Origin of the sequence: Okeania sp. KiyG1, assembly GCF_014132355.1 — a bacterium.
Lineage (GTDB): Bacteria > Cyanobacteriota > Cyanobacteriia > Cyanobacteriales > Microcoleaceae > Okeania.
The window spans coordinates 1-57,671 of record NZ_BLZO01000109.1 but is presented as its reverse complement, the minus strand read 5'-3'; the positions used below and the strand labels follow the sequence as shown (position 1 = coordinate 57,671).

The 57,671-nt window shown below is 36.9% G+C and carries 48 protein-coding genes and 8 pseudogenes (1 of these 56 running past the window's edge); 30 read left to right on the top strand and 26 right to left on the bottom strand.

Annotated features, from left to right (window positions below; genetic code table 11):
* Positions 1–116, bottom strand: the start of a protein-coding gene (locus SAGCYANO_RS25665; protein ID WP_202222675.1) for a hypothetical protein. 169 nt of this gene lie to the left of the window's left edge; the window shows 116 of its 285 coding nt (coding positions 1–116); it begins with the start codon at positions 114–116; the stop codon falls past the left edge of the window.
* Between the two features lie 890 nt (positions 117–1,006).
* Here SAGCYANO_RS25665 and SAGCYANO_RS25660 point away from each other — a divergent pair.
* On the top strand, positions 1,007–2,419 hold the full coding sequence (locus SAGCYANO_RS25660) for a NupC/NupG family nucleoside CNT transporter (RefSeq protein ID WP_202222674.1): 1,413 nt from the start codon (positions 1,007–1,009) through the stop codon (positions 2,417–2,419).
* Between the two features lie 792 nt (positions 2,420–3,211).
* Positions 3,212–3,784 carry a hypothetical protein gene (locus tag SAGCYANO_RS25655; protein WP_202222673.1) on the top strand — a complete coding sequence of 191 codons (573 nt, stop codon included), beginning with the start codon at positions 3,212–3,214 and terminating at the stop codon, positions 3,782–3,784.
* A gap of 298 nt (positions 3,785–4,082) precedes the next feature.
* Here the strand turns inward: SAGCYANO_RS25655 and SAGCYANO_RS25650 are convergent, their stop codons facing one another.
* Positions 4,083–4,232 carry a hypothetical protein gene (locus SAGCYANO_RS25650; RefSeq protein ID WP_202222672.1) on the bottom strand — a complete coding sequence of 50 codons (150 nt, stop codon included), beginning with the start codon at positions 4,230–4,232 and terminating at the stop codon, positions 4,083–4,085.
* On the opposite strand from SAGCYANO_RS25650, the gene SAGCYANO_RS25645 reads away from it, so the two are divergent.
* Entirely contained in the window at positions 4,189–4,800 is a 612-nt protein-coding gene (locus tag SAGCYANO_RS25645; RefSeq protein ID WP_202222671.1) for a DUF3318 domain-containing protein, read from the top strand. The genes SAGCYANO_RS25650 and SAGCYANO_RS25645 overlap by 44 nt on opposite strands.
* A 629-nt stretch (positions 4,801–5,429) precedes the next feature.
* On the opposite strand, the gene SAGCYANO_RS48050 is transcribed toward SAGCYANO_RS25645, so the two are convergent.
* Positions 5,430–5,558 carry a hypothetical protein gene (locus SAGCYANO_RS48050; RefSeq protein ID WP_255502703.1) on the bottom strand — a complete coding sequence of 43 codons (129 nt, stop codon included), beginning with the start codon at positions 5,556–5,558 and terminating at the stop codon, positions 5,430–5,432.
* An 82-nt stretch (positions 5,559–5,640) separates the two neighbouring features.
* Positions 5,641–7,831: pseudogene (gene recQ, locus SAGCYANO_RS50645) on the bottom strand (DNA helicase RecQ).
* Between the two features lie 412 nt (positions 7,832–8,243).
* On the opposite strand from recQ, the pseudogene SAGCYANO_RS25635 reads away from it, so the two are divergent.
* From SAGCYANO_RS25635 to SAGCYANO_RS25610, 6 genes and pseudogenes are all read left to right on the top strand, one after another.
* Positions 8,244–8,348, top strand: a pseudogene (locus SAGCYANO_RS25635) (fatty-acid oxidation protein subunit alpha); the annotation flags it as partial.
* A complete protein-coding gene (locus SAGCYANO_RS25630) occupies positions 8,336–8,650 on the top strand; it encodes a XisI protein (protein WP_202222670.1) in 315 nt (104 codons plus the stop codon). The pseudogene SAGCYANO_RS25635 and the gene SAGCYANO_RS25630, both read left to right, overlap by 13 nt.
* 387 nt (positions 8,651–9,037) lie before the next feature.
* Complete coding sequence (locus tag SAGCYANO_RS25625; protein ID WP_202222669.1) at positions 9,038–9,676, top strand: methyltransferase domain-containing protein; 639 nt, start codon at positions 9,038–9,040, stop codon at positions 9,674–9,676.
* A gap of 577 nt (positions 9,677–10,253) precedes the next feature.
* Complete coding sequence (locus tag SAGCYANO_RS50640) at positions 10,254–10,343, top strand: element excision factor XisH family protein (RefSeq protein WP_202222668.1); 90 nt, start codon at positions 10,254–10,256, stop codon at positions 10,341–10,343.
* Positions 10,344–10,491: 148 nt separating this feature from the next.
* Positions 10,492–10,677: an element excision factor XisH family protein gene (locus SAGCYANO_RS25615; protein WP_202222743.1), complete on the top strand. Its 186-nt coding sequence runs from the start codon at positions 10,492–10,494 to the stop codon at positions 10,675–10,677.
* A gap of 125 nt (positions 10,678–10,802) precedes the next feature.
* Positions 10,803–11,078 carry a hypothetical protein gene (locus tag SAGCYANO_RS25610; protein WP_202222667.1) on the top strand — a complete coding sequence of 92 codons (276 nt, stop codon included), beginning with the start codon at positions 10,803–10,805 and terminating at the stop codon, positions 11,076–11,078.
* 7 nt (positions 11,079–11,085) lie between these two features.
* On the opposite strand, the pseudogene SAGCYANO_RS25605 reads toward SAGCYANO_RS25610, so the two are convergent.
* The 7 genes and pseudogenes from SAGCYANO_RS25605 to SAGCYANO_RS25580 all read right to left on the bottom strand — a co-directional run.
* A pseudogene (locus SAGCYANO_RS25605) lies at positions 11,086–11,520 on the bottom strand (Uma2 family endonuclease); the annotation flags it as partial.
* Positions 11,521–12,351: 831 nt separating this feature from the next.
* Positions 12,352–12,519 (bottom strand): annotated as a pseudogene (locus SAGCYANO_RS45630) (element excision factor XisI family protein); the annotation flags it as partial.
* Between the two features lie 642 nt (positions 12,520–13,161).
* Positions 13,162–14,316, bottom strand: a complete 1,155-nt coding sequence (locus tag SAGCYANO_RS25595; protein WP_202222666.1) for a glycosyltransferase — start codon at positions 14,314–14,316, stop codon at positions 13,162–13,164.
* 259 nt (positions 14,317–14,575) lie between these two features.
* Positions 14,576–15,871: a type ISP restriction/modification enzyme gene (locus tag SAGCYANO_RS45625; protein WP_237396686.1), complete on the bottom strand. Its 1,296-nt coding sequence runs from the start codon at positions 15,869–15,871 to the stop codon at positions 14,576–14,578.
* Complete coding sequence (locus SAGCYANO_RS45620) at positions 15,811–17,640, bottom strand: N-6 DNA methylase (protein WP_237396684.1); 1,830 nt, start codon at positions 17,638–17,640, stop codon at positions 15,811–15,813. The genes SAGCYANO_RS45625 and SAGCYANO_RS45620 overlap by 61 nt, the downstream gene beginning before the upstream one ends.
* 232 nt (positions 17,641–17,872) lie before the next feature.
* Entirely contained in the window at positions 17,873–18,532 is a 660-nt protein-coding gene (gene nfi / locus SAGCYANO_RS25585) for a deoxyribonuclease V (RefSeq protein WP_202222665.1), read from the bottom strand.
* Between the two features lie 782 nt (positions 18,533–19,314).
* On the bottom strand, positions 19,315–19,698 hold the full coding sequence (locus SAGCYANO_RS25580) for a hypothetical protein (RefSeq protein WP_202222742.1): 384 nt from the start codon (positions 19,696–19,698) through the stop codon (positions 19,315–19,317).
* A gap of 726 nt (positions 19,699–20,424) precedes the next feature.
* Between SAGCYANO_RS25580 and SAGCYANO_RS25575 the strand changes: the two genes are divergently transcribed.
* The 12 genes and pseudogenes from SAGCYANO_RS25575 to ltrA all read left to right on the top strand — a co-directional run bounded on the left by SAGCYANO_RS25575 (position 20,425) and on the right by ltrA (position 30,597).
* A complete protein-coding gene (locus SAGCYANO_RS25575; protein WP_202222664.1) occupies positions 20,425–21,087 on the top strand; it encodes a GAF domain-containing protein in 663 nt (220 codons plus the stop codon).
* Positions 21,009–21,791 (top strand): sensor histidine kinase, encoded by a 783-nt coding sequence (locus SAGCYANO_RS25570; protein ID WP_202222663.1) that lies wholly within the window; start codon positions 21,009–21,011, stop codon positions 21,789–21,791. The genes SAGCYANO_RS25575 and SAGCYANO_RS25570 overlap by 79 nt, the downstream gene beginning before the upstream one ends.
* Positions 21,792–21,873: 82 nt before the next feature.
* Positions 21,874–22,182 (top strand): hypothetical protein, encoded by a 309-nt coding sequence (locus tag SAGCYANO_RS25565; RefSeq protein WP_202222662.1) that lies wholly within the window; start codon positions 21,874–21,876, stop codon positions 22,180–22,182.
* Positions 22,183–22,799: 617 nt separating this feature from the next.
* Positions 22,800–23,366 (top strand): M23 family metallopeptidase, encoded by a 567-nt coding sequence (locus SAGCYANO_RS25560; protein ID WP_375339994.1) that lies wholly within the window; start codon positions 22,800–22,802, stop codon positions 23,364–23,366.
* A gap of 435 nt (positions 23,367–23,801) precedes the next feature.
* Positions 23,802–23,990, top strand: a complete 189-nt coding sequence (locus SAGCYANO_RS25555) for a hypothetical protein (protein WP_202222661.1) — start codon at positions 23,802–23,804, stop codon at positions 23,988–23,990.
* Between the two features lie 229 nt (positions 23,991–24,219).
* Positions 24,220–24,465, top strand: a complete 246-nt coding sequence (locus tag SAGCYANO_RS25550) for a hypothetical protein (protein ID WP_202222660.1) — start codon at positions 24,220–24,222, stop codon at positions 24,463–24,465.
* A gap of 122 nt (positions 24,466–24,587) precedes the next feature.
* Positions 24,588–24,728, top strand: coding sequence for a hypothetical protein (locus SAGCYANO_RS25545; protein WP_202222659.1), 141 nt, complete (start codon positions 24,588–24,590; stop codon positions 24,726–24,728).
* A 149-nt stretch (positions 24,729–24,877) separates the two neighbouring features.
* Complete coding sequence (locus SAGCYANO_RS25540) at positions 24,878–25,048, top strand: hypothetical protein (protein ID WP_237396682.1); 171 nt, start codon at positions 24,878–24,880, stop codon at positions 25,046–25,048.
* A 362-nt stretch (positions 25,049–25,410) separates the two neighbouring features.
* Positions 25,411–25,890: pseudogene (locus SAGCYANO_RS25530) on the top strand (RNA-guided endonuclease TnpB family protein); the annotation flags it as partial.
* Between the two features lie 483 nt (positions 25,891–26,373).
* Positions 26,374–27,780: pseudogene (locus SAGCYANO_RS25525) on the top strand (reverse transcriptase N-terminal domain-containing protein).
* A 172-nt stretch (positions 27,781–27,952) separates the two neighbouring features.
* Positions 27,953–28,264, top strand: coding sequence for an HNH endonuclease (locus tag SAGCYANO_RS50635; protein ID WP_375339993.1), 312 nt, complete (start codon positions 27,953–27,955; stop codon positions 28,262–28,264).
* Between the two features lie 653 nt (positions 28,265–28,917).
* On the top strand, positions 28,918–30,597 hold the full coding sequence (gene ltrA / locus SAGCYANO_RS25520; RefSeq protein WP_202222656.1) for a group II intron reverse transcriptase/maturase: 1,680 nt from the start codon (positions 28,918–28,920) through the stop codon (positions 30,595–30,597).
* A 310-nt stretch (positions 30,598–30,907) separates the two neighbouring features.
* On the opposite strand, the gene ftsH is transcribed toward ltrA, so the two are convergent.
* Positions 30,908–32,899 (bottom strand): ATP-dependent zinc metalloprotease FtsH, encoded by a 1,992-nt coding sequence (gene ftsH, locus SAGCYANO_RS25515; RefSeq protein WP_237396680.1) that lies wholly within the window; start codon positions 32,897–32,899, stop codon positions 30,908–30,910.
* 1,837 nt (positions 32,900–34,736) lie between these two features.
* Here ftsH and SAGCYANO_RS25510 point away from each other — a divergent pair.
* The 8 genes from SAGCYANO_RS25510 (at position 34,737) to SAGCYANO_RS25475 (ending at position 39,355) form a co-directional block, all read left to right on the top strand.
* Entirely contained in the window at positions 34,737–35,342 is a 606-nt protein-coding gene (locus SAGCYANO_RS25510) for a PadR family transcriptional regulator (protein ID WP_202222655.1), read from the top strand.
* A 148-nt stretch (positions 35,343–35,490) separates the two neighbouring features.
* Positions 35,491–35,808 (top strand): hypothetical protein, encoded by a 318-nt coding sequence (locus SAGCYANO_RS25505; protein ID WP_202222654.1) that lies wholly within the window; start codon positions 35,491–35,493, stop codon positions 35,806–35,808.
* Positions 35,809–35,962: 154 nt separating this feature from the next.
* Positions 35,963–36,358: a hypothetical protein gene (locus tag SAGCYANO_RS25500; protein WP_202222653.1), complete on the top strand. Its 396-nt coding sequence runs from the start codon at positions 35,963–35,965 to the stop codon at positions 36,356–36,358.
* Complete coding sequence (locus tag SAGCYANO_RS25495) at positions 36,355–36,561, top strand: hypothetical protein (RefSeq protein WP_202222652.1); 207 nt, start codon at positions 36,355–36,357, stop codon at positions 36,559–36,561. The genes SAGCYANO_RS25500 and SAGCYANO_RS25495 overlap by 4 nt, the downstream gene beginning before the upstream one ends.
* A gap of 57 nt (positions 36,562–36,618) precedes the next feature.
* The gene (locus tag SAGCYANO_RS25490; protein ID WP_202222651.1) at positions 36,619–36,912 is read left to right on the top strand and encodes a hypothetical protein; all 294 of its coding nucleotides are present in this window, start codon (positions 36,619–36,621) and stop codon (positions 36,910–36,912) included.
* Positions 36,909–37,115: a hypothetical protein gene (locus tag SAGCYANO_RS25485; protein ID WP_202222650.1), complete on the top strand. Its 207-nt coding sequence runs from the start codon at positions 36,909–36,911 to the stop codon at positions 37,113–37,115. Before SAGCYANO_RS25490 ends, SAGCYANO_RS25485 begins: the two co-directional genes overlap by 4 nt.
* Positions 37,116–37,212: 97 nt before the next feature.
* Complete coding sequence (locus SAGCYANO_RS25480; protein ID WP_202222649.1) at positions 37,213–37,431, top strand: hypothetical protein; 219 nt, start codon at positions 37,213–37,215, stop codon at positions 37,429–37,431.
* 46 nt (positions 37,432–37,477) lie between these two features.
* Positions 37,478–39,355, top strand: a complete 1,878-nt coding sequence (locus SAGCYANO_RS25475; RefSeq protein WP_202222648.1) for an efflux RND transporter periplasmic adaptor subunit — start codon at positions 37,478–37,480, stop codon at positions 39,353–39,355.
* Between the two features lie 1,885 nt (positions 39,356–41,240).
* On the opposite strand, the gene SAGCYANO_RS25470 is transcribed toward SAGCYANO_RS25475, so the two are convergent.
* Positions 41,241–41,723, bottom strand: coding sequence for a thioesterase family protein (locus SAGCYANO_RS25470; protein ID WP_202222647.1), 483 nt, complete (start codon positions 41,721–41,723; stop codon positions 41,241–41,243).
* A 105-nt stretch (positions 41,724–41,828) separates the two neighbouring features.
* On the opposite strand from SAGCYANO_RS25470, the pseudogene SAGCYANO_RS25465 reads away from it, so the two are divergent.
* Positions 41,829–42,685 (top strand): annotated as a pseudogene (locus SAGCYANO_RS25465) (universal stress protein).
* Positions 42,686–43,224: 539 nt separating this feature from the next.
* Here SAGCYANO_RS25465 and psbM read toward each other — a convergent pair.
* The 13 genes and pseudogenes from psbM to SAGCYANO_RS25405 all read right to left on the bottom strand — a co-directional run bounded on the left by psbM (position 43,225) and on the right by SAGCYANO_RS25405 (position 57,087).
* The gene (gene psbM, locus SAGCYANO_RS25460; protein WP_124147322.1) at positions 43,225–43,329 is read right to left on the bottom strand and encodes a photosystem II reaction center protein PsbM; all 105 of its coding nucleotides are present in this window, start codon (positions 43,327–43,329) and stop codon (positions 43,225–43,227) included.
* A 53-nt stretch (positions 43,330–43,382) separates the two neighbouring features.
* Complete coding sequence (locus SAGCYANO_RS25455) at positions 43,383–43,688, bottom strand: 2Fe-2S iron-sulfur cluster-binding protein (protein ID WP_202222646.1); 306 nt, start codon at positions 43,686–43,688, stop codon at positions 43,383–43,385.
* 571 nt (positions 43,689–44,259) lie between these two features.
* A pseudogene (locus SAGCYANO_RS25450) lies at positions 44,260–45,482 on the bottom strand (RNA-guided endonuclease InsQ/TnpB family protein).
* An 8-nt stretch (positions 45,483–45,490) separates the two neighbouring features.
* The gene (locus SAGCYANO_RS48045) at positions 45,491–45,613 is read right to left on the bottom strand and encodes a hypothetical protein (RefSeq protein WP_255502447.1); all 123 of its coding nucleotides are present in this window, start codon (positions 45,611–45,613) and stop codon (positions 45,491–45,493) included.
* 843 nt (positions 45,614–46,456) lie between these two features.
* On the bottom strand, positions 46,457–50,188 hold the full coding sequence (locus SAGCYANO_RS45615; RefSeq protein ID WP_237396678.1) for a TolC family protein: 3,732 nt from the start codon (positions 50,186–50,188) through the stop codon (positions 46,457–46,459).
* Positions 50,185–50,595: a hypothetical protein gene (locus SAGCYANO_RS25440; RefSeq protein WP_202222645.1), complete on the bottom strand. Its 411-nt coding sequence runs from the start codon at positions 50,593–50,595 to the stop codon at positions 50,185–50,187. Before SAGCYANO_RS25440 ends, SAGCYANO_RS45615 begins: the two co-directional genes overlap by 4 nt.
* 86 nt (positions 50,596–50,681) lie before the next feature.
* Positions 50,682–52,025 carry a TIGR03279 family radical SAM protein gene (locus tag SAGCYANO_RS25435; protein ID WP_202222644.1) on the bottom strand — a complete coding sequence of 448 codons (1,344 nt, stop codon included), beginning with the start codon at positions 52,023–52,025 and terminating at the stop codon, positions 50,682–50,684.
* Between the two features lie 840 nt (positions 52,026–52,865).
* Positions 52,866–53,285: a hypothetical protein gene (locus SAGCYANO_RS25430; RefSeq protein ID WP_307785970.1), complete on the bottom strand. Its 420-nt coding sequence runs from the start codon at positions 53,283–53,285 to the stop codon at positions 52,866–52,868.
* 559 nt (positions 53,286–53,844) lie between these two features.
* Positions 53,845–54,645 (bottom strand): precorrin-4 C(11)-methyltransferase, encoded by an 801-nt coding sequence (cobM, locus tag SAGCYANO_RS25425; RefSeq protein ID WP_202222643.1) that lies wholly within the window; start codon positions 54,643–54,645, stop codon positions 53,845–53,847.
* A 149-nt stretch (positions 54,646–54,794) separates the two neighbouring features.
* Positions 54,795–54,965, bottom strand: coding sequence for a hypothetical protein (locus SAGCYANO_RS25420; protein WP_202222747.1), 171 nt, complete (start codon positions 54,963–54,965; stop codon positions 54,795–54,797).
* Position 54,966: 1 nt separating this feature from the next.
* Positions 54,967–55,851 carry a prolipoprotein diacylglyceryl transferase gene (lgt, locus tag SAGCYANO_RS25415; RefSeq protein ID WP_202222642.1) on the bottom strand — a complete coding sequence of 295 codons (885 nt, stop codon included), beginning with the start codon at positions 55,849–55,851 and terminating at the stop codon, positions 54,967–54,969.
* A gap of 143 nt (positions 55,852–55,994) precedes the next feature.
* On the bottom strand, positions 55,995–56,771 hold the full coding sequence (locus tag SAGCYANO_RS25410) for an RNA-guided endonuclease TnpB family protein (RefSeq protein WP_202222641.1): 777 nt from the start codon (positions 56,769–56,771) through the stop codon (positions 55,995–55,997).
* Between the two features lie 34 nt (positions 56,772–56,805).
* Positions 56,806–57,087, bottom strand: coding sequence for a hypothetical protein (locus tag SAGCYANO_RS25405; RefSeq protein WP_237396676.1), 282 nt, complete (start codon positions 57,085–57,087; stop codon positions 56,806–56,808).
* Between the last annotated feature and the right edge of the window lie 584 nt (positions 57,088–57,671).

Sequence of the window (57,671 nt, the reverse complement as noted above, 5' to 3'; positions counted from 1 at the left end):
TTAATCCAAACTGCCTGTGCATCTATTGTACCTGCCCCACATTTAGGACAGGAGAACTGAAACACATGAATTGAAGATTCTGTCCATTCAGGAGGAGTTGGGCTAAATGCTTCCATGATTTATCCTGGATACCATATAAATTTTCTTATGTCAATATTGTAGCTGAAAGTTAAAAAGCATTTCCTGACGGAATGCTCCGCAAACGGCAATTCAGTGCTCAGCATTACTGCTTAGATTTATAGTCAAACCGAAAGAAAAGCAATTTCTAAGGATATTTTAACCCCTCGTATCTTAAGTAGGGGAGTGGGGGAGTGGGGGAGTAGGGGAGTAGAGGAGAATTCAATAATTGATAATTGATAATGGATAATTGATAATTACCTCTCCCTAAAAGGAAGAGGATTGAGTAAAAGGAAAAAATTTATTTTTTTCCCCTTGAAAGGGGAGGCTTTAAACCTGAACTATTTAATTATTTAATTATTTAATTATTAATTCTTCGGTAAAAAGTAAGAGTAATTAACATTAACTGGGCTATTATTAGCAAAAATGTGATTCTACCCGTTTTGATTAATTAATAACTCAAGTCTTACCCAAGTATAGGGTTACTTTTAGGAATTGGTATAAGACAAAATGTTTTTGGGGGTTGCTCAAAATCCCCGTTACAAAAACAACTTCTGTACGGGCGTTAACGATAGTTATGCTCCGCAAACGGCCGTTTGCTTGCGCATACTTCGTAACGCCCCTACTGACTTCGTTAAAATTGGTTGGGGTTTGAGTCCCCATCCACTTTTTCCTTTTTCTTCCTTATTACAGAAAATTTAGGTATAAAGTCTCTCCATTCATGGAGAAAAAAGCGGTCTAGGGATAGATGGGTTTCCTAACCATATCCAATCGACCAAGAGAAGAAAAAAAATACTTTTCACCAATCCTCTTAATTTATAAGAAGAGGTAATTCTAAATTCTAAATTCTAAATTCTAAATTCTAAATTCTTTCTTCAACCCTAATCAAATGAATCTGTTATTAAACTTTATATCTTTAATTGGAATTGTAATTCTGTGCTTTATCGCATGGTTAGGTTCAGAAAATCGCCTAATTATTCCTTGGAAAGTTATATTTTGGGGAATAGGATTACAACTATTTATTGGTTTACTCATATTTGTATTACCAACCCGCGACCTTATTGCACAAATCAATAATCTCTTAAATGCAGTACTAGATGCTTCAGAAGCAGGGGCCAGATTTTTATTTGGTGGCTCTGATTCGGCAATTGTCCCAGACCCTAATCGCATTGTTGGACCAGGCCCAGCAGCCAGATGGATAGTTAGAACCGTAGGTACTCCTTATGTAGAAATTCCAGGCGATCGCCTCACCCCGGATAATCTGAATTTAGGCTTTATTTTTGCCTTTCGTTCTCTGCCACAAATCATCTTTTTTTCTGGGTTAATTAGTCTATTATATCGACTAAATATTATTCAGCCTATCGTTCAATTGTTTGCTAAAATTTTCCAAAAAACAATGAATATTAGTGGTGCAGAATCTTTATCTGGAGCTGCAAATATCTTCGTAGGAATAGAATCAGCAATTGCCGTAAAACCATATCTAAAAGATATGACCCGCAGCGAACTTTGTACTATTTTATCTTGTTGTTTTGGTTCGATCGCCTCTTCAATATTAGGCATATATGCAATTATTCTCAGACCAACTTTTCCTGGTATTACTGGGCATTTAGTTTCAGCATCAATAATGACTATTCCTGCTTGTTTTGTACTATCGAAACTCTTGATACCAGAAACCGAGAAACCGAAAACTTTAGGTCATGTTCCATCTGAGAAAAAAAAAGAAAATGACCAATTACCAAACCCAATGGATAGTTTAATGAATGGAGGGATAGATGGAGTAAAAATGGCAGTAGGAATTGTGGCAGTAATTATTGTAATTTTGGGATTACTTGCATTAGTTAATGCCATATTTAATGGTTTAGCAAATCTACCAAGTCCCCTAGGAAATATATTTAAAATAATTACTGTACAAAATATCTTAGGAGCGATATTTTTACCCCTAACTTTTCTCACCGGAGTATCTCTAGAATGGAACGAACTTTGGCAAGTTTCAATATTAATTGGACGTAGATTATTTGAAACAAGTATCCCTCCTTATTTTACTTTGGCACAACTAAAAGCGGCCGGAGAAATTAGCGATCGTGGCTTACTAATAGTTAGTTATGTTCTTTGTGGTTTTACCCACATAGCATCCTATGGAATTTTTGTCGGTGGAATATCAAATCTCATACCATCGAGGCGATCGGAACTTTCTTCTCTTGGTTGGAAAGCTCTATGGGTTGGTACTCTTGCTACCTTAATGACAGGTTGTGTTGCTGGATTATTTGATTTTGGAGACCCTACTATTTTAGGTTTTAGGTGATAGGTTTTAGGTGGTAGGTGGTAGGTTTTAGGTGATAGGTTAATAGTTGAATATTCTGAGAAATTTAACTGATAATTTATAGCCATTGCCATTAGATATCTCCAATTTAAGTTTTAGGTTTATAGGTGGTAGGTTTTAGGTTTTAGGTGATAGGTTAATAATTGAATATTCTGAGAAATTTAACTGATAATTTATAGCCATTGCCATTAGATATCTCCAATTTAAGTTTTAGGTTTATAGGTGGTAGGTTTTAGGTGATAGGTTAATAGTTGAATATTCTGAGGAATTTAACTGATAATTTATAGGCACTGCCATTAGATATTTCCAGAAAGGAGGGAATAGAAAATAGGGAAAAATAATTGATAATTTATAGATAAAAATTGATTTTATTTTTGATTTTTACCAGATGTTTATCAGTACTCTTGACTTACAGCACTTCCCGCTGTTATCAGGTACACATCTAGCGGGCAAGATGCCCGCACTGCAATAATTTTACCATTCCAACCTGTACATTATTTGCCAGAAATATGCTGTATGTAATATTAACCTTCCTCCTTCCTTCTGCTATACAAATTTTTTTCAGATAATGTATACCTAAATCATTCTGACTATAATGATGAGAATTTACAGCAAAAAATTAATTTGGAAGTTTAAAATAGTAATTCCAAATAATTTGTCAGAAATCTAAGGATATATAAAAAATCTGAAACTTTTACTCCTGTTCCCTAAATTCAAAGATATTTTTACAACTGATAACTGATAACTGATAACTGAAATAGGATGGCTATATATATGAAAAAATGGCGCTTAATTAGTATAGGATTATTAACAGCTCTAACTTTATTTATTTTCAACTATATTGTCGGAAATTGGCATCAAATATCCTTACTTAAACCAGCCCAAGCTGAAGACATTACTAATGCATTGATCGCTTTGAGTTCTCGCTCATATAAAGATAGTAAATTTGAGATTGGAATTATAGAAGGTTATCAACAAAAAATTATTGCAGGCGTACCAGTATTTGAATCGCCAGAAGGAAATTTAGCTTATACTGTGGTAGTCAAACCTCAAGTTAATTTACAACAATTAGATAATCAAACTTTAGCGATAATTGCCATAAATGAATTTGCTAGAGGCGAAGGTTTTCAACCACAAGAATTTCAAATAATTAAACCAGGAGAAATTACTTTACCTTGGAGTGGTAGTTTAACAATAAATAATAATACACAACCGATAAGTGGAATAATTTTAGCCCGTCAGATTGATAGAAATGTATTTTTATTATTAATTAGTGCCACAGAAGCAAAAACAGAAAAAATTACCCAAGTTTTGCAAATTTTATCAAGTAGTTTAAAAGCAGTTTAATTCCAATTAAAAAAAATAATGCTGATAGCAGTCGAAGGAAAGATTAGGACAGATAGATAGCTTAAGAGGTTGTCTGAAAAGTCCTATTTGCTACATCCAAGCCCCCGCGCATCCCCCGTTCAACAAAAAGCGAAGCATCCTCTGGCTTCCCCCTTTCTAAGGGGGACGGGAGGGATTTCCAAGGGGGACGGGAGGGGGATAAAAGGGGGACTAGAGCAAGCAAATTGACTCTTGTTCCCCCCAAAGTTGGCTTGCTCGGGGGGCAAAATTCAGTATCAAAAAACTTTTTAGATACCCTCTAAAACTCAGGCAAAATTATATTTTTCCTTCTTGCTTCTTCCTTCTTCCTTCTTCTTTCTTCCTTCTTCCTTCTTCCTTCTTCCTTCTTCCTTAATTTAAAAATTATGAATACAGAAATTTCTGAAACTAGCCGCTTATTAGATATCATGCCTGCTTCTGGGCGAATGATGACAAAAATAGTTGGAAAACCAGAGCAACCTATAATTATTAAAACAACCTTTCCTTTACCTTGGAAAAATGACCGGGTAATCTATCTAAATTTTGACTTATGGATGAACTTACCCAAAGAACAACGAGATTTAATCATGTTACGAACTGTCAATTGGTTATGTGAAATTCAATGGTTTAAACCTAATTTGAATCAAGGTATTTTTGCAGTTGGTTTAATAGGAGTAATTTCCCAATTGAGCGAAGCAGATGTAGTAGGAATATTAGTTGCTGGTGGTTTAAGTACAATTGGTTTAATCAAAATTTGGCAAAATAATCATAGTACACAAACAGAATTAGCAGCAGATGAAATGGCAATTAGAGTAGCAACAAGACGAGGTTATCAAGAAGCTGAAGCAGCAAATTATTTATTACAAGGAATAGAAAATGTAGCCAAAATTGAAGGGCGTAATAATTTAAACTTTACCGAGTTAGTTAGGTGTCAAAATTTAAAAGCGATCGCTGGTTTATCTCCAGTAGGAGTACCGGAAAATGTGAGGAAAGAATAATTGTACAGCATTTCCCGTTGTTATGAGGTACACCTATCGCGGGCAAGATGCCCGCACTACAATATTTTCATCATTTACCCTGTACCTCATTTGCCCGAAATATGCTGTAAATTGTAGTGGGACCATCTTGCTCCCTGGGGAATAGGGAGTCGGAAAATACTTTGGCACTTCTTACCGAATAATTAAGGTAAAAATCCTCTCCTTGACTGCGCCGCTAGCTGTAGCTCTATAAGGAGAAACAAGAAAAATTTTTCATTATTAGTCAATCAATTCCGTTTTCTTTTGAGAGGTAATTATTAATTATTAATTATTAATTGTTGAATCCTACCTCCTCGCTCATTCCCATTTCTCCTGTCTTCCCCTCCCCTCCTGGGAGCAGGGCTAATTCTTTGTCGTAGCGAGAATATTTGCAACCCTATTTTTTTTGAGATCCTGTCCTTCCCACACTTCCCACACCTCCCACACTCCCCACCCCCTCCTCCTTTTTCTCTGACGACAATAAATTGACCCTCCCCTCCTGGGAGGGGTTAGGGGTGGGTTGTCTCCTGTCTCCTGTCTCCTGTCTCCTGTCTCCTGTCTTCCCCTCCCCTCCTGGGAGCAGGGCTAATTCTTTGTCGTAGCGAGAATATTCATAAGAAATACAAAAAATTATGCAAATATACAAATCTCTCCATCTCCCCACCTCCCCACCTCCCCACCTCCCCACCTCCCCATCCCCCCATCCCCCATCTCCCCATAAATTTTTCTAAGCGTGACAATAAATAGACCCTGCCTCCTGGGAGGGGTTTTCTCCTACCCCTACTAAAAGACTTTCCATACGCAAACCCTAATTATTAATTACTAAAAATCTAAGCGATCGCTCCGCCAATATGCTCTAACTAATTTAATTTCATTATAACTATAACGTTCTTGTAAATATTCATAAATAGGTTTCAATGCTCCATCTCCTACTTCTTCTATTGCAGCAATAATTTTTTCCTGATGTTCGGGTGTTACTAATTTATCAATATCTACTGGTTGCTCCTTTTCTATTAATTCAGCTAAATGACCAGTAACAGTACCAGAACTAATTCCTCTTTGATTAGCAATAGCATCAATACTTAATCCTTGTTTATGCAATTCTAATGTTTCTATTTGAGTAAAAGAAGGAACATTATCTACAACTTTTGCTAATTCTCGAATAGGTTCCGAATTACTAGGTAAACCATTCTCTGCACAATAATTTCTAATAGCCTCAATAAACTTTTTGCCATACTTATCTTGTTTCCGACTACCTACTCCAGAAATATTCATAAATTCATCCAAAGTTTGAGGTCGTTTCTGTGCCATTTGTTGTAATGTTGTATCTGGAAATACCACATAAGGAGGCACATTTTCTTCATCAGCAATTCGTTTCCGTAATGCCCGCAATTCTTCAAATAATCGTTGTTCATCTGCAGCTAAAGAAGTAGTAGTTTTTTCAATTTTACGTTTCTTTTCTATAGCAATTTCTACCTTTTTTCTTCGCCCCATTACATCCCAACTATTTTGATTAAGTTTCAACACTGAATAACCATCAGTTGTTTCATCCATTAAACCTTGATGCAAGAGAGATTTTGCTAAATGTTTCCATTCATCAGCACTTCTATCTTTACCAATAGCATAAGTAGAAAGTTGGTCATGTTTTTTCTCTAAAATTCTCTGATTTTTAGAACCTCTTAAAACATCAATAATATGATTCATACCAAACCGTTCCTTAGTTCTCGCTACACAGGACAAAAACTTCATTGCTTCAATAGTCCAATCTTCTATTGGTTTAGGATATTTACAATTATCGCAATTTCCACAATTTTCGGGCAAATCTTCACCAAAATAGCCTAATAAAATTCGGTGGCGACAATCAGTAGCATCAGCATAATCAAGAATTCGCCTTAACTGTTGATGAGCAATTCTTTGTTCTTGTTCATCAAGTTTTTGAGCAATTAAATATTCAATACTTTTTTATCACCATAACTAAAAATAGAGTACATTTAGCAGGTTCCCCATCTCGACCCGCTCTCCCAGTTTCCTGATAATAACCCTCAATATTTTTCGGCAGATCGTAATGAATTACAAATCTGACATCTGGCTTATTAATACCCATACCAAAAGCCACAGTTGCCACAATTACATCAATATCATCTCGGATAAATTTAGTTTGATTAATAGCTCTTTCCTCATCATCCATTCCAGCATGATAAGGTAAAGCAGATACACGATTTTGTCGTAATTGATAAGCAATTTCATCAACTTTTTTTCGACTATTACAATAGACTATTCCCGAACCACCAATTTTTCTAATTATCTGCAATGTTTCAGCAAAAGTATTTTTAGCATTAGTTTTTTGGCGGACTTCATAATATAAATTTGAACGGAAAAACTAGCAATATGAACATAAGGTTGCTGTAAATTTAATTGAGCAATAATATCTCCCCGGACTCGTTTTGTCGCCGTAGCAGTTAAAGCCATCATCGGCACATCTGGATAACTTTCTCGTAACATTTGTAACTGTCGATATTCCGGGCGAAAATCATGACCCCATTCTGAAACACAGTGAGCTTCATCTATGGCAAAAGTAGAGATACTTTGTTGAGTATTAATTAACTCTAAAAATGGTAAAAATCTCTCTGATAATAATCTCTCTGGAGCAACATATAAAAGTTTTATTTTGCCCTGCATAATATCTGTTTCTCGTTTTCGAGTTTCTGTCAGTCCAAGACTGCTATTTAAAAATGTTGCAGCAATACCATTATCTTGTAAACTTGCCACTTGGTCTTGCATCAAAGAAATCAGAGGAGATACTACTATTGTTAAGCCTGGTTTGAGTAATGCAGGTAATTGAAAACATAAAGATTTTCCCCCACCAGTAGGCATAACAATTAGCATATCTTTTTGTTGAAGTGCTGTTTCAATAATTTGTTTTGCCCTGGGCGAAATGAATCATAACCAAAGTAATTTTTAGATGTTTTTCTAAAGATGGTTGATTAAGTTTTGTTTGGTTTTGCACCGACATGAGCTATAATTAATTTAATAATTTATTATATTGTAGGTTGGGTTAAGCACCAGCGCAACCCAACAAATCAGTTATCAGTTATCAGTTATCAGTTATCAGTCAAAGTTTTGAGCCTATAAAATTTTACTTTTTACTTTTGAATTTTGAATTTTAACTTCCGTAAAACGGTACAATGCCTGCTATTGTATTTAGCAATTCCTTTAGAGATTTATAGCATTTATCATAAAAATGAGGTACATTTACGACCCCCCTAAATCCCCCTTAAAAAGGGGGACTTTGAAACCTCCCTTGCCCTTAAAAGGGGGACTTTGAAACCTCACTTTAAGCAGTTCCCCCTTACTAAGGGGGTTAGGGGATCTGGGGGTAGGGGGATCTAATCCATTTCTCAACAATTTGAGAAACGCTATATAAACGCTTTTTCAAGTATGCATTTATTCAAACTGTAATTAGTCGTAACCAAATTCCCTTAATTATTTATGACATTGAAAAGGAGGCGATCGCTCAATGGATAAATTAGATTTATATCGTCAATTAATTCAGGAATTACTAACAGCAAGAGCTAAGTTACGTTCCCCTAATGACCCCATCAAAAGTCAAACGGTTTTTGACCACGAAGGAGAACATTATCAAATGGTAAATTTAGGGTGGAGAAATAACAATACCAGAATTTATGGTTGTTCTATTCATGTCGATATTATGGATGGAAAAATCTGGGTACAACATGATGGGACTGAAAAAGCGATCGCCGACCAATTAATAGAAAAAGGAGTTCCAGCGCAGGATATTGTTTTGGCCTATCATCCACCTAAAATGATCTGATTACCTATCCTACACTTTGCTGATGCACTACTGAAAATTGGTATTATACAAGCTTTGTCTAGCAATGGTTTTAGTTGGAGTTGGCACTTCGTAACAGCTTCTCTAGAATTAGTATTAGGCCAATTTCTGGTAAAGTAGTTGAAGCTCAAATCACTATGTCATAAAAGATAAAATAATGAAATCTTTTTCAAATATACTGTTTCCCAAATTCTCCAAAATGATATTGGTTGGAGAATACTTTATAATACTGTAGTTCGGGCTTCGGAATTTGTTAAGTCTGAAAGGATTATTTTACAAGAACCAAACTGTAAACAGGTTGTTAATCATAAAGATGAAGTTTTATCAATATCTCCTGACTTAATCGTTAAACACGGTCCTTTTAAAGGGATGAAATATCCTGACCAGAAATCAGTTGGTAGTGCTTTAATCCCTAAAATTGTAGGTTCATATGAATCAGAACTTCATCAGATTATAGGCAAAATATGTAACACGGATTATAGTGAAATAGTTGATATAGGGTGTGCAGAAGGATATTATGCAGTTGGTTTAGCAATGCGAATACCTACTGCTAGAGTCTTTGCATATGATATAAAGAGTCAAGCAATAGATTTATGTAGACAAATGGCTCAAATTAACAATGTAGCTGATAGAGTAACTACTGGATCTTTCTGTGATCTAAATACCCTTAAAAGTATTCCATTTACAAAAAAAGCTCTGATTATTAGTGACTGTGAAGGATATGAAAAACAACTATTTACACAACAAGATGTTTCCTTCTTTGCGAACTGTGATTTATTAATTGAAATACATGATTTTATTGATCCTAGTATTTCCTCTACATTGCGAAAATGCTTTTCTGGTACTCATTCGATCACTGTTATTGAAAGTATAAGCCATGTTATCAAGGCAAATTGTTCTTACTGTTATGAGGAATTACAAGATTACGGATTACTCGATCGCAGACGACTATTATCAGAAGGGCGCCCAACAGTTATGAAATGGTTTTATCTCAAACCAAGTCTGTAACTTTGCGCTGGCACCAGGTTGAGGGAGCTAAAAATTATCGCGTGAATCTGATTGGCCAAGATGTGAATTGGAATCAGGAAACGAGGGAAAAACAGTTAGTTTATGTAGGATAGCCACCCTTGAAACATCGCCAACAATGTTTTTGGCTATTGTTGTCTCAAAATGATAAAGTTTTGACCCTGACAATGCCGAAAATTTGACCGTAGCAGATAGTTTAAACTGTTCCCTGTTCCCTGTTCCTTTCCTTCACTAACAGACTTTTTCAGCAAACCCTAATTAACTTTAATAATTTATTATATTGTAGGTTGGGTTAAGCGCCAGCGCAACCCAACAAATCAGTTATCAGTTATCAGTTATCAGTTATCAGTCAAAGTTTTGAGCCTATAAAATCGGGGTTGCTGATTCTGGGTATGATTTGATAATTTTGTATTTTGGATTTTGTATTTTGGATGGTTTGAACTACTTGTTAATATTAACTGTTCCCTATTTCTTATAAACCTACTTTCATACCTTAATTTAGCAATGCCATAAAATCTTACTTTTGACTTTTGAATTTTAACTTCCGTAAAACGGTACAATGCCTGCAAAAGATATTTTTCATCAGCTTGTTAGAACTGCTCTTGAGAATCAGGGTTGGAGAATAACTCACCGAATAATTAAGGTTTGAAGGCTCTCCTTTAAAGGAGAAACAAGAAAAAAATTTCCTTTTAGTCAATCCTCTCCTTGAAAAGAAGAGGTAATTATTAATTATTAATTATTAATTATTAATTATTGAAGACCCCTATCGTATTGATTTAGGATTTGTTGATTTTTAGATATATTTAGGTGCAGAAAAGTTAATTGCTGGAACAAGAGATGATGAAAAAATTGCTGTTGAAATTAAAACTTTTTTGGCAGCTTCAACAATTTCTGAGTTTCACACTGCGGTTGGAAAATTCATTACTTACGTCGTCGTACAATGGTTAGGGGCGAATGCCATTCGCCCCTACTCTTATCTTTAAATACTGAATAACACCGATGCTACCGGATTTGATATGAATTGAAAGTCTTGAACTCATCAAATCTTACAGCTGTTGGCAATATCAGGATGTTCAGCTACCAGCAACTTTTGCTTCATCTCTAATGCTTGAATGAAGTTTATAATGAAGCGATCGCCTTGCTGAAAACTGCAATTAAGGATGGTGTTGAATCTACTGCCATCTATCAACTCTTAGGAAAAGTTTATCAACAAATTGGATTGAATAGATTAGCCAGAGAACACTATCTAAAAGGTTTGGAACTAGCGAAAGCTGAGACAAATTTAGAGGGTTTGGCAATGACTCAGGCAGGATTAGCTATTACCAATGGAATTGTAGGAAATGAGAATGAGGATAAATTTCTACAGTTTTATCTTGAGGATTAATTAACTATCCTAATCTCAAACCACAATCTAAATATTCTTTCATTTTTTCTTGTAGAGGTTTTAATCTATCGCTAGGAGAGCGTAATTCAATCACAAAATCAGGACAAATAGGTGGAAACTTTTTCCTTTCATCAGGAGTTAAAGCTTCCCATTTTTCTCGTCTTACCCATGAAACATCAGGAGAGCGACTACCACCATTAGGTAAATTAAATATTGTTGAAGAGCTAAATAAAAATCCTAATTGAGTTTTTCGATTCCAAATAATAACATCAGCAATTAAATTAGCTTCTTGATTACCACTTTCTCCACCTAAAGGCGACATAATAATCAATTCTCCATTACGACTAAGTTATAATGATACCTCTGGATTAACTTTACAGAGTTGATAAAAATCTTCTTTTGTTAATGTAATTAATGGCTTTAAATCTAAAATAGTTCTCATAGTTAATTGTTATCAATTTTGTACTCTATTTTATCAAAAACTAATAAATTTACAATACTTTGTATTAATAAAATATGTAAGTATTCAGCTATTAGCAATCACCAATATTACTAAAACTAAACTGTACTGACTAATAACTGATAACTGATTAATTCTCCTGAAATATATCAATACTAATTCCTATAGCAATATGACTTGAGTTGTGAGATATTGCAAACTTTTAGGGAACAGGGAACAGGGAACAGGGAACAGGGAACAGGGAACAGGGAACAGGGAAGAAGAAAAAAACAGATTATATAAATATCAGCACTTACGCAAAGGCACTATTTATAGAGTTCAAAGACTATTGTCCAATAGTTTTGAGCGCTATATATAGCGTATCTGCCTAAGTCCTAAGTATAATAATTGCTATATTCTATACTTTTAAGGAACATCTCAATTCTCACAACTGATTCCTGATTGCTATACTTAAAAGACAATGAAGTAATAGCTGATAGCTGACTGCTGACTGCTGACTGCTTACTAAAATATTACTAAAACTAAACTGTACTGACTAATAACTGATAACTGATTAATTCTCCTGAAATATATCAATACTAATTCCTACTTAAAAGACAATGAAGTAATAGCTGATAGCTGACTGCTGACTGCTGACTGCTTACTAAAATATTACTAAAACTAAACTGTACTGACTAATAACTGATAACTGATTAATTCTCCTGAAATATATCAATACTAATTCCTACTTAAAAGACAATTAAGTAATAGCTGATAGCTGACTGCTGACTGCTGACTGCTTACTAAAATATTACTAAAACTAAACTGTACTGACTAATAACTGATAACTGATAACTGATAACTGAAATGACCTACATCACTCTCAGTTGCATTTTGCTGAAGCCAAATTTTTCCATCTTTAATATCAAAATGTAAAACGGTATAGTAAATTCGTTCTAAATCTTTCCAACCTACTCGCATAAATTGATAATGATTTCGTCTTTGGTCAAAAAATAGTTAATTTTCTACCTCTTTATTTTCAGTTGGAAATTGAGCATACTTTTCTAACAAAATTTCAATGCAGGAACGATAACTTTCTAACTTATCCATTGAATAATTTCCTCATAGTTATTTGACAAACAATCTCTAATTTGATTTTTATGATAAAAAATATTGTAAGCATTCAGCCGTCAGCCATCAGCTAATAGCTGTTTGCGCAGCATTCCGCAGGAAATGCTTACAAAATATTTTGCTCGTTACCAAATAATTAATAATTAAATAATTAAATAATTCAGGTTTAAAGCCTTCCCTTTCAAGGGGAAAAAATTATTTTTTTCTTTTATTCAATCCTCTTCCTTTTAGCTATGCTTTATAAACATCTTTCTTAACATAAAATCTAGACATTATAGACAAGTTATTTACTAGCCTTTCAAAGATTTTTGCCAGAGAAAAAGTGTATTAAAAAGTAGATTTTTTTGATAACTTAAGTAGTTTTTCCTATCTACTATGATTCTTTCTCCTTTCTCCCCTGCTCCCTACTCCCCTTCCTCCTGGGAGGGGTTAGGGTGGGTAACACAAGGTTTTCAGGAGTTCCTTGTAAGAGATAGTTTCTTTTAGAGAGAGGTAATTATCAATTATCAATTATCAATTATCAATTATTGAACCATTACCTTTTCCCTCGTAACACTTTTCCACAAAACTTAAATAATGCTTTTGAAATACTGTTTTAGAAAATTTATCACTGTGCTTTCTGATAATTTCCGGCTGAAAATATTCCTGAGAATTTTCAAATTTTTCCACCGCCTCAACCAAAGCTTTTTCTGTTTGTTCAGAAAACAATAAACCCGTTGCTGAATCTGGATATTTTCTCATATCTAAAACTGTTTCTGTCGCTCCACCAACCCCATAAGCAATAACAGGTGTTCCGCAAGCTTGTGCCTCTACTAAAGCCATACCAAAATCTTCACAAGCAGCATAAATAAAACCTTTTGCTTCTGACATATATTTAGCAACTACTTCTTCAGGTTGCCAACCAATAATTTTTACATTGGGTTTAGCAAGATGATGTAATTTATTTAATTCATCACCAGCACCAATGACTATTAATTCTCGCCCCAACTGATTAAAAGCTTTGACAATTAAAGATATTTTTTTGTAGCTCACTAATCTACAAACTGTCAGATAAAAATCTTGTTTTTGAGATTGAAAAGGAAACTTTTCCACATTTACTGGCGGATAAATCACCTCAGCTTCGCGTCGATAACAACGCCAAATTCTGCGGGCGGTATGTTGAGAATTAGCAATAAAATAATCTACTCGGTTAGCAGAAATTACATCCCATTCTCTGAGTCTATGTAAAAGATATCTGGTAAAAATACCAGGAATACCTTTACCTAATTTACTACTACTTAGATAGTCAAAAGTTAAATCCCAAGCATAACGCATTGGCGTATGACAATAACAAATATGTAGTTGATAGGGTGTAGTAATAACAGCTTTAGCCACTGCATGAGAAGAAGATAAAATTACATCATATTCTCGCAAGTCTAATTGTTCAATTGCTATTGGTAATAGAGGTAAATATTTTTGTACTCCGTTACGAGCTAAAGGCAAATGTTGTAAAAATGTTTTGCCTATTTTACGTTGATAAAGATAACTTTCAGGATTGGTTGACTCGAAATCAATTAAAGCATATAAATCTGCATTAATATGTTTGAGAATTTCCTTAACAACCAGTTCTGAACCACCAGTTGCTTTCGGTGTTAACCATTCGTGAACAAGAGCATATTTTATTTCCACAATAGACTTTTAAATATTTAAAAATAGAACAACTTTTGATTTTATAGTATTTTTTAGATCGATAAACCATATTTAATTATGTAGGGCTTGCTGATTAAATCTCAAAGCATTTGCAGATAAAGGTTTGACCAATTAATGGTATTGAAAAAGTACCTGGTTTTCAGCTCTTCATGCTCAAAAAGTTGGCATTTTGGGTAAGAGTGGGGCAAAAAAATTACTCCCGTACGGACGTTCCATGCAACGTCCCTACCCTGCTCCCCTACTCCTTGAGGGACGGTAAGTTATTGACAATATTTACAGTTTCTAAACTAACTGTAATTACTTGACTAATTAATCGGACAATATATTGTTCGTCGTCTAAGCGGTTGGGGTCATTTTCAATGTCACTGCGTTTGTCTACTTTTACTTGGTAGCGATCGATAATCCAATCTAAAGCGGAACGATTACCGAGACGATACTCAAAGACTTTTGGCGGAATATCAGCTAAGGTAAGAAAGTCGTTATAAGTTAATTGGGTTTTATCTTTGCTGAGTTTCATTTTTTCGACTCGCCAATTTAAGGGAACTTCTTCATTCTCGATAAATGTTAAGGGGTATTCGGGTTGTTGTTCGTAGTTGATGTGAATTTCGGCGAGGCGTTTTCCTGCATTGGCAAATCCTTGAAAGTCTGGAGCGTAGGGTATGCGGGGTAATTCTCGTTTGAGGTTATCGGCGTATTTTTCTCGGTAGGTGGGATGGTGTAAAAGAGCGTAGATATAATAGAAGATATCCCATTTAGCGATCATGGCGTCTTGGTATTCTTGGCGAAAGGTGTCTAAACTCCAATCAGTGATATTTTCTTGGCGGTTGTTTCCATCTTCGTCGTAGGTGTAGAAAGGGAAACATTGACCAGGACGTCCTCCAACATCCAAAGAAGGAATCAAATCTGTTATTTGAACTAAAAAAGGAATTTGAGTATGATTGGTGACACAAATTACCCGATTCTCTTTCTCAGTATCCGGGGTAGGGAATATGTAGGGAAATTGACCTCGGCGATCGTTTAAGTTTGCATCAAAATAGAGAAAAGATTTAGAAAAAGGACGATAGAGAGACTCTTTAATATGATTTTGGTCATATTCTACGATAATTCCTTGCTTCAAATGGTTTTTTAAAGTTGAAGACCAACTAATTTTAGTATCATCATAAGTGACAAAATCATCGACTTTAACAGATTTGTCTTGACAACCCTGCCATTTTCTTACTTGTTCATTATAAGTAGCGATCGCCTGTTGAATATTTTCTGCTAATTCATCAGGATTAAAATTATAAGCCCAAACATCACGATTAGTTTTTACTCCGTTGCTAAATAATTTAAAAATAGTATCGGTTACTTTTCCCTTTGCAGCTTTAGTTTCCTTACTTCCCATTGGGATAAAAGTTTCAAAATCAGCTTGCAATCCTTCCGTTAACCAGGTATTTTTTTTGTCTGGTTTAATTTCTTGCCAGTCAACCCCACCTAAATGCTGACATTTTTCCAAATAAGCATATTTTTCCTCTTTTCGCCAAAACTCACCCACATTTGCATAGTAAATTTGACATTGATATTTTTTATTTTCCTTCTTTTAATTAACAGATTAATACTAACCCCAACCTTAATATCAAAAACATTATAAATAGCTTTATTGCTATTATTCTTTCTAATATTACCCCCCAAATCTAAAACATAAATCTGACTAAAATCTTTGGCTAAATGTTGTCGCATCCCATCAAAAGCAATCGCATCAATAAAACTACTATTAGTGACAAAAGCCACAATTCCCTCATCTTTAATTCTATCCGCAGCCCAACGAAAAGCTTTTACATAAGGGTCTGAAAGAGAATTTTTTAAAGTTGCTTTTGAGTCTTTAGAATAAGTCTGAGCTACCCGTCGATCTACCTCTTCATACTTCCGATTTTTATTATTATCATTCTCATTTTGTTGCCACGCATTATAAGGAGGATTTCCAATAACCACAAAAATCTTTGAATCTTGCTGTCGTTGCACCCGTTGAGTATTTTCTGGAGTAAAAAAATCTAACTGTAACGCTTCTTGAACCGAAAAAGTATCAACCAAACAAATCCCTTCAAAGGGCTGATATTTACCCGTTGCTTCTAAATATTCATGCTCAATATTCATCGAAGCAATATAATAAGGCAATAACATCACCTCATTACAATGCAACTCATCCTTATATTTATCAGGTAGAGAAGTTTTCCTAATTTCCCGCATTACCCGCATCAGAAAATTACCCGTTCCCACAAACGGATCGAGAATATGTACCCCTTTATGGCTGAGAGATTTCTTAAACTCTTTTTTCAAAATCTCATCAACACTTTTTACCATAAAATCAACAATAGACTGGGGAGTATAGACAATGCCATGAGTATCAGCAACCTTAACAGCAAACCCTTGGAAAAACTTCTCATAAACCGTGTTTAAAAAATGCTGTTTTTCGCTATAGTCCTTAATAGTTTTAGCCGCTTCTTCCAATGCCAAATAAAAATAATCTACCTCCTCTAAAAAATGATTCCGACTAAAAGACTTCGAGGTTAAAGCATTAATCACCTTCTCAATTTCCACCGCAATAATATTCCGCTGAGTAAAATCTGGATTATCAAAAATCTGGCGAAAAATTCGTTCCGTTAGTAAATGCTGAATCAACATCTCTTCCACCGCTGCATCAGAAATATTCGGATTAATCGACAGACGGCAAATATTACTAAACCCGTCAAACACAGCAATAAACTTTTTATTAGTTTTGCGTTGACTCTGAATTAACTCAACTAATTTTTTCCCTAAATTATGAACTCTTTCCCCAAATTCTGTAGCTGCTTTTTCCCAATTTTCTATCTGGGGTGGGCGATATTCAAAAAATAACTTGAGACTTTCTACCAGAGCTTCCGGTTTCGTAATTTCTTCATCATAAACCTGTTTTCCTCCTTGCCAAATAATCACCCGTTCGGGAGACTGAAAAATAATATTATCTTTGGGATAACCTTTAGCAAATTTCTTTTGTACTTCCTTAGCTAAATCATCTTCGGTATCTTTAGCTTCCCAAATGCCATGTTTAAGAGTATCATCTCTAACTAATAACCCATCAACTCGGATTAGTTTTTTCTTAGTTAATGGAATGCTATTTTCTTGTAACAACGTCCAGTTAAACTGTTGACAACAAGCAGTTAGCAAGTCCGCAAAAGCAACTTTTACCGCCCCTTCATTAACGGCCCCCAACTGTATAAACTTATTTAAAGTTTGGTAATATAATTTGACTGGTTTATGAGTAGGTTTGAGGTTGAGAGTAGCCATTTCAGTTATCAGTTATCAGTTAACAGTTATCAGTCAATACAGACGTAGTGGATTGTTTCATCTTAAACAGTGCATTAGATTCAATTCAAAAGTCAAAAGTCAAAAGTCAAAAGTAAGAATTTTCAAGTTAAAAGCTAATGCACAGTTTTAGCTGTGTCAGTCTACTACCAATAGCTTACAACTTTTTAAGTTATTTTTTCCCTCTTCCTTCTTCCTTCTTCCTTCTTCCTTCTTAATTAGAAGCTAATTTATCAGCCCAACGAGTTGTTTCAGGTAATCGATATTTAGTAGTACATTTCAACACATAATTTATGGCAGTTGTTAAGCTAATTCTATGACCAGTTGAAACATAAATTGGCTTAACTCCAGTACGAGTTCTCACAACTGCACCAATAACTTCTTCTTCATCTATTATTGTTTGCCAATTCCCCCTTTCTAAACCCACAGAATTATATTGACCAATATAGTGAGATTTAGCTACACCAATACTAGGGATATTAACTAAAACTCCTAAATGACAAGCTATACCAAATCGACGAGGATGAATCAATCCTTGACCATCACAAAGCAATAATTCAGGAGTAATATTTAGCTTTTCTAGAGCATCTAAAATAGCAGGTATTTCTCGAAAAGATAATAATCCAGGAACATAAGAAAAAGAAGTAGGACGTTTAACTATAGACTTTTCTAATAATTCCAATTGTGGAAAACTTAAAACTGCTACTGCTGCTTGAGTAATCTTATCTGAATCACTATAACCAACATCAATACCAGCTACATATTTAATAGTTCCAAATTGGTCTTCAGTTATTACTTGATGACGGAGTTGTTGTTGCAGAGCGATCGCTGTTTCTACATCAGTAGGAAAAGGAAACTTTTGGTCTATTTTCATAATATATATATAGCCTGATAATTCAGCTACAGCAATTTCCAAAGTTATGAGGTACAGTTGACGGGGTAAATATTTTTTACTTGTTTCCTATCCTGCTCCTAATATTACCGAATAATTAAGGTTTAAAGCCTATCCTTTAAAGGAGAAACAAGCGGTCGTAGCGCAGTTTCCCCTAGGGTGGGATGGCGAGGAGACCTCGCCATATCCATGAGACCAAGAGATAAAAATTTTTCCTTTTAGTCAATCCTATCCGCTTTCAAGGAAAGTTCATTAATGGATAATTGATAATTGATAATTACCTCTGGTTAAAACCGTTACGGAATTGAATATCAGGAAATATTATTTCTTTTTTTTGGGTGCATCTCAATTTTGAATAAAGCCAAAAAATTATCGTTTTTAGGGAACAGGGAACAGGGAATATATATAGAAAAAAAGTATTGTTTGCAAATATGAGATGCACCCTTTTTTTTCCCTTAAAAGAGGAGGTTTTAAACCATAATTAGGGCTTGCTGAATAAAGTCTTTTTGCTATGGTAGGGAGTAGTGAAGAGTTAGGATGAACGGGGAGTTAGCTGAAGAACTGGTCATTCATAATCTACCCTTACTTTTTCTGTCATAATGACTCCAAAATCTTCACTTTTTGAGCTCCATCAACCGAAAAGCTGCTATTTCAGCACCTAAAATTATTCAAACCAATATCAGTCAATGCTTTCAGATTTAATCAGCAAGCCCTAATTATTAATTATTAATTATTAATTATTAATTATTAAACTATTCCCTTCTTTAAGAAGATTTACTATCTCTTCTTCCTAACTCATAAACACCGCAGATTACACAAACAATTATCCCAATACTAATTGACCAACTTTTATCTAAACCAATTTCTACACCCCAATTGCACAAACTTCCTACAATTAAAAAAGGCACAATACTAAAAATAGAAGCATAAAAAGCGTTCTGAGATTCTCTTGCTTTACGCGTCCTTTCAAATTCTTTCTCAGATGTATACAATGCTCTTTCTGCAAAATTAAACCAACGGTTAAGTTGTAACGTCACCCACTCACTCAGAGGGGAAAAACCCCAATATAAGGCCAAAGACCAGAGAGATGCACCTGCGATCGCTGTGGCATCTATGGCCAATCTAAAGGGAAAAATTTCTTCTAGTATCATTTTTTAAAATCTTATATTTTATTTTTCGTCAAAATATTAAATTCCTGAATTATAACAAATTTCAGCGATGATTATATTTTAAGTATTCAATTAAACTGAAGTTAGATAATTGATATTATCTGTTGTTGCTAGATTAGAAAAATAACTTAAATTAGGATTACATCTAGAACAAGTTAATATAATTGCCAAACAAACAGAATAATAGTTGACGAGCGGTTTTAATAACGTCCAATTAGGTGATGAAAAAATAACTAGACGGGTAAAATGTAGCTCTGGATTATATCTTAATCTTAAAAATACTTAATAAGACAAATATCGGTTCAACAATTAATTATTAATTATTAATTATTAATTATTAATTATTACCTCTCCTTAAAAAGAAGAGGATTGACAAAGAGATGAAAATTTTGTCTTCTCTTGGTCTGATGGATATTGCGAAGAGACCCGATATTATCAGATTCGCTCCGCTTTTTCCGTTTGTCATGGGCGACAGCCGTTAACGTAGTTATGCGCCAGCAAAACGCCATCTCACCCTTCGGGAAGCTACGCAACAATCGCTTTTTTCCCCTTTAAAGGAGAGGCTTTAAACCTTAACTATTCTGTAAAAAATGATTACTAAATATCTCATAATTAATACTTAATGAACTTAAATAAATAGCAAAAGTATGATTTACACATCCAGAAAAAATATATAAATAGTATCTAGAATCATAGAATAATGTAATGACAAATCATAATTTTGAATCGGAATATAATCTCAAACTCATTGTTGCAGGAATTGCATCTAAAATCGGCGAAGATTTTTTTCAGGCTTGTGCTAAATACCTGGCTCAAGTTTTGCAAATAAAATATGGATTTATTGGAGAATTTATAGACAGTACTCGACCACAAATTAAGGTATTAGCTTTTTGGTCAGGAGACAGGTTTATACCTAATTTTAAATACGATATAGAAGGAACTCCTTGTAGTACCGTTTATGAAACAGGTCTGCAAATTTATCCCCATTCAATTCAACAATTATTCCCAGAAGATAGAGATTTATTAACTTTGCAAGCTGAAAGTTATTTAGGTATTTCTATTGTAGATAGTCATGGAAAAAATGTCGGTCATGTTGGAGGTTTAGATACTAAACCTTTAAAACATGATTATGAACAACAAAAATCTATCTTAAAAGTAATTGCTACTCGCTCTGCAGCTGAAATTGAGCATCAATCATCTAAAAAAGCCTTAAAAAAGCAAAATATTTACTTACAAAGAACTCTTAAAAAGTTGAAAAGACTCAAGCTCAACTCATTCAGGCGGAAAAAATGTCTAGTTTGGGAGAAATGGTTGCCGGAGTTGCTCATGAGATTAATAATCCTGTCACCTTTATTTTGGGTAATTTAAATCACCTTGATAACTATACTAAAGATTTATTAGATTTAGTTAATCTTTTGCATAAAAATTCTTCAAATTTACCCAATGAAGTTGCAGACAAAATTGAAGAAATTGAATTGGATTATATTGAAGAAGACTTACCCAAGTTATTAGATTCAATCGAAAGAGGGGCAAACCGTATTAATAAAATTGTTAAATCACTACAAGTTTTCTCCCGCCTAGATAAAAAAATAATATCTGTAGATATTCATGTAATTATTGACAGTATATTACTAATTCTTCAACCACGTTTACAAAATCCATTGTTTCAGATTAAAGTCATTCAAGATTATAGCGAACTGTCTCTAGTTAATTGTTATCCTAATGCATTAAAGCAAGCAATAATGAATATTATTAATAATGCCATTGATGCACTAGAAATAAAATTTTCTCAGAATAAATTTGGAAAAGAACAACCAAAAATTTCTATCAGAACAGAAAAATTACAAAATGATTGGCTCGGGATTTATATTTCTGATAATGGCTTGGGTATAACAGAGGAAAATTACTCTAAAATATTCGACCCCTTTTTTACAACCAAACCAGTAAGTCAAGGCACAGGTTTAGGACTATCAATCAGTTATCAAATTATTGTTGAACAACATGAAGGGAGAATAAAATGTATTTCTTCTCCTGAAAAAAGAGCAGAATTTGTAATTGAAATACCAACTTGAAATTTTGTGAGAAGGAAGATACTGATATGAAGAGGGAAGTAGTATCCTACACAAGTGTTTAGGGTGATGTTATTATCATGCCATGAGTAAATTAACTTTGACACTAAAACTACCTTTTTATCGGCTTAATGCTTGTAAAGCTGCTGAATTTGAGCGATTAACTTTGCTCAATACTGAAGTAGCTAACACCTTGCTGAAAGTAGATACTTCAGTTCGTCGCAAGTATACGAGTAAGGATTTTGATCATATTGAAATAGGTTCAATGTGGATTAACCAAACTATTCGTAATACCTGCGCTTTGACTAAAGTTAAAAAATTTAAACGTTTGCCGTTAGAATTGACTACTCCCCGGACTCAAGTCACTGAGAAAGCTGTATCTTTCAACAATTAATAATGAATAATGAATAATGAATAATTACCTATCCTTGAAACGGATAGGATTGACAAAGAGATGAAAATTTTTCTTCTCTTGGTCGATTGGATATGGCTCCGAGACCTCGCCATCCCATCCTAACGGACTGCTCCGCAAACGACCGCTTATTATCCCCGATCAAGGGGAGGCGCATACCCACAATTTTTCGGTAATGGATGTAGTTGATTTAAAGGTAGGGGTCAATGACAGTCCCTAAACTAATGAGTAGTTTAAACAGGTGGATTTATCCGGTGTTGAAACTACCTTTAGAATCCACGCGAATTTATCCCGTGGAGTGTCAAATATATGTAGCACTATAGTTTTTGTTCTCTATATTTAGCGTTAGCCTCGAAATTTCTTAAGACCAGCTCATAGATTTGTCAATACCTAACAATACTATTTACTAATGGCAACATGGTGAAATTGTGATACAATTCCTCAGAATCTTCAGATGCGTCAAATCATCCCTGGTCACAAGAAATTGAGGAGTGAATAAAAACCATGTCAAATCCAATCCCCCTTGGTTTGCCCTTGGTATCTAATCCTATCAAGCAGTATTTTAAAAGTTCAAAAAAATTTTACTATTACTAGGAATTATTGGAGTTGGCTTCACCACCACAGGACTCAAACAAGAATTAGTCACAGCTCAAGAACCCAAAATTAATAATCAACAAATAGCCTACGTCAATAACTGGCAAAATGCTTCCTTCCCAGTCGAAAACTTTCAAGGATATACATCCCCTTTTGGCCCTAGAGGAGGGGGATTTCATTATGGGTTAGACCTAGCAGCACCCAGGGGAAGCTACATCCGAAATTGGTGGGCAGGCAAAGTTGTAGAAGTCTGGGAAGATAGGCGATGTGGTACTGGTATTGTTGTTAAGTCAGGTTATTGGGAACACGTTTACTGCCACGTTCAAGGAAGAGTAGAAACTCATGGTGGACGTCGTTATTTAGTAGATCGTGGTGGTGGAATTATGCTACTTCAAGGTCAAGTTCTACCCGCCGGGACTCGAATAGCGAGAGTGGGAATGACTGGTAGAACCAGTGGCCCCCATCTTCATTGGGGTTTGAAATATGGGGGTCGTTGGGTAGACCCTGGTTTAATTTTACGAGAGATGTATGCTCAACAAACCAGGAATTTATCAGGTTTACAAGGTAGATAATTAAAAGCCTTTCCTGGTGGAATGCTGCGCAAACAACAATTCAGCAGTTCAGCGGTCAGCTTTCCGCGCAAAGCTACGCAAACAGATACCTAATTATATGCACTACCTTTTTTGGCTGATAGCTGAAGCACTAATAGCTGATAGCTATTTAAAAAGGAAAAAAGGGGGTAGGAGTTCATCGAAAACTTCAAATTTCGATCTTCAACTAAATTTCAAAAAGGAGTCCCGCATTGTAATCTATAGACATCTCCAATAATAAAAAATAAAATCAATTATCACACTAGATATATCAATTATTTCCCTTTACTGCCTACTGCCTACTGCCTCTTTTCTGGAGATGTCTTATGATTCAGTGCCGGGAGGAATTTTTAATTTCAAATAAAATGAAGCTTCATTGTTGATTGATATTTTTGCCATTTGAAGTATCGTATAATAATGAAGCAAATAACAACTATATCCTGTAAATTAAAGGTCAGCCCAGAAGTGGCAAAAGAAATGGAAGCCACTATGGAAATGTTTGCAAATACTTGTCAGTATGTACACAAAAATAGTGACAAAAAACTGACAAATAATGTGGCAATGCAAGCTTTAATGTACGGTACAGTTAGAGAAAAGTTTCAGTGATCAGCACAAACTACAATTCACGCGACTTTGACGAGTATGTTCTAATCGCAAAACTTCTATTACTAATCATATTAAAAAGAATTAACTTTTACACCAACATCAGTTGATTACGACAGTAGAACATTTAGTTTAGATACAAAGAAATGGATTGTGAGTTTAAAGCTTTTGAGTAAGCGCACAAAATTTGAGTTATTAATCGGTAATTATCAACGTGGAATATTAAAAGGAAGTGGCAAAAGAAATGGAAGCCACTCTGGAAATGTTTGCTAATGATTGTCAGTATATACACAAAAACAGTGACAAAAAACTGACAAATAATGTGGCAATGCAAGTTTTAATGTACGGTACAGTTAGAGAAAAGTTTCAGTTATCAGCACAAACTACAATTCATACAATTAGGCGAGTATGTTCTAATCGCAAAACTTCTATTACTAATCATATTAAAAGAATTAACTTTTGCACCAACATCAGTTGATTACGACAGTAGAACATTTAGTTTAGATACAAAGAAATGGATTGTGAGTTTAAAGCTTTTGAGTAAGCGCACAAAATTTGAGTTATTAATCGGTAATTATCAACGTGGAATATTAAAAGGAAGTGGTAAAAGAAATAGAAGCCACTATGGAAAGCTTTGCTAATGCTTGTCAGTATATACACAAAAACAGTGACAAAAAACTGACAAATAATGTGGCAATGCAAGCTTTAATTTACGGTACAGTTAGAGAAAAGTTTCAGTGATCAGCACAAACTACAATTCATACAATTAGGCGAGTATGTTCTAATCGCAAAACTTCTATTACTAATCATATTAAAAAGAATTACCTTTTGCACCAACATCAGTTGATTACGACAGTAGAACATTTAGTTTAGATACAAAGAAATGGATTGTGAGTTTAAAGCTTTTGAGTAAGCGCACAAAATTTGAGTTATTAATCGGTAATTATCAACGTGGAATATTAAAAGGTAGTAAGCCTACTTCAGCAGTCTTAACTAAAAGAAATGATGGAACTTACTATATAAACATTCATGTTAATCATATTATTCCGGAGCCAAAGTAAACAAATAAAATAATAGGAATTGATTTAGGTAGGACAGATATAGCCTCAACATCTGAAGGTGAATCATGGTCAGTTCAACAATGAATAATGAATAATGAATAATGAATAATTACCTCTCCTTGAAAGAAGAGGATTGACAAAGAGATGAAAATTTTTCTTCACAGGAGTCGATTGGATATGGCGAGGAGACCTCGCCATCCCTCGACCGCTTATTATCCCCTTAAAAGGGGAGGCTTTAAACCACAATTTTTCGGTAAAAATATAACTTCTAAGAGAAATTATTATTCTCAAATCAGAGCAGTTCTACAAAAAAAGCATCTAAAGGCACTCGTAGTAGTCGAAGAAGATGTCGGCAACTACAGCAACGGTTATCAGGTAAAGAACGACGCTATCAGAAACACCTTAATCACGAAATAACAACATATTTAGTCAAAAAAGCAGCGACTAATAAGACTTCTATTGCCATAGAAGATTTAACTAATATTAGACAAAGAACTAATCAGCAACCAAGAAGTAAGAAAGAAAGAAGATTATCTAATAGTTGGGCTTTTTATCAGTTCAGAATGTTTCTTGCTTATAAATGTGTGTTACATGGCGTGAAATTAATATTAGTTAATCCAGCATATACAAGCCTTACCTGTCATAAATGTTTGCATATTCATCCTACAAAAGGTAAGTCATATCGTCATGGTAAAGATTATCATTGCCAGCATTGTGGATGGAAAGGTGATGCTGAGTGCGATTCGTTCAGTCAAAACCTAGAAAGGGGGGAAGACTGGCATCTGTGTAGTAACCCGTTTAAGGTTGAGTCCGCACTTAAATCCTATGCAGATGACAACTGAATAACCATGTTGGTGAAGAAAAGTATCCTAGAAATTCTAAGCCCAACCCTCCAGGTGCAGGAGTGAAAACATATTCCCTGCTGTAGAGAGTGGTCTTCAATATGGCAAAGCGGGAATAAAAGGTCAAAAGTATACCAAACCTCGTGGTCAAGGCAGACTGAGTAAGTCCGTATGGATAACAAAAGTGAAGGAATATTTGAACCGTCTACACGCCTGACTAGCGAAAGAGGATGATACGCTAGACGAACCAAAAGGTCACAAAACTTGGGAATCAACAGAATTCGGCTCTAGTTGATAAGCACTTCCCAAAAAGGCGGAGAATTTCATTCTAACCGGACAAACCGATGGTTATTCGGAACGAAGTAACCCTGGTCGTTACTCTGTGAGGAGGTCGATACCCACAGTAGTCAACCAAGACGCAAACTCTAGGAAACTAGGTAATGCTAGGGAAAGATTGAGCTCAATTGCTAATGCTTAACCGTAATGGTTGAGATACGCCGACGGACTCACGATGTAACGGAAGGTAAGGCTGTTAGTAGTAGTAATGTTATGAACACGGAATCAAAACCGATGTATAGATGGAAGGACATCCCCTGGCCAAAGCTAGAAAGGATGGTCTATAAGCTACAGAAACGGATTTATCAAGCGTCTCGTTGTGGCAACGTCGCATTAGTTCACAGACTCCAAAAGTTGCTCGTCAAATCTTGGTCAGCCAAAGCCATAGCGGTGCGTAGAGTGACCCAGGAAAATCAGGGCAAAAAGACAGCAGGAGTGGATGGGGTAAAATCCCTATCCCCAGCAGCACGTCTAAAGCTCATAGACCAACTCAAACTGGGAACAAAGGTTAAACCAACAAGAAGGGTTTGGATACCCAAACCTGGGACAGTTGAAAAACGACCTTTAGGAATACCTACCATGTATGACCGCGCATTACAGGCTTTAGTAAAAATGGCACTAGAACCAGAGTGGGAGGCCCTCTTTGAGCCAAATAGTTACGGCTTTAGACCAGGTAGAAACTGCCACGATGCCATACAAGCCATACAATGTAGCATCAAACAAAAGGCAAAATATGTCCTTGATGCTGATATAGCCAAATGCTTTGACCGAATTAATCATGAGAAGCTACTAGAAAAACTGAATACCTTCCCCACCTTTCACCAGACAAGTCCGAGCTTGGTTAAAAGCTGGTGTAATGGATGGAAAAGAATTATTCCCAACTGAAACAGGCACCCCCCAGGGAGGGGTAATATCACCCTTGCTTGCCAATATTGCTTTGCATGGCATGGAAGAAGAGATTAAGAGTTTGTCAGAATCATTTGACATGAAGCGCTCCGACGGTAAATACCAACTACCAAAAAGAGACAAAAGAAACTCAATTAGTTTAATCAGATATGCCGACGACTTAGTAATTTTACATGAGTCTGAAAAAGCAATCCATCAGTGCCATCAGGTCATAGCAGAATGGCTTCAACAAATTGGTCTAGAACTCAACAAGTGTAAAACCCGAATAGCCCACACCCTTGAATCATACAGAGGAGAGGAAAAAGGCTTTGACTTCCTGGGATTTCATATATACCAATATAAAGCAGGTAAATGTCGTTCAGGAAAAGACACAAAAGGCAACTTGCTCGGGTTCAAAACCCAAATCTCCCCCTCAAAGAAAGCCCAGAAAAGGCACTACGCCAAAATAGCTGAAGTAATAGAAAAACATAGAGGGAAATCCCAGGCAGCATTAATTAAAAACCTGAACCCTATCATCAACGGATGGTGTAATTACTTCAAGCCATACCAATGTAGTAAAGTGTTCTCCAAAATGGATTACCTCATATTCTGGAAACTCTGGAAATGGGGGAAACACAGACACCGGAACAAAGGGGAAAAATGGATTAGGCAGAAATACTGGCACACAATCAAAGGGGATAATTGGGTGTTCTCCACAAGAGAATATTCAAATCCATATCACCTGATTAAACACTCATCCGTATCCACTAATATTGGGTACATAAAAGTCAAAGGTGAATCATCCCCTTACAATGGCGACTTAATATATTGGAGTTCCCGAATGGGTAAAAACCCCCTAGTTTCAAAGAGAATGGCAACGTTACTCAAAAGACAGAAGGGAATATGCCCATATTGTGGATTAAATTTTCAAGGTGGAGATATTATCGAACTTGACCATATCATTCCTAAGTCACTAGGCGGAAAGGATGAGTATAAAAACTGGCAATTACTCCATCGGCATTGTCACGATAATAAGACTTCCATTGATGGAAGTTATGGCACAAAATCTGACTGTAATAGGGTCAAGCCCAAATCACCGTCTGATATTCCAAAGAATTATCGTTGGATAGAAGATATGTTGGTGGTGACGTAGACTTGACAAGTCCCGTTTCATTGAGGAGCCGTATGATGCGAAGCGCGACGTGCAAAGTCGCTGTTGATGAATAGAGAGCCGACTCTCTCTGGGGTACTTCTGTCCAGTTCCCCTATAAAAGACTCTACAGAGTCCGGTCACGGCGGGAGTAAGTAATGAAACCGTTGGAGTGCAGACCATAAAAGCGTCTAAGCTGATAGCCTAAACTGGTAGTGATGCGAGGGGAAGAATTGGAAGGGTTAACGATAAGTGAACTGTTAATCTAGCTCCGTGATATACGGAAAGGTGAAATTAGGCTGAAACACCTTAACCAAAATGGTAAGTAGCAAGGTTGTTGAAAGTTTCGTGGTTCAACAAAGAAGTCCAAACGCTACCGGAGTATGAACAGAACCCTAACCAATCCGCAAGTCATCAACGGCGAAACACGATAAGTCCAATAGACTCTTTGTTGTTTCACAGCAAAGTAAGCCCAGAGCAATCAAAGCCGAATGTCTAGGGGATAAAGGAAGTCAGAAAAAGCGAACGCCCCTGTGTAATGCAGAGGATAAGGGTTGAGGAATTGTTCCAACATCACACCGCCTGAAAATGGCAGCCCAATTCTGACAGGTCTTAAACGATAAACACATTTCAAAGAAACCCAACTGAGTTAAAAGATGGAAACCATAACGGTTATCGGAGACAAAGGACATCTTCAAGACTGGCAACAGATTAACTGGAAACCAGTGATGAAGAACGTTAGGAATCTAAGGAAGCGAATTTATCGTGCTACACAGAACGGTCAGTGGAATCAGGTCAGAAGCCTGACAAAACTGATGTTAAGGAGCTACAACAACCTACTTTGGTCTGTGCGAAAAATCACCCAACTAAATCTGGGAAAACGAACACCTGGTGTAGATAAGGAGGTGGCATTAACACCAGAACAACGGGTCAAACTTATCCATGAAATGGGACAACAGACTTTGTGGAAAGTAAAACCGACCAAACGGGTCTATATCCCAAAAGCCAACGGTAAGCAAAGACCATTAGGCATACCCACTATCAAAGATAGAGTCGCACAAACCATCGTCAAAAACGCCCTAGAACCCATCTGGGAAGCCCAATTCGAGCCAAACAGCTTCGGGTTTCGAGCTGGAAGAAGCTGCCACGATGCCATAGAACAATGTTTCTTACGCCTACAAGGTAACAGAGACACATGGGTATTAGATGCCGACATCTGCGGATTCTTCGACAACATTTCCCACCAAGTTATTCTCAATTCCATCAGGAATTTCCCCGCCCGCAACCTCATCAAACAATGGCTAAAGGCAGGATACTTGGATAAAGGACAACACCACGACACTCCCAGCGGTACACCACAAGGAGGCACGATTAGCCCTCTTTTAGCAAATATTGGACTACATGGCCTGGAAAACTTCCTCAACCAATTCCAGAAGAAGAAAGGCAATTACAAATCCAATCGATATGGCTTCATTCGGTACGCGGATGATTTCGTTGTAACCGCTACCTGTCGAAAAGACCTTGAAGAAATCCTACCCCAAATTGAAGAATGGCTAGCACAAAAGGGACTACAACTGAATAGAGAAAAAACCCGCATCGTACATATAAGCTATGGATTCAACTTCCTAGGGTTTAATCTCAGACAATATCAAGGCAAGCTTCTGATCAAACCGCAAAAGCAAAAAGTTCTAGAATTCCTACAATCAATTAGGGATTGGCTCTCGACTAACCGGGCGGTCGAACAGAAAATTGTCATTGAACAACTCAACCCTAAACTTCGCGGCTTTGGGAACTATTATCGTCATGCAGTCAGCAAAGAAGTGTTCAATTATATACGTTCAGAAGTGTGGATAGCACTTTGGAGATGGGCCAAAAGACGACACCCTAATAAGGGAAAAAGGTGGATTGCTAACCGATACTTTCAAATTCGAGGCAAAGGATGGGAATTTGCTTGTCAGGTCAAAGACCGAAAAGGAGTTTCAAAAGAAATTATCCTATTTAATATTGCAAGTATCCCCATTGAACGCCATATTAAAGTCAAAGGAACCGCATCCCCGGACGACCCCAACCTACAAGAATATTGGGCAAAAAGAGCCATTAAATCTGGCAAAACCATCTGGGATAAAGGGTCTAAATATTACAAAATCGCCCAAAACCAGAACTGGAAATGCCCAATTTGTGGGGAAAAACTAAATAACGGAGAAGCTCTAGAAACTCACCACATCATAGCTCTGGTGAAAGGTGGTACAGAGGATATTGACAATCTTCAACACCTACACAAAATTTGCCATAAAACCATACACAGTGGTAGACGTTCTGTTAAAGCGGAGGCTTGAGCCGGATGATGCGAAGAGTGTCAAGTCCGGTTCTCAGGGGAGGGAGATACGGTGACGTATGCTCTCTTACCCGACAGTATCAAGTACGGTTTTGGAGAGCAGCGGTTCTCGTGAGGGAGTCGCTGACTTTAATTTATAATGGAGCCAAAAATATAGCTGCTTTGGGGTTGAGTGTAAACCAGCCTGGAGGTCCCTGGTTATCCTGTGAAGTTAGCAGTCTTGATTTCGTTGCAAGACAGCTAACTATATGGGATATACTGGAGGGCTACGAAAAGCCCGCATCATAATATCTGATTTGATGCCGGGTAGTTTACCTTTTCTTTTCTAAATTAATAGAAAGAGCCTGTTTCTCAGGTAACGTTGTGTATTCCGAAACAATTCTCCGGAACTCTTCACCCTCAATAGTTTCCTTTTCTATTAAAAGGTCTACCAACCTGTCCATCACCACACGATTTTCTCTAATGATTCGGCGAGCTTCCTCATAACAATGAACAGCTATTGCTCGAACTTGATGGTCAATTTTAGTCGCAACTTCCTCAGAATATTCTGACTGTGACTGCCAACCTCTACCTAAAAAGACTTCCTCACTAGGATTCTCTAAAGCAACTGGCCCTAAATCGGACATTCCATAACGAGTTACCATTTCACGGGTTAAATTTGCCACACTCCTAATATCGTTAGCAGCTCCCACCGTTACCTCCGCAGGGCCAAAAATCTCTTCCTCCGCAGCACGTCCACCTAGAGAAATTGTAATTCTGTCTATTAACCAAGAACGAGTATATAACCCACTGTCAACCATTGCTTCATCCATAATTGGTTGAGCAAAACCACCCACTCCTCCAGAACGAGGAATAATACTCACCTTATTCAGAGGGTCCGCATTTTTGAGCAAGGTCATTAATAAAGCGTGTCCGACTTCATGGTAAGCAATTAACCGTTTTTTCTTACTATCCAATAATGGAGTTAAACTCAAACCGATGGTCACTCGGTCAATAGCATCATCAATTTCCGAGGGTGTAACTGCTTCCTTACGTCTTCTAGCAGTCAGAATAGCTGCTTCGTTCAACATATTCGCTAAATCTGCTCCCGAAAAACCAGGTGTCCGACGAGCGATCGCCTCTAAGGAAACCTCTGGAGTTAGTTTTTTATTCCGAGCATGGACTTCCAAAATTCCCAAGCGTCCATTATAAGCGGGCAAGTCCACAGTTACTTGTCTATCAAACCGACCAGGACGTAATAATGCAGCATCCAAGACATCAGGACGGTTAGTTGCAGCGATAATAATTATGCCTGTATTGCCTTCAAATCCATCCATCTCTGTCAGTAACTGGTTTAGGGTTTGTTCCCTTTCATCGTTACCCCCACCAATACCAGCTCCCCGTTGTCTACCCACCGCATCTATTTCATCTATAAATATGATGCAAGGAGCATTTTCTTTGGCTTTGCGAAATAAGTCCCTGACACGAGAAGCTCCCACACCCACGAACATTTCCACAAATTCTGAGCCAGAGATACTAAAAAAAGGAACTCCTGCTTCTCCAGCGATCGCCTTTGCCAATAGAGTTTTACCTGTTCCCGGAGGTCCTACCAAAAGTACTCCTTTAGGAATTTTTGCCCCAATAGCTGTAAATTTTTCTGGCTTTTTGAGGAAACTGACTACTTCCTGAAGTTCTTCTTTTGCTTCTTCGATACCTGCCACATCATCGAATAATACTCCTGTTTTGGCCTCCATTTGAAAACGTGCCCTGGACTTGCCAAAGTTTAAAGCATTTCCTTGTGACTGGCTAGAACGACGTAGAATACTTAGCAGCACAATGATAACTATAAAGACGATGAGTACATTAAATATAATGCCCATAGCTACGCTATTGTCGGCAGAGCGCTTTAGTTCAAAGTCAATTTTTTGAGCGCGAACTAGGGCGTGTAGTTCTGGATTATCCTCAAAAATATTGACGGTATACATAGATTCATTACTCTTTTGCCCTTTCAGGCTAACTTTAGCTATTCCTCGAGAGGGATAAGCATCTATTTCTGTAACTTCTCCAGCTTTGATTTTTTCTAGTAGCTGAGTATAGGTGAGAGAGTTTTGAGTATTAGTTTTATTAGCAAAAGCTGGAGTTGCTAGTAACGCACCTTGAGTAATTATCCCAGTTGCTAAAATTCTCCATATAAGTTTTCTAGATTTTTGAAAAAGAATAGTTTTGGTATTTTGAGTATTAGCTTTAGCGTTCCACGGTGATGGGTGATGGTTGTTAATTTTATTAGACCCATCTGTTTTTATTTGTTTCCAGAAATTTTTCATTAGTATTCTTGAGTGGTGGCCTTTTATCTAGATTAAGGGTACATATCTATATCAATAGCGTATTTCATTATCTTTGCAGTGGTAGTAGTTTGATTCATATCTGATACCAATTACCATGCATTAATGCTTAACTTAAGTAGCACTTCAATTATTAAGTAATTAGCACAAGCCAAATTACATTTTTGGTAATTATTAGCTAGTGTCGCTACCCGGAAGTTAAAAGTCAGTAGGGGCGTTAACGTAGTTGTGCGTAGCAAATGGCCATTTACTGACGCAAAGCTGCCGAATTTCGCCCGTACAAAAGCGAGTGTGTAATTCTGAGGTTTCCTACGGGGCACCTACTGTGCGGAAGTAATTCCGCACACAGCCCCTCCAGAATGTAAGACACACATCTGACAGTCAAAAGTATTGTTTAGTAAAGCTTTTAAGATTTTGTAACTGCTCAGTTATTTCCGCCATCCTGCACTAAGAGCGCATTAATTATTCTGATTTTTACTTCTCTGTGTACCGGCAAACGGCCGTTTGCCCCTACTCTTCAGCTCAAGAAAATGTAGAAAAGTTTTTGAGAAATGGTATGAGGTATCCGCCTTCGTTGAAATAGAACTGCCTCACAGAATTCTGTACCTCTATTTTTAAATAGGGCTTTCTGATTAATTATCAAACCATTGACTCCTAAAAGTTTGAGCCTTCTTTGATTCCCAGAAAGTGCCCTGGGAGTAGTCTAAAAATCTCAAAAAGTTAGCATAAAAGGCAAACCTTCGGACAGAAAAATCTCAGGACAATTCTCACTCCTATCTCCTCATTATTCCCCGTCCCTCCTGTCTCCTGTCTCCTGTCTCCTGTCTCCTGTCTCCTGTCTCCTGTCTCCTACCCCTACCACTCATACTTTATGAGCGCAAACCCTAAATAGCTCTCATCAGGGTTTTATATCTAAATCAAGCGATCGCTCTATGTCTCTCAACCAACGCCTGAAACACATTTGTCTTATATTGTATTATTGCGACATACGCAATAAAAGAGAAGGAAGATATTAACTAAGAGCTTTATAAAACCCATTTGGAATATTAGCCCGTGCTATGTGCTTTTGGTTGCCTGAGTCCTGGAAACAGCTGTGGGTATTTGTCGCCAAAAATTTTAGTCTTTCATATCAGCCCCACTAACGCCATTGGCACTGTTCATAAAGTTCTGTAGGGGCAAACGACCATTTGCCCCTACTCCTCAGCTCAAGAAAATGTAGAAAAGTTTTTGAGAAATGGTATGAGGTATCCGCCTTCGTTGAAATAGAACTGCCTCACAGAATTTTCTGTACCTCTATTTTTAAATAGCTCTCATCAGGGTTTTATATCTAAATCAAGCGATCGCTCTATGTCTCTCAACCAACGCCTGAAACACACTTGTCTTATATTGTATTATTGCGACATACGCAATAAAAGAGAAGGAAGATATTAACTAAGAGCTTTATAAAACCCATTTGGAATATTAGCCCGTGCTATGTGCTTTTGGTTGCCTGAGTCCTGGAAACAGCCGTGGGTATTTGTCGCCAAAAATTTTAGTCTTTCATATCAGCCCCACTAACGCCATTGGCACCGTTCATGATGCCTGTGGGTATTTAAATAAGGGAGATATCAAACAAGTAAGTTTCCGTTCTACTGAACTTATCCAAACTTACACCCAACCATTTTGACTTATGACTTGTATACACCGCCAATATGACGCTTCCCCTACCCAACTCCCAGAACTATAAAATATAAGTTGAAGATTTTTTAATTTTTATTTCGTCAGATAAAATTAATTGAAATATAATAAAAAAATAAACAAATATATCAGACTGATATAAATGCTTGAGTTATCTGCTCTCGGTTTACTGCAAAAGAAACCTCTGCACGGCTATCGTTTAAAGCAACAGCTAGAGTTATTTATGAGTAGCTGTATTAGTATCAACTATGGTGCTATATATCCTTTGCTGAAACGATTAGAAGAGCGGGGTTATATTTTCGTAGTTACAGAAGAACCAGGAGAGGCCGGATGTAGTCGTAAAATCTATCAAATAACAGAAAAAGGGCGCGATCGCTGGCGTGAAAAAATGCTAGAAAATCTCAAAGAAAGTTGGGTAAAAGGTCGCTCTAGATTTCTGATTAAATTTTTCTTTTTCAGTGATTTAGAACCTACTGAGAGAGTAAAACTTATTGAGCATCGTTTAATAGTTTGTCAACTACGTCAAGAATATTTAGATAGTCAACAATCTGAGAATCTACTACTAGACTCCTATCAATATTCTGCTTGTAATCGAGCAAAATCAATGCTAAATGCAGAAATGCAATGGCTTAGGGAAGAATTAGTCAAAGAATTAGAACTGTTGAAGAAGGAAGAAGGAAGAAGGAAGAAGGAAGAAGAAAAAAGTGGATGGGGAGTAAAACCCCAACCAATTGTCAACACCGTGTAGACCGTATAGATTGTGTAGACAGTCGGGTATTAAACCTAAAATAAAAAGATAAACTGTTGAAATCTAATCAAGCAAAAAAAACTGATTTTAACTCTATATTAACTGCAGAAATAATTGGTCAAAATAATAAACAATAAAGGTTAAATAAATGTCAAACTTCAACTCATCAAATTCAGCAATTAAAGACAAAAATAAACCACCAGAAAATATCCAGGAGAATACAAAAATAGAACTATATGAAGACCAGACAAAAACTGTTCCGGAATGGTTTAAACCTGACAAAAATAATTTTTCTGCTGTACTTTGGGCAGAAGGCAGAACACCAAAATATAACTATTATGAAGACCATAAAAAAACTGTTCCGGAATGGTTTAAACCTGACAAAAATAATTTTTCTGCTGTACTTTGGGCAGAAGGCAGAACACCAAAATATAACTATATGAAGACCATAAAAAAGAGGAGTTAAACCCCAAAAATTGTCAAAACCCTGTAGGCGGTGGGGTCTTAAGCCCAAAAACAAAAGATACACTGTTGAATATAATTATGCAAAAAACGAATTTTAACTCTATATTAACTGTAGAAATAATTAGTCAAAATAATAAACAATAAAGGTTAAATAAATGTCAAATTTAAATTTATCAAACTCAGCAATTAAAGACAAAGCTAAACCACCAGAAAATATCCAGGAGAATACAAAAATAGAACTATATGAAGACCAGACAAAAACTGTTCCGGAATGGTTTAAACCTGACAAAAATAATTTTTCTGCTGTACTTTGGGCAGAAGGCAGAACACCAAAATATAACTATTATGAAGACCAGACAAAAACTGTTCCGGAATGGTTTAAACCTGACAAAAATAATTTTTCTGCTGTACTTTGGGCAGAAGGCAGAACACCAAAATATAACTATATGAAGACCATAAAAAAACTGTTCCGGAATGGTTTAAACCTGACAAAAATAATTTTTCTGGTGTACTTTGAGCAGAAGGCAGAACACCAAAATATAACTATATGAAGACCATAAAAAAACTGTTCCGGAATGGTTTAAACCTGACAAAAATAATTTTTCTGGTGTACTTTGAGCAAAAGAAGGAAGAAGCAAAAATGGATGAGGAGTTAAACCCCAAAAATTGTCAAAACCCTGTAGGCGGTGGGGTCTTAAGCCCAAAAACAAAAGATACACTGTTGAATATAATTATGCAAAAAAACGAATTTTAACTCTATATTAACTGTAGAAATAATTAGTCAAAATAATAAACAATAAAGGTTAAATAAATGTCAAATTTAAATTTATCAAACTCAGCAATTAAAGACAAAGCTAAACCACCAGAAAATATCCAGGAGAATACAAAAATAGAACTATATGAAGACCATAAAAAAACTGTTCCGGAATGGTTTAAACCTGACAAAAATAATTTTTCTGCTGTACTTTGGGCAGAAGGCAGAACACCAAAATATAACTATATGAAGACCATAAAAAAACTGTTCCGGAATGGTTTAAACCTGACAAAAATAATTTTTCTGCTGTACTTTGGGCAGAAGGCAGAACACCAAAATATAACTATATGAAGACCATAAAAACTGTTCCGGAATGGTTTAAACCTGACAAAAATAATTTTTCTGCTGTACTTTGGGCAGAAGGCAGAACACCAAAATATAACTATATGAAGACCATAAAAAAACTGTTCCGGAATGGTTTAAACCTGACAAAAATAATTTTTCTGCTGTACTTTGAGCAAAAGAAGGAAGAACACCAAAATATAACTATATGAAGACCAGACAAAAACTGTTCCGGAATGGTTTAAACCTGACAAAAATAATTTTTCTGGTGTACTTTGGGCAGAAGGCAGAACACCAAAATATAACTATATGAAGACCAGACAAAAACTGTTCCGGAATGGTTTAAACCTGACAAAAATAATTTTTCTGCTGTACTTTGAGCAAAAGAAGGAAGAAGCAAAAATGGATGAGGAGTTAAACCCCAAAAATTGTCAAAACCCTGTAGGCGGTGGGGTCTTAAGCCCAAAAACAAAAGATACACTGTTGAATATAATTATGCAAAAAAAACGAATTTTAACTCTATATTAACTGTATAAATAATTAGTCAAAATAATAAACAATAAAGGTTAAATAAATGTCAAATTTAAATTTATCAAACTCAGCAATTAAAGACAAAGCTAAACCACCAGAAAATATCCAGGAAAGTACCAAAATAGAACTATATAAAGACCAGACAAAAACTACTCCGGAACAGTTTAAACCTGACAAAAAGAATTTTTCTGGCGTACTTTGGGCAACAGTAATTATTACCACTCTCGGAATAGGATTTTTAGGAGGACAATGGTGGCAGTCTCAAAATAGCGAAACAGCCAACAAACCATCAACACCAGTTCCAGGTAGACGACGAAGTACCCTAGTTAAAGCCATACCAATAGAAACTACCTCCCTCCAAGAAACCTCAGAATTTGTTGGGACACTCGAAGCCAAACGCTCAGTCAGAATTAGACCAGAAATAGATGGTAGAGTAATAGAAATTTTAGCCCAGGAAGGAACCTTTATATCCAAAGGGCAGGCGATCGCTAAAATCAAAAGTGATAATGTAGAAGCCAACTTAAGAAGAGCCAAAGCAAACCTCCGGCGAACTCAAGCACGTTTAGCAGAACTCAAAACCGGAGCAAGGCCAGAACAAATTGCCGCATCTAGAGCGCGTCTCAATCAATCTCAAGCACGTTTAGCAGAACTCAAAACTGGAGCAAGGCCAGAACAAATTGCCGCAGCCAGAGCGCGTCTTAATCAATCTCAAGCAAGTTTAGCAGAACTACGAGCAGGTACTCGTAATGAAGAAATTGCCCAGGCCAAAGCACAGCTACAAGAGGCAGAAGCACGACTGGCCAATGCCAAATCAGGTAGTATGTTAGAAGAAATTGCTCAAGCTAAGGCGCAAATAGAAGTACAACAAGCAGAATTAGAGTTAGCTAGCGAACAAGTAAAACGAAATCAAAATTTGAGAGATGAAGGAGCGATCGCTGAATTAACGTTTCAGGAAATTTTCAAACAAGAGAAGGCAGCTAAGGCAAGAGTAGAAGAAGCAAAAAGACGAGTGACCCAGTTGCAAAGAAATCGAGAATCTACAATTGAGACATTAGAAGCAGCACTCGAACAACAACGCCAAGTATTGAGAAGACTAGAAAATGGCACTCGTCCCGAAGAAATTGCTAGAGCAGAAGCGGAGGTGGCAGAAGCTCGTAGTAATTTAGAGGAATTACAAAATGGTACTCGTCCCGAAGAAATTGCTAGAGCAGAAGCTGAGGTGGCAGAAGCTCGTAGTAATTTAGAGGAGTTGCAAAATGGCACTCGCCCTGAAGAAATTGCTCAGGCCACCGCAGATGTGGCAGCAGAACAAGCAGAGGTAGAAAGTTTAGAAGTGGAGTTACAGGATACGGTAGTTGTAGCTCCCTTTGCTGGAATTGTGGGAAATATGATTGTGAAAATGGGAGATTTTGTTACTGATAGTGACACTATTACTACTGTTACGGCAAATCAAGTATTAGAAATCAATTTACCAATTCCTTTGGAGCGACGAGGGGATTTAAAATTGGGTTTACCTGTGGAAATTAAGAGTTCAGAGGGGAAAGCTCTGGGAATGGGGAAGGTTAGTTTTATTTCTCCTACTGTTAGTAGTGACTCTCAAACTATTTTAGTTAAAGCAGATGTGGAGAATAGTGCTGGAAAGTTAAGAGATGGTCAGTTTGTGCGGGTAAATGTGATTTGGGATAGACGTCAAACTGTGGTTGTACCAATGACGGCGGTAGGTTTTCTGGGAGAAGAAAGGTTTGTGTATTTGTTGGAAGGAGCGGGTGAGGAGCAGAAAGCAAAACGTCAAATAATTGAGTTAGGTTTGGTTAAGGGTGATGTGACTGAGGTGGTGTCTGGTTTACAACCTGGTGACAAGTTGATTGTTTCAGGGGTGCAAAAGTTGAAGGATGGTTCTGCTGTGAAGGTTTTAAATTAATGAAGAATTTAGAATTTAGAATTTAGAATTTAGAATTACCTCTCCTTGAAAATGGATAGGATTGAGGAACAGGAAAATTTTTATTTATTATCAAAACAACATGGGTCTAAAACCCCGCCTTTTAAGGCGCAATATTTTTGGAGCGAAGCTCAAATCCCTGTTACAAAAATAACTTCTGACTCTCTTGGTGCGCATTCCCTCTCTTGGTCAGCATTCCCTTGCGACTGGCGTCGTCGCGGGGTCTGACCGCTTGCGACTGGCGTCGTCGCGGGGTCGCACCGCTTCTGACTTCTGACTTCTGACTTCGTTAACCCCTTATACGAATTTGAAAAAAGAATGTTACAAATAATAAGCAGTATTAAAATAATTTTTAGGAAACATCTATTGGACGAAAAAGATAAATTACTAGATAATAAATGGTATCAAACCCATTCATTCTGACTTCTGACTCCTGTCTCCTGACTCCTAAGCAATACCCTAAATATTTGTAGCAAAGATTTATCAAACTGGTATTAAAAGGGGAGGCTTTAAACCACAATATTTCGGTAATCTCATGTCCAGTTGAATAATTATTATTAATATATATAGGGGAGTGGGAGAGTAGGAAAAATAGAAAAATTTGCTGTTGAAACAAGAGGATAAGTTTTTTCGAGACCGCTATTATCGGGACATAATATAATGAACAAATCAGAAAAAAATGAAAAATCATCGATAAGAGGTAGGAGTCAGAACTCAGGATTAATTAATGGAAATTTAGAGGAGGTAGTCGGATATATTTATCCCTTTATTTTGTTGCGGTAGTTACCCCAAAATCCTAACTTTTTGGTGGCTCAAGCTTAATAGGTTGCACTTTTTTTCGTTCTAAAAAAGCACTTACTTTTTTCTGTAAATGCTTTTATATTTAATCAGCAGAGTAATAATTAGAGTTTGCTGAAAAAGTCTTTCAGTAGGGGTAGGAGACAGGATTAGAATTTAGAATTTAGAATGCGCGAATTTAGAATGCGCGAATTTAGAATTACCTCTCCTTGAAAGGAGACGACCCACCCCTCGCCCCTCCCTCTCCCAGGCTATGCTTTATAAACATCTTTCTTAACACAAAACTTGACAAAATATACAAATTATGTGGGAGACTTTAAAAGCCTTTTTCTAGAGATAAAATGTATTTTAAAGTACATTAATTTTGAACATTTAAGTAGTATTACTTAGATACTATAACTATTTCTCCCTTCTCTCCGTGTCCCCGTGTCCCCGTGTCCCCGTGTCTCCGCGTCTCCGTTTCCTCGTGTCTGAGGAGTTCCTGATAAGGGATAGCCCTCCCAGGAGGGGAAGACAGGAGAAATTGGAATGAGCGAGGAGGTAGGAGCTAAGTTTTGTAAGAATGATTTTTCTGCCATAGTCTTGCCTAAAATACGTTCCTTTTTGAGCATAAAGAGCTGAAAAATTTGCACTTTTTAAAGTCAAAAAAAGACTACAACTTTTATATGTCAATGCTTTTAGATTTAATCAGCAAGCCCTAATTAATTTGAGGTTAAATTCTGTTTCTATCTTTCTGAGAACCAGAGTAAAAAATAATTCTCTTAATTCCACATTTTAAAACAGATTCAAAATATATTTCGTTTTTATTTGAAAGTTCAATTAATTGAATTAAAATTTCAATCCTATAACAGTTAAAAAGTGTTTAAATTTATTAATTGCTGCTAAATTTGGAGGTAATTACAAATTTAATCCGCCTATTACCTATCAAATAGACATCTCCGATAATAAAAAATAAAATCAACTATGAAACATAAATAATTATCAATTATTTCCCCCTACTGCCTACTGCCTACTCCCTACTCCCTCTTTTCTGGAGATGTCTAATAATAATAAAAAGAAATATCAACTATTAATAAAGCTTAGTTAAAGCTGCTTCTACTTTTGGAGGTAAACGGCGCATAATTTTGCCTTTTTCTCGGTCAACAGTTACCAACGTAACTTTAGCTGTAACATATAACTCTTTACCATCCAAAGATTGAATTTGGTAATCCCAGTCTAGTCTGACTCCTTCAGTATTTGTCATGCGAGTCCTCACTGCAACTACCATCCCCAACTTGACCACTTTGTGATAACGTACTGAAAGTTCTACTACTGGTAAATCGCAGCCAAGATTAACCAACTCAGCATATTCAATACCAATAGAACGCAAACTTTCTATTCTTGCCTCCTCCATCCAGGAAATATAAGTCCCATGCCAAACAACACCAGCATAGTCAGTGTGGTGAGGATGAACTCGGACTATATATTCAAACCAAGCATCTGATTTCTGAGTAGATTGATTTTCAATCGCACTTGTGGGTAACTGAGATTGAGATTGTTCTGATGAGGCCACTTTACAAAATTTGCTAAAACGCTACATTTCTCAAAGTTATCATGGGTGCGGGAGATTTATGCTATTTTTAAACGTTATTATTCGCTGATTTACTCAACTATAAAGATGATAAACAAAATTTTGCTAGCTGTTGCTGGTCGGGGACTATGCGAGCAGATGCTCAATATGTTGATGGACATTCCCTACTTTCAAGTAGCATCTGTCACTGTATTGCACGTTGTCCCCCCCTCAAGCTAGTGCAGAAGGTATGTCTGCTAAGTTAGAAGAAGGTGGAAAAATTTTGGCAGAGGCTGTCCAATCTTTAAAAGTAGATCCAAAAAAAAGTTAATCCTCGACTTAAACAAGGAGACCCAAAGGATATTGTTTGTCAAATAGCTGATGAAGAAGAATCTGAGCTAATTATTATGGGTTCGCGGGGACTAGGTAGACTGCAAGCTATTTTGGAAAATTCTGTTAGTCAATATGTTTTCCAGTTAACTTCCCGTCCAATGCTACTGGTGAAAGACGATATCTACGTCAAAAAAATCAGGCGGGTGATGGTAGCTCTAGATTCATCAGAAGGAGGAAAAAGTTCTCTACAGTTGGCTATTTCCTTAGTGAATCAAATTCCTGGGGGAGAATTAATTTTGAGTCATGTGAAGAAAGACCCCAGTGGAAAATCAATGCAAGATTATACTGCCGATGCAGAAAAAGACCCTGTTGTGGCTGAAGCTGCAGCAAAAGCCAAAAAAATGGGTATTAAGTATCGCTGTGTTGCTGCTAGTGGTAAACCTGGTCCAGAAATTTGTAAAGTTTCCCAGGATTTGAATGTAGACCTATTGATATTGGGTTCGCCAGACCGCCGTCCATCTAGTGCTAAGAATCTTGTGGACCTTGATAAACTATTAGGAAATTCTCTATCGGACTATGTGCGGGTTTATGCCAATTGTCCTGTATTGTTAGCTCGCCAGAGTGCTAGTTAGGGTTTGCTGAAACAGAAGTAGGGGAGTAGGGAGTGGGGGAGTGGGGAGTAGGGGAGTAGGGGAGTGGGGGAGTAGGGGAGCGGGGAGTAGGGGAGTAGGGGAGTAGGGGAGTAGTTAGAAGAAAAGAGGAATTAATTAGGCAGGACTTACCCATGCAACTCCCTTAAAAACGCCATTTGTAGGGGCTTTCTGGCATTGGCTAACGCCAAGCTCCGCTTTACATGTTGCGGAGCGTTAACGGAGTTATGCAGTAGCAAAACGCCCTCACTGGATGTACTGTTCGTGCGTAAGTACTGTAGGAGATAGTCGGATATATCTGTTCCTTGATTTTTCTGCTATCCCCCCTGCCTTTTTTTATGCTAAGTTTTTCAGGGTTTTCAACGTAATACCAGGCAATTTTTTCGATCCTTTAAAGGCTGAATCCTTTATCTGTCAGTCCTTTTAGATTTAATCAGCAACTGCTAATTAGACAAAAACAGCAAAGTAGGAGGACAATTTTTTTAAATTATGCTCCTACTCTGAGTTTGTAAACTGCTAATTTAGCTTTCGTTGTTGCCAGTTTGAATATACAAAATGATTAAGAAAACGGCTGGCACAAATATGAACAAAATGGTTGCCACAAAGCCTAAATCATTAACTGCCATGATTAACCCACCTTGAATTGAAAAAACCACAAGGTTAAGAATACCATTATTTGTTATTTGCGTTTTGGTTTTGTTTTGATAGTCACAGGACCGTTAACCATAGTCTGACAGGCTAATCTATAAGAAGGGGGCCTCTTCTTTAACTTTTGTTCTTCTACTGGAGTACGGGGTGAAAGATTTTCCAGACCTTCAACAACCTCTACGACACAGGTTCCACATTGTCCATAGCCTCCGCAATTCATCATTTTGCCTGTAAAGGTGTAGAGGTCAATACGGTTTTCTAGAGCTTTAATTCTTAAATTTGCTCCATCAGCAGCAATTATTTCCTGGTTTTCTTGTTCAAATTTGATGTTGGCCATTATGAATTATTAACTTATGTTGAAATTGGTAATTCTAAAAAATGTTAACTAATGTTGAGAAGTTTAATGTCATGTTTGGTTGAATACTTATAAATAACTTAGCTAGGAGTCAGGAGTCAGGAGTTAGGAGTCAGGAGTCATTTCAGTTATCAGTTATCAGTTATCAGTTATCAGTTATCAGTACCTGTACCTGTTTGCGCAGCATTCGGCAGGAAAGTCAGAGGCTTGAAATATTGAACTTTATTTTTTCTTGGTCTGATGGATATGGCGCAGGTGTCCTCGCCATCCCACCCTAGGGGAAGCGGCGCTACGACCACTTTTTCATCCCCTTGAAAGGGCAGGAGGCTTGAGACCTTATTTTTTGGTCAGGAAGAATAAAGGATGAGAGTGGGAATTATCTGGGGATATTCCGGCATTTTATGTCTGCATTGATATGGAAGTAGAAAGTGCGTTAATTGTATAGCCGGATTTTATATAACTTGTTTTTTTAGAAGAAGACAGAAGAAAAAGCCACTTTGACATCCTCCCGACGCTGCTCTACGAGACAGCGCGGGATTCCTTAACATCACTGTTAGGGGCTTTCTGTTTCCTCTTGACAGAGGAGCTTCGCTAACATAGCACCCGCCTTGCGGGGTTTACTCCCTTCAGGTCTAAAGGCGCGCTCCACAGACTGACACTGCTCCTCCCGCAGCCAAAATATTTATACTAGCGTTAATATCTCGATCGTGGTGAGCTGCACATTCTGGGCAATCCCACTCTCTAATATTTAGAGGTAATTTTTCCACTACATGACTACAATTAGAACAACGCTTAGAACTAGGGAAATATCTGTCAATTTTAATTAGTTGACGACCGTACCATTCTGCTTTGTATTCTAATTGCCTAACTAATTCTCCCCAGTTGGCATCACTACCCACCCCTCTTGCTCCCCTCCCGGGAGGGGATGGGGGTGGGTTATGATTCTTGACCATGTTTTTTACTGCTAAATCCTCAACCACAACAGTTTGATTTTCTCTGATTAGTTGAGTGGGCGCGCTTATGGGTATAGTCAAGTCTTGAATCTTTAATTCGGGCGTGTATCCTGGCTACTCTCAGTCTGGCCTTTTGATAGTTATTAGATCCCTTAGTTTTTCTAGATAGAGACTTTTGAGCCAATCTCAGTTTTTTGTCTAATTTGCTTAGATTCTTAGGGTTAGCAAATGTTTCTCCATCACTGGTAGTAACTAAACTGGTAATTCCGCGCGTCAATACCAACTTGTTTGGTTGCTGGGTTCAGTTTTAAATCTCTAGAGTCATTGACTCTCAGAGACACTGACCATCTGCTGCTAGGGTCAAGTTTTACGGTAATTGTACTTGGTACACAGTTTTGGGGCAACTGCCTACTCCATCTAATAGGTAACGGTTCAGAACATTTAGCCAAATATACTTGACCATCTTTCCACTTAAATGCGGACTTTGTGAACTCAGCACTACCACCCGGCGCGCTTTTTCTTAAAGTTGGGATATTTGGCACATCCACTAAAGAAGTTGGTAAAAGCTGTTTGTAGATGGACTACCGCCTTGCTGTAATGGAACACTGCTAACTTCTTTTAGGAAATCTAAATCTTCCTGTTTTTTCCAGTTCGTCAGCATAGCAGAAGTTTGCTTATACCCTACTCGTTCTTTGCTTTCATGCCAAGCTTGAGTTCTAGCGGCTAAAGCTTTGTTGTATATGAGGCGCACACAACCTATTGTCCTCCGCAGCAAATTTTCTTGCGACTGAGTAGGTTGACATCCTCCCCGGCCTAAAGGCACGGGGATTCCTACCGAGCCTTAGCTCCTCGGTGGGTTGACGTCTCACAGGCTGCTGCTACTTTGGCAGTAGTCTGACGCTTGCCTCCACGTCCGTTTAGAGTTTCCGAGTGCCCCCCGGCAACTAATAACACTATAGCATATATTCAATTCACTTAACATAAAAATAAAAAGTCGCCCTACAAGGGCGAGGCTTTAAACCCAATTTTTCGGTAAAATCTAAATTTGTACGCTTTTTCAACCATATACTGTTTACTGATTCAAGACTGAGATTTTAGCATATCATGTGTGAAACCGCAACATTGATTGGTTTTCCCATACGACGCTCCCCTGCGGGAGAGCGCGGGTCTTCAACCAACGTTGAGAAGTCAGAAGTCAGAAGTCAGAAGTCGTAGGGGCTAATGGCATTCGCCCGTACAGAAGTTAACCCACCCCTAACCGCGACTGTGGAGGAGAAGTAGGGGATTTGAGCTTTGCTCCAAAAATATTGCGCCTTAAAAGGCGGGGTGGCGCTACCCTTATGATTTTGATAAAACTCAGAGAAAGTAATATCTGGTTGTCCTCCTAGCGTAATGGTAAGAGATATATATTTTTTAATCCCACATTCCGCACTTCAAGAGCGTAACATAAAAATTAGTATAAAATCCGTAGCTTGCTTAGGTATTTATACTATATAAATTATCTTCATTTACCTCAATGGATAGTCAAATTCTCAGATTACTTATGCCAGCATAAACACTTACTGAATCCTTGACTCCTATTGACCACTATAATTTACTTCTTACTTCTTACTTCTTACTTCTTACTTCCTTCTTACTTTTGACTTTTGACTTTTGACTTTTGACTTTTAACTTCTTACTTTTGACTTTTAACTTCTTACTTTTGACTTATTTTTCTACTAAATTTTGTGGTGCGGAATGTGGGTTTAATTTCTTCCCCACTCCCCCACTCCCCCACTCCCCCACTCCTCATCTTCCTCAAGGAGTATCCGACAAATCTCCACCAGGAAGATTACTAACAGCTCGCTGTAGTTCTGACAAAGAACGGTTATAGTCAATAATTGCAGTTAACAAATTATTCTCAGCCCTCGTCAAGTCTGTCTCAGCATCAATCACCTCTAACTGAGTTCCCACACCTGCTTGAAATCTGAGTCGTGCCAAACGTAAAGCTTCTCTGGCCTGTTCCACACCCAATTCTGCTGTAGAAATATTCTCGAAGCTAGCTTCCAAACCAAAAAAGGCTTGTTCAACTTCACGACGAACCTGATTTCTAACTTGCTCAAAGCGATTTTCTGCAATATCTTGATCCAGAATACTCTGTCTAGCCGCCGCCCTAGCTGCACCACCATCAAAGAAATTCCACCTAAAGTTGAATCCTACTGTAGTTCCATCAGCCCAACCCCTAGCTGCAAAAGGACTTTGGTTATCAGTAGTTAACCCCAACACATTGTAAGTGGCAAAGAAATTTAAGCTTGGCCTGATGGCTGAGAGAGCTAGTTTTCGCTGCTCGTCACTTAAGTCTCTTTGTACCAACTGCTGTTCTAACTCAGCTCGGTTTTGAAAAGCGGACACAATTGTTTCATCTAAGGATAGAGGCCAAGACCCTGCTGGCTCAATTGGGTCAGCCGCCGTTAAATTGATTAACTGACTTATATTCAATCTTTCCACTAAGCGACGTTGGGCAGTTCGCTGGTCTCGCAGTGCGTTTGTGAGATTTTGTTGTTCGTTGGACAATGTTACTTGAGCTTGCAATACATCAAACCTAGTTCCAACTCCAGCTCTTTCTAAAGCTTCTGCATCTTCTAAACTTTTTCTAGCATTAGCCACAGCAGCTTCCCCAATTCTGACTCGTCCATCTGATTCCTGTAGATCGTAGTATTCGTCAGATACATTAAAGCGCAATTCTTCTGAAACTCTTTCTAACTCTAGTTCTCGGAGGTGCATTTGCTCTCTAGCAATTCCAATTCTGGCAGAACGAGCTTTACCAAGGCCAAGGTCATAGTCAAATCGAAATTCATTGATAAAAGTTGTGGTGGGGAAATTTTGAATATCTGTGTCTACAAACTCTGAACCTTGACTTTCTGCTAGTCGTTCTTGGGCTTTGGCCTGCAAATCACCCTGTGCACTTTCTGTACGTTGTAAGCTTGAGTCAAAAGTTAGGCTGGGCCACAAAGCTGCTTGAGCCTCTCGCATACTTTCTCTACTTCTTTCGACTTCTAATTGAGCAATTTCTATTTCTGGATTATTGCGTCTGGCTAAGTCAATGGCTTGCTCTAAAGTAATTGCTATGGTTTCTTCTATTTGTACTTCATCGGGGGTAATTGGAAAGTTTAATGGGTTAGGTTTTCGTTGAATTTGAGGGGGAGGATCTGTTTGTAAGGTTCCGTCTGGTACTGGTGGGGGAAAACTTTCTGTTGTTTGTTGAACAATGATAAAACCACTATTTGTTGATGAAGGTTTTTGATTTTCTACTCTGGCTAAATTAGGAACAGTATTGCTGCTTGGAGTTTGATTGAGACCTGTGGTTATCTGGGCAGATTTTTTCTGTGTTGAAGTATTGCCAAAAGTAGGTGGGTTATGAATTGTTGTTGTTGAATTTCGGTTATTTCTACCGGGTAATCTTAAGGGGTTAGTTAAGCCTAATGCTTGGGTTTCAGTCTGTGCTAAATCATTGACTGTTTCCATTATGGGTGCTCGATTAATGCTTGTCATTACTCGGTAAGAATTTCCGGGAATTGAATTTCTTTCCGATGTTGTTTGGGAATTATTTGTTTCGTTTTCTTGTTCTTGATTAGGTTGTAAATTTGTCTGAAATTTTGCTGTTTCAATTTTAGGATTTTCTACTTTTGATTTTGGCTGTAACAAATCTAATAAACTAGAATTTGATTTTTCTAATTCAGCCAAATTTTTCGATTCTACTTCAGCTTTTTCAGCACCTTTACCTGCCAGAGTAATTGACTGTTGAAATTCGGTTTCATTGCTGGGAGAAATTTCTGCTGCTCTGTGAGAATTACCATACTTTGGCTGTAACAAATCTAATAAACGAGAGTTTGATTTCTCTAATTGAGCCAAATTTTTCGATTCTACTTCAGCTTTTTCAGCACCTTTACCCGCCAGAGTAATTGACTGTTGAAATTCGGTTTCATTGCTGGGAGAAATTTCTGCTGCTCTGTGAGAATTACCATACTTTGGCTGTAACAAATCTAATAAACGAGAGTTTGATTTCTCTAATTGAGCCAAATTTTTCGATTCTACTTCAGCTTTTTCAGCACCTTTACCCGCCAGAGTAATTGACTGCTTAGATTCGGTTTCATTACCAGGATTAACTTTAGTTTCTACCTCAGAATTACCTGATTTTGACTTTAATAAATCTAATAAACTAGAATTTGATTTCTCTAATTCAGCTAAATTTTTCGAGTCTATCTCAGCTTTATTCCCAAATTTATCAGCCAGAGTAATTGACTGCTTAGATTCGGTTTCATTACCAGGATTAACTTTAGTTTCTACCTCAGAATTACCTGATTTTGACTTTAATAAATCTAATAAACTAGAATTTGATTTCTCTAATTCAGCTAAATTTTTCGAGTCTACCTCACCTTTATCCGTACCTTTATCAGCTAGAGTAATTGATTGTTGAAGTTCGGTTTCATTACCAGGATTAATTTCCGTTTCCATCTCAGAATTACCTGATTTTGACTGTAATAAATCTAGTAAACGAGAATTTGATTTCTCTAATTCAGCTAAATTTTTCGAGTCTATCTCAGCTTTATTCCCAAATTTATCAGCCAGAGTAATTGACTGCTTAGATTCGGTTTCATTACCAGGATTAACTTTAGTTTCTACCTCAGAATTACCTGATTTTGACTTTAATAAATCTAATAAACTAGAATTTGATTTCTCTAATTCAGCTAAATTTTTCGAGTCTACCTCACCTTTATCCGTACCTTTATCAGCTAGAGTAATTGATTGTTGAAGCTCGGTTTCATTACCAGGATTAATTTCCGTTTCCATCTCAGAATTACCTGATTTTGACTGTAATAAATCTAGTAAACGAGAATTTGATTTCTCTAATTCAGCTAAATTTTTCGAGTCTATCTCAGCTTTATTCCCAAATTTATCAGCCAGAGTAATTGACTGCTTAGATTCGGTTTCATTACCAGGATTAACTTTAGTTTCTACCTCCGAATTACCTGATTTTGACTTTAATAAATCTAATAAACTAGAATTTGATTTCTCTAACTCCGCCACATTTGTCGATTCTACTTCAGCTTTTTCAGCACCTTTACCAGCCAGAGTAATTGACTGTTCAAATTCTTTTTCATTACCAGGATTAATTTCCGTTTCTACCTCATAATGACCAGACTTTGATTGTAATAAATCCAATAAACTAGAATTTGATTTCTCTAACTCAGCCACATTTGTTGAATCTACATCAACTTTTTCAGCACCTTTACCAGCCAGAGTAATTGACTGTTTAGATTCTGTTTCATTACCCGGACTAATATTTGCTTCTCTATGAGAATTACCAGACTTTGACTGTAACAAATCTAATAAACGAGAATTTGATTTCTCTAATTCAGCTACATTTTTTGAATCTACATTAAAATTTTGATTCTTGTTAGCTTCCAAACTACGATTAATATTTTGTTTAATTGGTAATGCTGAAGACGAAACATTTTCTCCCTTTCTATGGGATTTTAATTCTGTCAATAAACTACCTGTATTCTTGTATATATTTTCAAATTTTTTAAGGAAGAAATAGCCTCTTGATTAGGCTTTGAATGAGGTAAGTGTTTATTGATATTAACTTCTGAGTGTCTTGTTGATGGTACTTTTGTACCTAATGAAGGAGAATCAGAATTGGAATTTAACTTCTCTAATAAACTGCCTTGATGTCTCGATTGAGTAATATCCTCTAAAGAATCAGTATCTGACTTGACTTCTTGAGTTTCTGTTACCTCAATAGATTTTTCTTTGACCTCTTGTGGGTCTAAAATAGAATTTTTAGGAGTATTACTTTGGGAGTGCATAGGTGGTGGGGTTGTAGACCCCTGTCCCGCATTTGAAATAACTACTCCGATCGCTCCTACTACCAATACATTACGAAAAACACTCATGGATTTTTTTATTCGTCTCCAAGTCCAACTGATATTTTAAACTAACGAGTCAACTGCTCTGCCAAAATCAAAAGTTGAAAATTCAATTAGCAATCGCCCACAGCAGTCAAAATTAGCTCTTCTACTCCTGCCACTGGCCAAATAGGTTTCTTCAGTCGATCTGCTAATTCTTCTAGGGCCATATCATCCAAAAATAAATTATCTCCTGGTTTGAGCATTACTGAGGGTAAAATAATTCCTTCCCCTAAGTCTCGCCCCTGTAAACCCTCTAGCAAATCTTGGCCTGTTAATAATCCAGTAACACTAATACTTTGTCCCCAATAGTTGCTTGATAAGGCTACCATATTTACTTCCAGTCCCTCAATTTGATTGAGTCGCTCGGCGATCGCTGCAAATGCTTTCTCTACTGCATTTCCTACTACCCAGGTTAATTTCCTTTTGGTGCTTAAGCAAATGTTTTTGGCTAAAACTTCTTTGACAGCAGCTTCAAATTGTGATATGAACTGCCGAATTGAACCAACTCCATTGCCAATTTGAGGATAATCTTCATATTCTGAGGCAGGGGGCAACTCTCGACGGCCAATTAAAAACCATTCGTCAGCTAACCAGATGCAATTAGTCCCTGATGTCTGTCTCAGTTTAGCTTGAATTTCTTGTACTTGGTCTATAACTTCCTCCGCTTTTTCAGTGGTGACGGGAATTAGTTCATCTGAACTAGGACGAAAGCGAGTTAAACCGACTGGTACAACTGCCACAGATGCTACTGCCGGAATTTCTCCAGTATGAAATTTTGCTAAATCTAATAATGTGCGTTCCAGATGAATACCATCATTAATTCCCGGACAAACCACAACTTGAGCGTGTATTTGCAGTCGCCGTTGTTGAAACCACTGAATTTGTTCGAGTATTTTACCTGCTCTGGAATTTTTCAGTAGGCGCGATCGCAATTCTGGTTCAGTAGCATGGACAGAAACATAGAGTGGCGAGAGTCGCATTTGTTCTATTCTCTCCCACTCCCGTTGAGGAAGGTTAGTCAGAGTCAGGTATGAACCGTAGAGGAAACTGAGACGATAGTCATCATCCTTTAAGTAAAGAGTTTCTCGTTTACCTGGTGGTTGTTGGTCAATGAAGCAAAACGGACAACGGTTATTACATTGAATGAGACCGTCGAACAGAGCGGTAGAAAATTCTAAACCCAAGTCTTCATCGTAGTCTTTTTCTATTTCGATGTGGTGAGTTTTGCCTTTAGCATCAATGACCTCTATTTCTAAATATTCGTCAGCACAAATATATTGATAGTCGATCAGGTCTCGTGGTTGTTGTCCGTTGATAGAAGCGATCGCATCTCCTGGTTCAAAACCAATTTCGGCAGCGATGGAGTCGGGGATAATTTTAGTTATTAGAGCAGGTTTGATAGAAGTTTTACTCATGTTATGAAGGAAGAAGGAAGAAGGAAGAGGGAAGAAGGAAGAGAGAAGTTAAGGAATAAATTATACCAAACCCGCTTATAAAAAGGTAGTTTGTCCAATATATTTTGGTTGTGCATTACCAAAGTGTGGGATAAGTAAGTAGGGCAGGCGGTTGGTAATCACTCAGCACTGATATATATAAGGTTGAGCGTATTTTAGACGCGTTGGGGGCGCGAGTTGAATTGCTTGTTGGACTAAAAAGTTAGGACGGCATCAAGACAAGCACAATAACTATACACCCAACAATTATTCCTCCTACTTTCTTTCTCAGCTCTCCCCACACTCCCCACCCGGACCACACTCCCCACCCGGACAACACTTCCTTGACGCACTACCTATATTTTTTTCCCTACTGTCTGGTCTACTGAAATGAAAAGCACTTTCAATAATTGATAATTGATAATGAATAATTGATAATTACCTCTCCCTAATACCATTTCTCAAAAAGAACGCTATGTATGATTGGGTGGGGAAGTGTGGGAACTATGGGAGATGGCGGGAGGAGTTAAAACTAGGAAAAATCTATACTAACCGAATAATAATTGTCAAAAAAAGACTTTGAATTTTGGTGAATATTTGACTGTTGAAGTATAACTTAAATATAGCATTACTTTTGGGAATTAGTATAAAAGGAAGAGGATTGAATAAAAGGAAAAATTTTTCTTGTTTCCCCTTGAAAGGGGAGGTTTCAAGGCGCGAATTATTTAATTATTAATTGTTCGGTAAGGTATTTATCTATAGACTCATGTACTTTCCTTGTTTCTTCTTTCTTCTTCCTTCTCCAAACCGCTGACCGCTTCTTTAAGAAGTCAGACTAGCTGTTAATATTCCCATAATTAGATTGATTTGATTTAGATAATATTCCGTTAAATCTATAATAATGTTTTCCCCTTCAAGTTTTAAGAATCGCCAGTTTGTTCCAGATGTAATTGCTCCATAAATTGTTGTAATATTGTTGCCTTCTTTTTGGTTAAATATTCTGGCTGCTATCATTTCTCCTATACATTGCCCTAATCCTAAATTGAGATTTTCTTTTTTCGCTTCAACAATCACAATTACTGGAGATGTTACGATTAACATTTCCGATGATTTCGTTATTAAAAAGTCACAAGTTCCGTTTAATCCTGTTTCTGGCTCAACTGTAAAATCTATGCCTGAGAATATATTAATTTGTTCTTGATTTTGTCTTTTGATATCTATTAATACTGGCGCAATTATCATTTCCGTTTGCGGAGCATTCCGTCAGGAAACGAGCTTTTTCGCTATTACTTGCTAGAGCGATCGCTACGTTATAGTCGAGTATTTCTGTTAATAATTTACTAGGTTGTAATGGCGATATATTTGCAAAATAGTTTTGTTCTTCTCTTATCTTAATTTCAAAGGATTGTTTGATTTTTTCTAATGTAAAATCCCTGTAAGATATCTGTTATGAAACACCTAAGAAGTTAAGTATAAAAATTGATTAGTAGTTGTGCATTGTAATGGTATAACCAGTGGGAGCATCTTGCTCCCGTTCCAATTATTTTGGTCACGATATAACCAGTGGGAGCATCTTGCTCCCGTTCCAATTATTTTTGGGTTATCCTGCTCACTAACGTGTGAAGATACAGCAGATTTTACTTTGGTGAAGTAGACCCATCGCGGGCAAGATGCCCGCACTTGCATTCATTTAATTGTTAATATCTGTACTTCATGTAGTTGGAAGGAGAAACAAGAAAAAATTTTCCTTTGAGTCAATCGTATCCGTTTTCAAGAAAAGGTAATTATTAATTATTAATTATTAATTATTAATTGTTGAACTACTTCCTCGAAATAGATGAGTATGTTGAGGATTATAAAGACCAGAACGCCCTACTTTTTCCACTTTCTCCAACGCTGGACTAATAACATATAGGGTTGTTCTGACTAACTGTTTATCCTCAGTAACAACAGCCATTTTCTCCAAAGGTACAACCAAAATCTGTTCATCAGGCCATCCTAAACGATAACATATTGCAATAGGTATTTGAGGCGAATAATGTTCCATCAACTTTTGTTGTGCTTCCCAAACATGACGAGCGCTCAAATACAAACATAAACTCGCCCCGTGAGCAGCCAAACTACTCAACTCTTCACTAGGAGGAACTCCTGTAGCTTTTCCACTAATCCTAGTTAATATAATTGTCTGTACCAACCCAGGTACAGTCAACTCCACTTTTAACTTAGCCGCTGCATCCTGAAATGCACTAATTCCCGGCACAATTTCAAAATCAATTTCTGCCTCTGCCAAAAGCTGCATTTGCTCATAAACCGCCCCATACAAACTTGGATCTCCAGAATGGAGACGTACTACAGAACAACCTTTTCTCACTCGGTCTATCATTAAAGGCAGAATATCTTCTAGGGTTTTATTTGCCGTTCCAATAATCTCAGCGTCAGGACGTACATCTCGTAACATTTGCTTAGGTACTAAAGAATCTGCGTATAGAATCACATCTGCTTTAGCCAAGATATTATAAGCCTTCACCGTTAATAGATCGGGGTCTCCTGGACCTGCTCCTACAATGTAGACTGCTGCTTCAAGACTTTCTGTATTATTCATTTATTAGTATTAGCCAAAAAATTTTCTTCAGTATTCTGTGATTTTTCCTGATTTTAGTAACTACATTCAGATAAAAGGAATGGTAGATGCACCCTGGTATAGCTCTGGACTTACTGTCTAGAGCTTTTTTTATCTTTTCTCTTGCGGGTTTAATGCCCCACAGTTAACGGATGTGCTGAAATTGTTTGGGGCGATAAGACACGAAGTGGCTGGTCGTTGACTATCGCCATGCAATTTTTCCTTCTTCCTTCTTCCTTCTTCCTTCTTCCTTCTTCCTTCTGTCCTTCTTCCTTCTTCCTTCTTCCTTCTTCCTTCTTCATTTCACTCTTTCTGTGTCTCTTCCTCCCTGTACCTATTCTCTGAAGGCCACACATCAGGTAAAGGTCGCTTCAACAAATATAGCCAAGCCAAACCTGCCAACCCCAATAAAATTCCAGCTAAACTCACAAATTGGGCAATTCGCAGTGGCCCTAACATCAAACTATCAGTCCGTAATCCCTCAATCCAAATTCGTCCACTACTATAAGCTGCCATATAAACAAGAAATAAAGTCCCTACCTTAAGTCGATATCTACCACGCAAATCTTTAAAAAATAGGAATAGTAATAGTCCAAAGACCATCAAATTCCATAGAGACTCGTATAAAAAGGTGGGATGAAAATAATCAAAATTTACTAATTCCGATGGACGACGTTCTGGAGGAATATATAACTTCCAAGGTAAATCAGTGGGACTACCAAAAGCCTCAGAATTGAAAAAATTACCCCACCTACCGATGGCTTGTCCCAAAATTACAGAAGGCGCCACTAAATCTGCCAATTGCCAGAAAGAGATTTTATTAACTCTACCAAAAATTAAAGCAGCGATCGCTCCACCAATAATTGCTCCATGAATGGCAATACCTCCTTTCCAAATTGCAATCATATCTATAGGATTTTGTTGGTACTGTTCCCACTCAAACAGAACATAATACAACCTTGCTCCAGGAATTGCAGCTAATACCAACCAAACTACTAGATCGCCTAATAAATCAGGGTTAACATGACGGCGTTTAGCCAAATATTGAGATAGAGTAACTCCGATTAATACTGCTGTTGCAATTAGAAGTCCATACCAACGGACAGCCAAAGGCCCCAATTCAAAAATAATTGGACCTGGAGAAGTAAATTGAAAGCCTAAAGGCAATAGGGGAATTTCTACTGTCATAGATTTACATAGAAAAATTAATTATAAGAATAGTTCATAAAAATATAGTCAAATATGACATATCCTTATTTTGCAGGAGTTACCCTGACTGGGTGTTAGCGCAGCTCCTCCGGAGGAGGCACTACAACACCACGCCAGTTGCTTCAAGTCGGGGGACCCGCCCAACGCACTGGCTTCTCTATCCCATAGTCAAAGACATTTGGGACTGCTTTTTTCATAATATTTAGAGAACCGTTCACATCAGCATTAATTAATCCAATGCTTGCAGTACAATACAAGCCTCTTTTTACTCTTTTTCCTGAAAAGGTGACTTGATTTTTCTCACCTTTCTTGTAAACAGGAATCAAATCATTATCTATAAAACTCGCTTTTGAGGTGTAAGATTCTTCTGTAATAATTACATATATCCCTACCATCTTGGCTTTATAAGATAACATTTCTATTAACTTGTTATAGGGAACAGATACAAAATTTTGATTACTTTTTTTTCCTAGATTTATCTTCTGCTTCCACTCTTTATTGTGCCCTATTATCAATGTTCCTATTTTCTGATTAATCAGGGTATCAATAATCAAACGAGATGCTTTATGTAGATAATCGTTGATTTTAAATTCTCTTTTATTACAAAGCTTTTTCAGTCTCTTACTTGATTGATTTTCCTGGAGTTGAGATTGTAGGAAGCTTTTGATTTTATTATAGTATTGATTGATAGATTTTAACGGTCTGCCATTGATCAAGAGCGGTTTGATTCCGGCTTGATTAAAAGTTAATGTAGCTAAATTGTTTAATCCTATATCAATACTGGCACAACAATTTTTCTCTAGCTCGTATTGTTTTTCGCATTTCTCATAAATCACCTCTATTACATAATGGTTAAGTCTGGGGACGAGACGAACTTGTTTAATTTGTGAAGTAGGCACTAAAGTTTTGAGATAAATCCCTGTTTTACTCGGATTAATAATTCCTTGTTTTAAGTTGCTTCTTGCTGATGGCTTGTGTGGTATAAACTACAATATTTCTTCCCTTTACTTTATTTTTATATCCAGGAAGACGAGGACGAGATTTAAACTTTGATGGGTTCTTTAGATAAACTTCGTTTGCTGCTAAAAAACTTTTCCAGTTTCTATCTAAAATCATCAAGATTTGTTGAGATACTTTAGCTGGTATTGCTTGATAATCTGATTGAGTAGAGAGTGTTTTTGCAGGTCGTAATAGTGACAGATAATGTATTTTCAAATATGAAAGATTGACGAACTAAATAATTAGCATAGTTATAGAGATTTTTCGACAAAAAACACAGTCGGTCAATTTCAGGATAAAACCGATGATTTTCTGAATAGGATATGTCTCTCAACTAATTTCATAAATCAAGGAGTTAAAATTATATTAGGATTTGAGCAGTTCGGAACTTTTCTGATTATTTAGTCTGAAACTAAGCGTGCCAATTTCATTATACTATTAATACAGATGGCCTTGGAGTTATTAAATTTTGTCAAATATTTAGTAGCTATGCTTGTACAAATCAACGAAGATATTTGACATCACTTGACTATATATGACTATATTTATGTATAACTTTTATTATACCTTAATAGCTAAAAGTCAAAAGTTAGAAATTTTGAGGAATATGAGGAATATAGCGATCGCACAGCATATAGTTATAGCAGTCGAATCAAAGGACGCGGACATTCCTTCCTCTATTTAGGATTTGCTGAATAAATCTCAAAGTATTTACAGGTAAAGGTTTTAGACTTTTTAGATATAGAAATTGTACCTGGTTTTCAGCTCTTCATGCTCAAAGAAAGAGCGTATTTTGGGCG

Coding starts and splice junctions, on each gene's coding strand:
- SAGCYANO_RS25490 (WP_202222651.1), top strand. CDS start 36,619: ATGTCAAATTTAAATTTATCAAACTCAGCAATTAAAGACAAAGCTAAA.
- ftsH (WP_237396680.1), bottom strand. CDS start 32,899: ATGAAAAATTTCTGGAAACAAATAAAAACAGATGGGTCTAATAAAATT.
- SAGCYANO_RS25575 (WP_202222664.1), top strand. CDS start 20,425: ATGACAAATCATAATTTTGAATCGGAATATAATCTCAAACTCATTGTT.
- SAGCYANO_RS25555 (WP_202222661.1), top strand. CDS start 23,802: ATGAAGCAAATAACAACTATATCCTGTAAATTAAAGGTCAGCCCAGAA.
- SAGCYANO_RS25440 (WP_202222645.1), bottom strand. CDS start 50,595: ATGAGTGTTTTTCGTAATGTATTGGTAGTAGGAGCGATCGGAGTAGTT.
- SAGCYANO_RS25475 (WP_202222648.1), top strand. CDS start 37,478: ATGTCAAATTTAAATTTATCAAACTCAGCAATTAAAGACAAAGCTAAA.
- SAGCYANO_RS50635 (WP_375339993.1), top strand. CDS start 27,953: ATGGGTAAAAACCCCCTAGTTTCAAAGAGAATGGCAACGTTACTCAAA.
- SAGCYANO_RS25645 (WP_202222671.1), top strand. CDS start 4,189: ATGAATACAGAAATTTCTGAAACTAGCCGCTTATTAGATATCATGCCT.
- SAGCYANO_RS25500 (WP_202222653.1), top strand. CDS start 35,963: ATGTCAAATTTAAATTTATCAAACTCAGCAATTAAAGACAAAGCTAAA.
- SAGCYANO_RS50640 (WP_202222668.1), top strand. CDS start 10,254: ATGCCTGCAAAAGATATTTTTCATCAGCTTGTTAGAACTGCTCTTGAG.
- lgt (WP_202222642.1), bottom strand. CDS start 55,851: ATGACAGTAGAAATTCCCCTATTGCCTTTAGGCTTTCAATTTACTTCT.
- SAGCYANO_RS25435 (WP_202222644.1), bottom strand. CDS start 52,025: ATGAGTAAAACTTCTATCAAACCTGCTCTAATAACTAAAATTATCCCC.
- SAGCYANO_RS25505 (WP_202222654.1), top strand. CDS start 35,491: ATGTCAAACTTCAACTCATCAAATTCAGCAATTAAAGACAAAAATAAA.
- SAGCYANO_RS25480 (WP_202222649.1), top strand. CDS start 37,213: ATGAAGACCAGACAAAAACTGTTCCGGAATGGTTTAAACCTGACAAAA.
- SAGCYANO_RS25650 (WP_202222672.1), bottom strand. CDS start 4,232: ATGATATCTAATAAGCGGCTAGTTTCAGAAATTTCTGTATTCATAATT.
- SAGCYANO_RS25510 (WP_202222655.1), top strand. CDS start 34,737: ATGCTTGAGTTATCTGCTCTCGGTTTACTGCAAAAGAAACCTCTGCAC.
- SAGCYANO_RS25565 (WP_202222662.1), top strand. CDS start 21,874: ATGAGTAAATTAACTTTGACACTAAAACTACCTTTTTATCGGCTTAAT.
- SAGCYANO_RS25660 (WP_202222674.1), top strand. CDS start 1,007: ATGAATCTGTTATTAAACTTTATATCTTTAATTGGAATTGTAATTCTG.
- SAGCYANO_RS25570 (WP_202222663.1), top strand. CDS start 21,009: ATGTCTAGTTTGGGAGAAATGGTTGCCGGAGTTGCTCATGAGATTAAT.
- SAGCYANO_RS25625 (WP_202222669.1), top strand. CDS start 9,038: ATGAAATATCCTGACCAGAAATCAGTTGGTAGTGCTTTAATCCCTAAA.
- SAGCYANO_RS25455 (WP_202222646.1), bottom strand. CDS start 43,688: ATGGCCAACATCAAATTTGAACAAGAAAACCAGGAAATAATTGCTGCT.
- ltrA (WP_202222656.1), top strand. CDS start 28,918: ATGGAAACCATAACGGTTATCGGAGACAAAGGACATCTTCAAGACTGG.
- SAGCYANO_RS45620 (WP_237396684.1), bottom strand. CDS start 17,640: ATGGCTACTCTCAACCTCAAACCTACTCATAAACCAGTCAAATTATAT.
- cobM (WP_202222643.1), bottom strand. CDS start 54,645: ATGAATAATACAGAAAGTCTTGAAGCAGCAGTCTACATTGTAGGAGCA.
- SAGCYANO_RS25420 (WP_202222747.1), bottom strand. CDS start 54,965: ATGAAGAAGGAAGAAGGAAGAAGGAAGAAGGAAGAAGGACAGAAGGAA.
- nfi (WP_202222665.1), bottom strand. CDS start 18,532: ATGAAAATAGACCAAAAGTTTCCTTTTCCTACTGATGTAGAAACAGCG.
- SAGCYANO_RS25430 (WP_307785970.1), bottom strand. CDS start 53,285: ATGATAATTGCGCCAGTATTAATAGATATCAAAAGACAAAATCAAGAA.
- SAGCYANO_RS25485 (WP_202222650.1), top strand. CDS start 36,909: ATGAAGACCATAAAAACTGTTCCGGAATGGTTTAAACCTGACAAAAAT.
- SAGCYANO_RS25495 (WP_202222652.1), top strand. CDS start 36,355: ATGAAGACCATAAAAAAACTGTTCCGGAATGGTTTAAACCTGACAAAA.
- SAGCYANO_RS25655 (WP_202222673.1), top strand. CDS start 3,212: ATGAAAAAATGGCGCTTAATTAGTATAGGATTATTAACAGCTCTAACT.
- SAGCYANO_RS25630 (WP_202222670.1), top strand. CDS start 8,336: ATGGATAAATTAGATTTATATCGTCAATTAATTCAGGAATTACTAACA.
- psbM (WP_124147322.1), bottom strand. CDS start 43,329: ATGGCAGTTAATGATTTAGGCTTTGTGGCAACCATTTTGTTCATATTT.